This is a genomic window from Desulfotomaculum sp., assembly GCF_982386235.1.
In genome coordinates this window covers 1-57,671 of sequence record NZ_CEVWQM010000021.1, presented here as the reverse complement: position 1 = coordinate 57,671, position 57,671 = coordinate 1, and the positions used below count along the sequence as shown (strand labels likewise).

The following is a 57,671-nucleotide window of genomic DNA, read 5'->3' as shown; positions in this document are numbered from 1 at the left end:
TAATTCGCCCGTTAGAAGTTCCCTTTAAAGTTTCAACAATCTGTTTATCATCATTCGTTTTTAGGGGATTCTTAGAGGCAAACACAAACATGTCATAAGAAAATATAGACGGTTCAAAACTAACATAACCAAATCCGCTTTTATGTAGGACTTGCTTTATAGACGTCTTATTAAATAAATATAAATGTTCATTTTCCTTAAGCTGGGAGAGAAACAAATCTTTTTGATCAACTAGTTCTGAATATTTTTTCCCGTTATAACAAGGTGTTTGTAGTATAAGAATTCCTTCATTTGATAATTTTGTTTGAATGTTTTTCAAGTTATGAAGTGGATCACTTAGGTGTTCAAAAACATCTAGAAGCATTATTAAATCTATACTACTATCTTGAATACCAATATCCTCAAGTGGACCACATAACATAGGGATATCAAAGATTTGGCGGGCAAAATCGCATACCCATGGGCTCATTTCGGCACCTACAGAATTATAGCCAGCCAATTTCATTAGAAAAACTAATCCACCATGACTACATCCAAGTTCAAGGGTATTAGCAGGTGGGAGCTTATATTTTAATATAGTTTTTAGCCAGTATATACACCGTTCTGAAAGATCCAATCTTGATCGTTGAAATATATTTGGATATCCATAGTCCTCATTGACATGTTGAAGCCAGTAATTTTTTCCATAAAAATCCGCTTCATCATCAGCAACCGTTAACGTTGAATAATCAGGTTGGGGATTACTTATTATGGTCTTGCATTTCTTACATATAAGGTAATTCGGTGAATAGACTTCTAACTCCTTACAGCCACACCAACATTCATTGATATAAATTAATTTATCCATAGTTACCACCGCACCTGTCTAATTAGTTTATTCATCTAAGGATAGGATTTCACAATTACCTTTCAAATCGGATACACCATGGTGTAACAACTGAACCGGAGTACCTTTTTTTCTATACGTAACATTAAAAGAACCTATATTAACTAGGTGACATATTCTAAATTCCTTATTGTTTAATTCGTCATGATTATAAGTACCTCTTTTCAAATATTCTTCTGCTTTAATTGTGGACAAACCCACTTCAAAAGTGTATTCTCCAACTGCAAGACTAAGTTGTATCTCCTGTTTAAACCTTACCCTGCTTCCTTTAGCAATCTTTAAAGGAACTATCGTGTCATGCTGCAAAGTATTCTTCCCATGAACAGTAATATTCTTGTCATTGCTGATTGCAATTCCCGAAATAGGAACTTCAATATCTTGCAAAACATCAAATTCATAAAAAAACACTGCTGTTTCACCTTGTTCAAAAACCCTGTTTGCTTGTCCTTCGCTATTAGTAAGTGCAACACTTAAGCACCTAGACCAACCATTAGAAATTTGAACAATATTATATATGTCAAAAAAAGCTTCTTTTGTTGGCCAAAAATAATTATTTTTTTCCCTTTGTCCTAATCTATCTTCATTAGTCCTCATAAAGGTTTCTGATTTATCTTCCTTACTGGCAATATAACGATGTGTATTGTTCGCTTGTTCCAGTAGATAATATTGCCTAACTGCCTCTGAGGCACTTCCAACAAATACTTGTATACCCTTATCCAAGAGCATAGCATTATCACAGTACTGTTCTACATCATTCATTGAGTGTGATACTAAAACGATTGAAGTTCCATTTTCCTTTAATTTTTGTAGCTTTGAGTAACATTTCTGTCTAAAAAACACATCCCCTACAGCTAACGCCTCATCGATTAATAATATATTTGAATCCACACTTGTTGCCACAGCAAAAGCCAATCTAACAAACATTCCACTTGAGTATGTTTTAACAGGTTGATTAATAAACTCCCCAATATCTGCAAAATTTAAAATATCATCTAATCGCTTTTCAACCTCGTTCTTTGTTAAACCAAATAATGTGCCATTTAAGTACACATTCTCTATCCCAGTAAATTCAGGGTTAAATCCGCTTCCCAATTCCAATAAAGCAGCAATTTTGCCATTCACAGAAACCAAACCTGTCGTTGGCTTAATAATTCCAGCTATAATTTGCAATAATGTACTTTTTCCACTACCATTTCGCCCTATAATACCAAAAGTCTCCCCTGGGAATATTTCAAAAGATGAATTTTGCAATGCCCAAAATTCTTTTCCATAATTTTTCCCAAATTTTTTAAAAATCAATTCCTTTAATCTATCTTTAGGGGTATCATATATAGAATAGCATTTACTTACTTTATTTACAGACAAAGCAGCAGTAATTCCCTCTGCTTTTAGGTACCTAGTACTACACGCAAGTGAAGTATCCACTTTTTAATCTCCTTAATAATAGGTTATATTATATCTGCAAAACCTTCACGAGTCTTTTGAAACCATACGTAACCTATATACATTATCACTAACCCAACTATAAATTGTAGAAACAGATTAACCCAATCCGGCCCCTGCCCCCAGATGACCACTTTTCTGGCTCCTTCGACCACATGTGTAAGTGGGTTTATATAGAATAAAATTTGTAGCTCTTTAGGAATAGCAGTGATTGGATAAAAAATTGGACTCAAAAACATAAGACCATTTACTATCGTACCTAATGCATGACCAATATCTTTCACATATACCCCTAAAGAAGATATAAACCAGCACATCCCTAACGTAAGTAAAACAAACGGTAGAATTACTAAAGGTAGTAGCAGTGCAGTTACATGAAATTTGCCAGTTAATAAAAGACCGATCAGTAGTATTCCAAATCCTATAGAAGCATTTACTAGCGACGAGATTATTATGGTTACTGGGAGTATTTCTAAAGGAAAGACTACTTTCTTTACATAATTAACATTTGACGATATTAGCAAAGGTGATCTGTTTATGCATTCTGCGAATATAGTAAAAACGTTTAATCCACAAAATAATATAAAAGCAAACAGGAGCTTATCATTACCGTCCCCTCCCCACCGAGCGTTGAAAATAACACTAAAAACGAAAGTATATATTAACAACATAAAAATTGGCGTCAAAAAAGACCATAAAAGGCCTAAATATGAACCTTTGTATCTACCAAGAATATCTCTTTTTACTAACTGTATAATTAACTCCCTATATACCCATATCCTTCGCAACATAGATATGGGGCTTAGTTGATTTATTGCACTCATAGCAGCCTCGTTAATCAAATATTTTTAATATACCACTCAATTGTCTTTTTTAATCCATTTTCAAATGATGTTTTTGCTTTAAAGCCAAATTCATTATAGGCCTTTGCGGTATCTAGACAACGTCTTGGTTGACCATCTGGCTTGCTAGCATCCCATATGATTTGTCCTTTAAAACCGGTTAGCTTAGCAACTAGCTCCACCAAATCTTTAATAGATATTTCAAATCCAGCGCCTATGTTTACGGGCTCACTTTTGTTATATTTCTCTGTGGCTAAAACAATTGCCTCTGCAGCATCCTCAACATATAGGAACTCCCTCGTAGCCCCCCCCGTACCCCAAACATATATTTTATCATTGTGTTCTCTTACAGCATCTACGCATTTTTTTATGAGAGCTGGTATAACATGGGAAGATTCTGGGTCAAAATTATCTCTCTTACCATAGAGATTAACAGGTAGTAAGAAAATAGAATTAAAATGGTATTGCTCTCTATAAGCCATCGACTGAACCAACATCATTTTCTTGGCTAAACCGTATGGAGCATTAGTTTCTTCTGGATAACCAATCCATAAATCCTCTTCCTTAAAAGGTATTGGTGTGAATTTAGGATAAGAACATATTGTACCTATCGCTACGAACTTTTCCAAATTATGAAGCCTTGATTGTTCTATTAGTTGTGTCCCCATCATGATATTATCATAAAAAAATTTGCCGGGATTTAATCTGTTTGCCCCAATTCCCCCAACAACTGCTGCAAGATGAATGACAATATCGGGGACAACATCCTGGAATAACCGTATAATATCTTTCTCTTTGCGCAAATCATAATCTTTACTTCTAGGCACAAATATATTCCTACAATCCCTTTCCTCCAACAATTCCACAACATGACTTCCAAGAAAACCTGAACCACCAGTAACTACTATGCGTTTATTTTTAAAGAAGTTCATACTTTTCCCTCCAAAATACAAGTAAGCTTCCTAAAGTAGAATCAAAAGGTATGCTAGGTTCCCAACCGATCTCATTCCGTATTTTTTCATAACTTCCGCAAATCTGCATTTGTTCCCCTAGTCTTATTTTACTTGGATCTACCTCAATTGTAACCTTTGATAACAACTTTGTCTTAATTAACATTGTCTCTAAAACATCCTTTAACTTTATTGTTTTACCTGAGCATATGTTATATATATTACCCGCTCTTCCACTGGTCATTAACATATAGTAGGCAGCAACAACATCTTTAACATCTAAAAAATCTCTTTCCACTTCAAGGTTTCCCATAATAATATTGGGCTCCGAAAACCCTGACAGGATTTTGGCAATTTGCTTGGCTAATGCCGGACAAAAGAAACTCTCCTTTTGTCCAGGACCCGTATGATTAAAAGGCCTTGCTATAATCACATTGAGATTATATTTATAGAAGTATTCTAAACAAAGCAATTCCGAACAAGCCTTTGAATAACCATAAGGGTTAGTAGGCCTTGGGTTGACACTTTCCATGAGAGGTATCGCCTCTGGACTAAAGTCTCCATAAACATCTGCAGAACTAACATAAAGTACCGTTGAATTCGGAACATGATTTATTGCAGCTTGAAGTACGTTTCTTGTCCCAAAATTAATCTCTTCAAATATTCTCTCTTCCTTATCCCAGGAATCAGCAACATAAGAAGGTCCGGCCAGATGAAAAATATAATCTGGCCGATACTTCATTATCACATTATTTACCTCTTGTCTATCTAAAATGTTACACTTAAACAATTTAACATTTTTCAATAATAAATTATCTGATCTATGATAAGTTCCTGCGACTTCTATATTTTTATCGAACAAATATGGTAGTAGATGTTTTCCAACAAAGCCACTAACCCCAATAATTAATGCACGAGTCATTATCTGCATTCCCTTCTAACTCGTTCCATATCTGCTTCAACCATCATCGTTACCAATTCTTTAAAGTTGGTTTTTGTAGGATTCCAACCAAGTTTATCCACAGCTTTTTGTGGATTACCTAACAGTATTTCTACCTCAGCAGCACGAAAGAACTTAGGATCAACTACTACATAATCTTCGTAGTTTAAACCAACATAGCTAAACGAAATTTCTAAGAATTCACGAACGGAATGAGTTTCTCCTGTTGCTATTACATAATCATCAGGTTTCCCTTGTTGCAACATTAACCACATACACTCTACAAAATCTTTTGCGTATCCCCAGTCTCGTTTTGCATCAAGATTTCCTAAACGAAGTTCATCTTGCAAACCACATTTAATTCTAGCTACTGCGTTAGTAATCTTGCGTGTCACAAATTCTTTTCCTCTTATGGGGGATTCGTGGTTAAAGAGAATCCCTGAACAATTGTACATGTTAAAACTTTCTCTGTAATTTACAGTTATCCAATGTGCATATAATTTTGCAACCCCATAAGGGCTTCTTGGGTAGAAGGGTGTCTTTTCCGTCTGAGGCATTTCCTGAACTTTACCAAACATTTCACTGGTACTTGCTTGATAATACCTGCAGTTTAAACCTAATATACGTATGGCTTCTAATAAATAAAGTGCACCTATTCCAGTTACTTGAGCTGTTAAAATTGGTTGTTCCCAAGATGTACCTACAAAACTCTGGGCTGCTAAATTATAAATTTCATCTGGCTTTGCATAGTTCAATACCCTAATTAAAGAAGACAGATCTGTCAAATCGCCATCTAGTATTTCTATATCATTAGTTATATTAAGATAATCTAATCGCTCATACGTCACAGTACTTGTCCTACGGTCTATCGCATAAACTTTATACCCTTTTTCTAAGAGTAATTGAGCTAGGTATGCTCCATCCTGGCCAGTAATGCCTGTTATCAACGCCTTTTTCATTTTGACCTCCTGAATACCTTAAAGAATATGTTGAAAACTAGAATCCTTTATTTTACCTATTACTTGTTTTAAGTCCGGTGTTTTTTCCTTAGTACAAACTAATACTGCATCTTCTGTTGCTACAACCACCAAATTTTCAATCCCTGTTGTAGCTACCAAGGGACCAGTCGAATATATAATACAATTTGAAGTTTCTACCAACATTGCAGGTCCATAGGTAGAGTTATCATTAATATCTTTTCCTAGCATACGTTCCATAGCAAGCCAACTACCTACATCGTCCCACGTAAAATTCGCTGGAACCACAACTATGTTATTAGCTCTCTCCAATATTCCATAGTCTATGGAAACCTTTCCAAATTTATTATATACATCCCTTAAGCTCGAAATTTGTATGCCCTCTTCTATTTGTTTAAAAAGTTTCTGTAAGCCTTCGTAATGTTCTGGAAGATGTTCTTTTATCTTATCTAAGATCACCTCTGTTTTCCAAACAAACATGCCACTATTCCACAGGAAGTTTCCGTTAGTAATAAATTCTTTTGCAGTTTTTGTATCCGGCTTTTCTCTGAAACGTTTTACCTCGAAAGCCACACCATTTTCACTGTAGTTACCACATTCAATATATCCATATCCAGTTTCCGGCCTCGTAGGTTTTATTCCAATAGTTACCAAAGTGTCTTGAAGAGCGGCAATGTGGGTAGCCAAGGTGAGTGTTCTTAGGTATTCATGTTCACCATCAATTGCATGATCAGCTGGCAATACCGCCATGACAGAATTAGGATTCTCTTGATAGATATGTATAGCTGCATAGCCAATAGCCGCCGCAGTATCCCTTCCGTAAGGCTCCAGTAGAATATTAACTTTTGGTATCTCAGGTATTTGCTCAAATACTATATCACTATACTCTTCATTAGTTACGATATATATTTGTTGGGGTAATGCAATTCTTTTCAGACGTTCAATTGTGCATTGCAATAAGCTTTTATCATCTGTAATATTTAGGAATTGTTTGGGTAAACTACTTCTGCTCTTTGGCCAAAAGCGTTCCCCCCTACCTCCTGCCATTACTACGTAATAAATCAAATTATCTCCCTCACTTTAATAACATCTATATTTAGCGAAGCCTAATATGCTCCTTTCCTTATTAATACAACCCGAATTGTTTTTAAAAGAAGGATTATATCCAACCACATCGACCAATTCCTCACATACCATGTATCTAATTTTAACCTGCCCCCAAATTCTATCTCATTCCGCCCGCTAACTTGCCAGAGTCCGGTAATTCCCGGTTTGGCAACGTGAATATCATAAATCCAATTGCCCATTTGCTTTTTTTCTCGTGGCAGGTAGGGGCGTGGACCCACTAGGCTCATATCACCTATGATCACATTAAGCAGTTGGGGTAGTTCATCAATGCTAAACCTTCTTAAAAGCAAGCCAACCCTGGTAACACGGGGGTCATGCCCCCTTAGCTTATTAAAGGTTGCCCATTCGTCCCTGGCTTGTTTATTAGTTAAAAGGTATTTTTTTAATAAGTTGTTCCCATCGGTAAACATGGTTCTAAATTTATAGCAAATAAAGGTGGTGCCATCTTGTCCTAGTCTTTCTTGCGCGAAGAAAGCTGGCCCTTTAGAGTCGAGTTTTATGGCTGCGGCTATCAATAGTAAAAAGGGTACACACATAATTAAAAGTAGTGAACCCACTACTAGGTCAAAGGTGCGTTTGATACTCCTGTTTAGAGTGGATTTCAATTGGTTCTTTACATTAAGTAACAGGGCTTGCTCATCAAAGAAGTACTCAACTTCGATGCCATTCATGGATAAACCAAATAAATCAGGAACTAACATTACGTTATTAACCATCGGTTGGAGACGGTTGGTTAGTTCAACCAGTTGCTTAGCTGGAATACCTGGTGCGGCTACGATAACTTCGTTGACTTTGTACATAGAAATGATTTTCTCTGCATCTTCAAAGGTTCCTAAAACCGGTATTACTTGGCGAGTTAAAGGTGTAGGAATACCTGCAATTTTTTTATTATCATCTAAAAAACCTACAATATCGTAGCCCATGGTTTGTTCACGGCACAATGCCTTTAAGATTAATTCACCTGTTTTCCCTGCACCAAAAATCAAAACTGGTTTGCTCCAGATATTTAATTTAACTAGTAGCAATTTCCCCAAATATCTTAGCAAAGGAATTAATACGATTGTAAGCAGCCAGGTAATCAATAATAGACTACGTGATATTTCATTACTCATTTTTGCCAGGTAAAGCAATGATATAGAAAATATCAGTGCCAATGTACAGGACTTAAGTGTTTTTTCAACCTCTTTCCAAAAAGGAAGCCTTTTTTGGTAAAGATCCTCATAGGCCATACAAGATATTAGCACCATCGGCAACCACCAGATATTTTGGAGGGTATCCGCTAATAGTTTTGGTTTAAAGGATCCCGGAAATAGCTCAGGTAATACGTATGTTCTTATAACATAAGCTAAGAATATACTAATTCCAATGGCAAGCCCGTCAATAATAATAAGAGATGGTATGGTTAGTATTTTTTTTGTGGTGGACAGTGTGTTTGAGACCTTCGATCGGCACTGAAGTGTAACCGGTTCCCCATCCATACTAACCACCTCCCTTTACCAAGTTTATATTAGTTCGCTAAGCTTTTTAATTTAGATAATTCTTCAAACTGTTTCTTAATATTTGGGTTATCCTTTTGTGCCGCGTTCAATATTTCTTCTGCCTTTTTCTTATCTCCTTGTTTTTCAGCAAGTAATGCTTGCCAAAGAATTGCTTCCTTTTGTACCTCCTGATTTTGTGCTGCTTCCGTTATATACATATTTGCTTGATCTATGTTTCCTTGCAGCAAATATGCTATTCCTAGCTGTAGTTTAATTTTGTCTGTCACTACTAAGGGTTGACCATATTCCCATAATCTTCTCTTCTCTGGACTAACAGATGCTAGTACTTTATCTATTTTCATAGGAATAGATAAAGTACTATTTACATACGCCCCTGCTTGTTGTGGATTTTCAGACCTCAATTCATTTATTGCCGCACTCGTTAATACACTTGCATAAGTCTCGTAATAGGGTGCTTTTAATGGTACTAATTCTATTGTCTTGTGAGCTGCTTTAACTGCTTTTTCACTTTCGCCATTTCTTAAATAAACAATGGCTAGCTCAGAATATCTATTAGGGTTATATCTGGCCATTTCTACTGCTTTTTCTGCATATTCGACGGCTTTATCTCCCTTTCCCAGGGCGGTTTGTAATTGGGAGGCAAGGGCATAGTTTTCCGAATTGAAAGGATTTATGGTTATTGCTTGGCCAATATATTTTACTGCCTTTTGTCCATCGCGTGCTTGAATTGCTTCCATGGTTGCATTGTATAGGTTGTTAGATGAAGCAACTGTAAGGGTAAACACTAATACCAGCAGAGTCATAACAGTTGAAAGTGAGAATTTTAACCCCCAGCCGGAGATTGACCCTTGTTTATTTTTTGAATCACTACGTTGGTTATAATCTATCGCTACTAAGCATGCAATAAGCGAGTACATAGTTATAGTCAAGGCTGATAGAGACAAGTCAAAGTCAAATACGGCATGGGAGATAATTGCCAGTACTGAACAAATCAACGTAGCAGCAATAGAACTTAAGTCGGGATTCTTGATAGATGATTTATATATTTTATAAGCCTTTGCTAGAAAAAGCACCCAGAAAGAAATGGCAATTGCTAAACCTACAAATCCTGTCTCAATAGCTAACTGTATAAAATAGCTATGTGTTTGGCGAACATTGTAGCCATAGCCTTGAAACATAGTATAAGCATCGGTCCAACCACCACCACCCCAACCTAATAGGGGTTTTTCTTTAATCATTTTTAGACCATCTTCATACATGGTGATACGCTCCATTGCACCAAACATATGAAGTTTTTCATATAGTATTTGAAATACTCCGGTGATAGCCATTACAATGCATAAAATAATGATGGCTATAGTGGTAATTACTAACAAATGTTTAAAGGGTATCTTTGGCTCTTTACCGCTTTTATTAATTTTTTCTAATAATAAGGTTACAATTAAAGAAAGCATAATTCCCAACATGATCCATATCCAGGCCTGCCCAATGGCGTTTGCACCAATACTTTGTAGAAACAATCTACTTCCAACCAATGCCATTAACCCGGTTACTACTGTGTTTAGAATTATTTTAAATCGCATTTCTATTGGATTAAGAATCCACAAGGCAATGCTAAAAATGGTGAATATAATATATCCGCCATGGGATTGCGTAGAGAAAAATACCAGTAACATGATGAAGTTGGATACATTTAGTATATATTTTATAACTCTGTTAGGCGCCTTGTTATATAAATATAATCCTATAAATATAGTAGCAATCAAAAATGATGCCAGCGAATTCTTATATTGGAAGGTTGAAGCTATGGTGCCACCATCGTTAATAAGAAAACCATCTTTAATGTTTAACCAACCTGATGCAGTAAATAACCCTGCTAATGAAACCAGTACAGCAGCAGAAAGTATGACAAGAAGAATCTTTTCTATATCTTCAGAGCAGCGGATAATTCTGGAAACTGACCAAAAAACTGCAAAATACAGTAGGTTTTCTAATAATTCGTCTATTGATAAGCCGTAATTAGCAGCATTTAGGGTTGCTAATAGGTAAGCTATAGACAGTCCCAACAAAAGATACTCTAAGGGGTTAGAAAAAAAACACCTGTCTTTGTCTAAATAACCTGCAAAAGAAATAAGCCAAAAGACAACTGCTGCTAGTAGTAGTGCTAATCTTTGTTCCTCAGGAAAGAATAATCCTCTAAAGAAAGGAGCAAAAAAAAGTAGAATTGATATTGCCCAGAAAGAGATTTTTTCAGGAATAGTAACAATTTGAAAGGGATCCCTATTTATCGGAAATATATTCTCAGTAGCTTTTACTACGGTACTCATGATACTCTCCTATCTAATTAATTTTACCACTACTCAGTTTCTACAACAGTTGACAGGATTCCTTTTATTAAAATATAAAATTCTAGCTGTAATATTTGAAACTACTAGAAAATTTAACCATAATTATCGCTATTCCGTCAGTTTAATTTTTAAAAATTTATAAGCCATCTATTACTAAATTCTACAGCAATAGATGGCTTTATCAACAAATTTTTATAATCCAATAATTGTAGTATAATTCATGTATTAATAATGAAAGTTAGGTGAAAATCATTACTTAATTACTACCTGTTTTACCCTTCTTTTCTCTCAATATTCTTACAACATGTTCTTTTATCATTTCTAGTCTTGTATTAATTCCAAATATATTACAAACATTTATTAATGTTCTTTTTTCCTTCTGGTATTTTTCGCTTGCCAAAAATACCATGACTAATTCCTGAATAAAAAGTTGCTTTATTTTTATATCCATATCTTCCATGGGTGATAGTATATCTTCAAGACTTCTTTTTTGTCGAACCCTTTCCCAAATCCTATCCGCATAATGTTCTGATAAATTGTAGTTGGATAAAATGTTATAAATTAGTATTTTACTACTTTCTGTGACCTTTTCATCCATTGTTGATACACAAGTCAGTGTTTCTACATATGTAACCTTATCTTCTAATGTTTTAAAGGTATCCATTATCTTACGCCCCTTAATTTTATGTATTTTGTAACTTTTATTTTACATAATCAACTTATTAAACCTAACTCATTTTAAAACACTAGTATATTCCATGAGCTTAGATCCATTTTTTCTTCTAAAATTAATTCAGGGGGGTATGTAAATGTTCTTAAAAAGAAAAAATTTGGTTCTAGAACATGTTCCTCAATTTTAAAGACCGCTTTTGCTATCAATTTGTTTTCGTTGTCAATAACGCCCAGTTGAAATCTTGAAAGCTTAACAGGGTTAGTACAACCATGCCTAACAATAATTGTTACTAACAGTTCTCCCACATTATTTTTCTTTATATCAAATGGAGATACACTAATCGTGTTCTCCTTAACTGTTGGTAAAGCTCTTATAAATTGATTTAACCTTGATAATTCCTCTTCGTTAAGGGGGTCGGGTTCTTTATCCTGAACTATTTTTACGTAGGGTTCTTTTCCTTCACTCTTCTGATACCTTATTGAATAATTTTCCCCATCTTTTAACAAATCAGTATTATAAACATTTTCTTTATCAAAGAATACTTCCCATGGCCTAACTGAAAAAGGTTCTATATCACCCATTTTACTCAAATCAAAAGATTGTTTTGCTATTATATTCCCCTCATTATTCAATAGTTCACAAGTGGTTTGACCGAAGTAGAGTGTGTCAGATGAAGCATTTCTCAAATAAAGGCCCATTTCAATTTGATCATCATAATGTACAATATAGCTTTTATCGATTGATACCTGACCCTCCGCAAGGGGGGGTAACTCATTAATTTCCTTTATTATTAGTTCTTCTTCTATTATTGATTTTTTATAAACTCTATCAGGGTGAACTGATAGTTTTAGTGTTAATGTCATATCTTTTACCCCCCGTAAATATCTATCAAATACTACTAGTTAGAATTATACCCTATATAAGAGAAAATAAAGCCCACCAACTGAATTTTTTCTATACTACAATTCTTAGGTGGGCAAAATATTAATATGAAATATACTTAGTTATTAACTAATCTTTACATTTAATTCACCTGTTAATTTCTTCAAATTATCAATTGCTATAAAATAGTTAAACACTAATTCCTTTTTAGCAACTCGCAATTCTTCTAAAGCTAATTCTGAAACAACCACTTTATCCTTCGTTACCATGCCAACCTTTTGTTGAACCTCCAACAACCGCAAATTTTCTAATAGTTGTTTTTCTTGTTCCTCTATTTGTGCATACCTTGCCTTCATATTTTCTACCGTATGACAAAGCGTCCTCGCTTGTATACTAATTTGCTCTTTGGTATTCCTTAAGCTGTTTTTAGCAATTGCTTCATTGTAAGTACCAACATCTAAGTATGTCTCAAAAAATTTCATTTGTTCACTGTATCTCACAGCCTCTTCCGTATTCCAAGTTTCGTATGAGTTATTAACTGCTTTTAATACCTCAGTTTCCTTATCAAAATCAACAGGTAAAAAAGTTATATCATCAACTAACGTAGGTGCAGCTTTTGAATCTAACCCTATTAATATATTTAGCTCATTATATGCAGTTGCAAGTAAAGATTCGCTTTCTTTTAACCCTGTTTTGTCTTTAACTACCTGTGATTCAGCTGATAAAACCTCTAATTTAGTTGCCATGCCTACTTCATATTTAGAATGGATATTGGATAACTCTAAAAGAGATTTAGTTAAACTTAATTTAGAAGCTTGAACTTTATATTGCGCCAATAGTACATTAAAATACTTGCTTTTTGTATCAATAATTAGCTGCCGCTTATCATTTTCTAATCTTTTCTCCGATTTTTTTAATTCATAATCCAAACCATAATATGATTTGTATGGACTCTCCATGCTTTTATTATAATCCCTATCAATAGGAAAGGATGTTATATATTGACTCACACGATCAAACATCTTTTCTGTTTTATCTATTTCCATTTGGCCACTAGATAATGTCTTGCTTTGAGTAAAAGCTTTTTTAATTGCATCATTTAACGTTAACTCATCTTTATTTCCACTGTCCGCAAAAGCATTGCCACAAACACCAAGAAAAGATAACAAAAAAATCAATATTATTATTTTTTTATTCATGCAAATCCCCTCGTTTTTTCCTAAAAGTTAACAAGGTAGTTTTTTGAGGAAAAGGCCCAGACCAGTGTTGGTCTGGGCCTCTTTAGTTAATTATTTTATCAATTATTGAGAAATTACTACTTGACCGTTAGCAAAACCAACCAGTCCACCAAATCCTTCAGCAACGAAGCGGGCGGGTAACATGGTACGGCCATTTACAACTTCTGGCGCTACATCCATTTGAACGTTGGTGTCATTTTTAACTAGTGTCTTGCTACCAATAGTCAGGCTCAGAGTTACATCATTCTTCTTCAGAGTTACAACACCATTTTCAAAACCGATATCGTCTTCCATTACACCCATAGCCAGTGCCAAGTAACGAACTGGAACGTAGGTGCGACCATCCTTAATGTATGGAGCAGCATCCATAACTTTAGTTACTCCAGCTGCAGTATAAATTGAAGAGCCTACGTTAAAGATAGCAGTACCTGCTTCGGGAGCGGGAGTAGCTACGTTAGCAATCATAGCCTTAACAACATAGTCTGTGTCAAACTCTTCAGCTTCTAGTTTACCAGAAACGCCTTGATTCTTGTCATTCAGTACTACAGCGTCACCCTTAACTTTAACTTCTACAGATCCTTCAGGAACGGTACGATCTACGGACAGTTTAATGCCAGAAATTTTAATCTTGCTGGCTTTGCCACTTGTAGACTTAACAGGAATGGTTAATGTTTCATCATCGGTATCAACACCATCTTCATCAATATCGATGTTGCCTTCAATCACTTGTACATTTGGAGTGCCATCCCAATCAACGTTATTAGGCAGAACCAGTTTCAGGTCACCCTTCTTAATTCCTTCGTCTTTACCTTCGGTGATAATGATATCACCTATAGCCTGGCCTTTAGCACCAATCTTAACGTTGGTTACAGTGGCTTCAAGAGCTACGGGGGCTATAGCTTTTGCTAAAACTACTTTTCCTTCAATCCCGGCTTTACTAGTAACTACCGCTTCAACATCACCAGACTTGTCAGCTTGAACACTCACTTCGAAGTCAATTTTAATTTCAACCTTACCATTACCATTAGGTTTTAAAGTGATATCAAGATCATTGTCTTCGCCAGTAGGTGTGTCAATAGTGTAAGAGGTTAGATTTTTATTTGAGCCGCTTACCAAACTGGCTTTAGAAATTTTAACCCAACTTGGGAATTTAATGTTGATTTTACGGTCAGCAATAATACTACCCTTAACATCTTCTTTGATGTATAGGGTTTGTAATTCTTGCTCTGTCTCACCAGCAAAAATTTCTTCCGGGTCTCCATCACACTTCACGGTTGCGCCATAATCAGCGTATTCTGCAACAATCAGATCTGCATCATCTACTTTGTCACCGGACAATTCAACGGTTACATCGCCAAAGTCAGCGTCATTTTTTGCAGAGAAGTAGGGGGTGATTTGGATAATACCACGTTGTGTACGGCTATCCTTGGGATCAATTTTAATTTCCAAAGTGCGATCTTCAGGGTTACTCTTGTCAGCTACTATAGATGCAGCGCCTTCAAAACCACCCAAGAAAGCAACGCTATTTACAGTATCAGTTACATTCCATTTAAAGTCTTTAGGTAATTTTAATTTTATCACCTGAGGATCGTCACCAATAGCACCTACGCTATTTTCAGTAATACGGATAACGCCACCTTTGACGTTGCCATCACCAACAGTCTCTTTCTTTATAACAGTAGCAGTAGTGTCCCCGCCTGCAACTTCACCAATGATAAATTTACCAGAGGTGATGCCGGAGCCAAGACCATCAACAGTTGCCTCAATGGCGGTACCGTCAAAACCATCAATTTCCACTCTGGGGCGAATTTGAATAAAATCATGAGTGGTACTACTTACGGTAGCAGGAAGGGTAATATCTACAGTGTAGTCTCCGCTAATTACAACGTTAGCGTTAGGCAGAAGTGCGTAGCTAGCGTTTACACCGTCTTTATAGTATACCATGTCGTTTACACTGTTTTTAATTTTTACCCCTGCCGGGAGAGTAACTGTAAAGGTTTTGCCAGCCAAGAAGTCATCAGTATAATCTTTGTCTTCTGCAATTGTTAAGTAACCAAGTTCACCTTTATAATCATCAGCAACCATAGGAACATTGGAAACACGGTTGTCAGAAGCAGCAAAGGCTCCAGTAGCGGGAAGTATCCCAACCAACATCGACATAGCTAATAAGCTAGAAACAACTTTTTTACTCTTTTTCAATCTATTTCCCTCCTAAATATTATTCCAAGGATTTTTGGTTTTGTTTTTGTGGGTTGCCCCATTTGTTGGATCCCTTTCCTTGGAAAAAGTTCACCAAATCATTGATTGGTTAGTTGGACGAACCATTCCTTTTAAAGGTTCGCCACCCCCCCCTTTCAATTCTTTTGTAAAATTGACGAGATCTTTTACCAACCACACATGTAACACAGTATTTATTTGTCAATTATGATTTCTGTGTCTCTGTCGGCAAAAACCCCTAAATTTTGGTCTTTTCCATTATTGAAGGTCCTGTTTCCCTTTACATAACGATAGACGACTTAAGCCTACAATAGGTTCCAATTAAAATCACTTTTTTATAAAATATTTTGCAAGGAACATGAGCATGATACTAATACCTGTTATCTAAACCGATAGACGCTATCTTTTGATCTTTTGTTCCTGAAATAATTAATTGCAATTTATCTATTTGGAATGCATATGCTATGTGGCAAGTAGTTATTTTCCTTAGCATGATCTATACTAGTAAACCAAGCCTTATCATCTACTTTGATTTTTTTAGCTTCTGAGCAACCCGGCAAGTGAAACATCTGTTTCTTTATGTCCCCTACGTATAGCCCAAAGTCAACCGGTGGATGTGCTTCTTTTTTGCTACTATTCATAGCGGGCAAATTATTATACTCCGTTGCCAAGGAGTATTCTTTTCCGTTTGTAGTAATAGTTACCGTACCATTTAAATCTGTTCTATAGATCTTTGCGCCACTAATAATTATTCGTTCCAGCGTTTTTTGGCTGGGTAGTAGATCCTTATTTGCCTCACCCACAAATATTATTGCGACTTGCGGTTTAACACTCTTAAGTAATGACTCACTAGTAGAGTACTCTCCGCCATGATTTGCTATCTTTATTATTTGGGCTGGGCCTTGATAATTAATCATCTGCTCTTTGTTGCCTTCAACATCCCCCATAAAGAGAAACCCAACATTACCGACAGTAAATCTACTTACAACAGAAGCGCTCTTAAAGCTTTCCTTGATGTTATCTTGGTATTTTGTTAATATTTGAAGCTTTGTGTCATAAATATTTATTTCCTGTTCCCTTACCGTTTCCCATACCATTCCTTTTTCTTGCTGTTTAATTGCGGATTCTTTATACTTAAGGTAAGAATCACCTGAAGATATTTTTCCGCTATCAATTAACCGCTTAACTTTAAACTGTTTTAATATAGTAGGTAATCCCCCCATATTTTCTTCACTAGGCTGAGTTGAAATCAAAAGATCGATTTCCTTTATCCTTTGATCTCTTAAAAAACTTGTTAATTTGCTGACGTTGTCCCAGTCCCCGCCATCAATTAATATGCTTTTATCCATTATCTGTATAAAAATAGCTTCTCCTGACCCTAAGTCTATAAAATGCACTTTTACAGGTTCTTTACTTTTAGTAATAGATATCACATTATTCTCATATGTTACTTTTGCATCTATAGCTTCTGAAACAAACCTTAACGGAATCATCGTATGACCATTTATCGACTTCGCTGGTACATCCAGAAACCTATGAGTATTGTTGACGTAGGCGTCCTTAGAGCCCATCTTAAGAGTAATGACCGTGTCATATCTTTTTGCCCAAATGATACCATTTACTTCATTATAATTCACTTCCGCATCTAAAGCGTTAAATATTGCCCTAAGGGGTACTAAAACCCTTCCATTCTCTATTAACGTCGGGGCATCCAAATTTAGCTTTTTCCCATCTACAATAACATCAACACCCTGGTTACCCATAGCTGTTCCAACTGTTGTTAAGACTAATAGTGATAGGGATAATAGAATTATAAAATATCTCTTCATAAATACTATCGCTCCTTTCAATAATATAAGCCCTTATTAAAGATATTAAGAAAAGATACGTCTACCCCATAACCTTCTTAAACAACTTCCCACTCTTCTGCTTCGGCAGCACATTCATCATGGCCAAAGCCTTCCCTGTCCCCTGAGCCACACAGGAAATAGCATCATCCGCTATATAAACTGCCAAACCAGTTTCCTCTGAAATCAGAGTATCCAATCCATGCAGCAAAGCACCACCGCCTGTCATGACAATACCCTTGTTCACAATATCTGCCGCCAATTCCGGCGGGGTCATTTCCAGCACTTCTTTTACCGAACTGATCACTGCTTCCAGGGGTTCAGCTATGGCGTTATAAACCTGGTGACTGCTTACTGTAACAGCCTTGGGTAGCCCAGTTATCAGGTCGCGGCCCCGGATTTCGGTGACTCTTTCGGGTGTCTTCTCTGGAACAGCGGTGGCTACTTCTACTTTGATTTCTTCGCCGGTGCGTTCGCCGATCATGAGGCTGAATTCTTTCCTTATATAGCGTACGATGGCTTCGTCGAATTTATCACCACCAACGCGGATGGAACGGCTGCAAACAATGCCGCCGAGGGAAAGTACTGCTACGTCGGAGGTGCCGCCGCCGATGTCGACGATCATGGAGCCGCTGGGTTCGGCGATGTCGATGCCTGCGCCGAGGGCTGCGGCCAAGGGTTCTTCGATGAGGTGGGCGGTACTGGCTCCGGCGGAGACGGAGGCTTGGCGGACGGCCCTTTCTTCGACACCGGTGACGCCGGAGGGTATGCAGATCATAACCCGGGGGCGGAAGAACCACTTTTTGCCGTTGGCTTTATTAATGAAGTAACGGAGCATTTTTTCGGTTACGTCGTAGTCGGCAATGACACCTTCCCTGAGGGGGCGGGTGGCGACAATGTTGCCGGGGGTACGGCCCAGCATGCGGCGGGCTTCTTCGCCTACGGCGATGATTTTTCCGGTGTCTTTGTTGATGGCAACCACCGAGGGTTCCCGGAGTACGATGCCTTTTCCTTTGACAAATACCAGAACACTGGCGGTTCCTAAATCTATTCCTATATCGGTGTTGAGACCAAACATTTTGGTGTTCCTCCTAGCTTGTTGTTTGTATTGGATGGGTAGTTCGCTGACCTGCGTTTTAGCGGTCACTCTTGTTAGCCGCAGCTTTATTGCATGTATTTCTTACGGTTCTGGTACACTAAGGGTTACTGCTATTACATAACGTATCGAATTTCTTAGCTCCTGTGTTGTTTTCAAAAAGCTAAAAGATAATAGCCAAAGGCTTGACCCCAAAACATTAGCTTAAGCCTGGGGCTTGTCCCTTACGTAGTGCCCTCAAGCTGGGTGGTTGTACTAGGTCTATGAAAAGAAAAACAGGAATGGCAGATTATCCTAAAAATGTAGGATTCTCTATTTCCTGTGTAAATCCCTCTTTATCTGCAAAATTTCTCTGTTTTTTGACTAACTAATTTCTTTATACTTTCTACGGGTGGCTTCTCCGCCCCTGAGGTGTCTTTCTGCTTTGTTTTCATCTAGTATGGTTTTTACTTCCTGGGCCAGGTGTTTGTTTAGGGACGGGAGTCGTTCGGTCATGTCTTTGTGGACCGTGCTTTTGCTAACTTGAAAGACTTGAGCCGCTTTTCTTACGGTAGCCCTGGTCTCTAAAATATACGCACATATGTCCAGCACCCGCTTTTGGATGTAGTCCTGCATTTTACTACCCCCCATTTGAGAAGTGAGACGTGAGATGTTAGAAGTCAGAAGTGTGAGAATGGATGTCTTCTTTGGTATTACTTCACTCCGAGCTACTTTTTACTTAAATATATGCGGGGGGGTAGGAGAAATGTCACAAAATAAAAAGAAAATGGCCTTAAATTGGCCATTTGGATGAGCAATGACAAGTTATAATTTATTTCCAGTAGATATTAGGATCTACTGGTTCACCGTTTTTGGTGATTTGGAAGTACAAGTGATTCTCTAAAACACCATTGGTTCTGCTGTTTTTGCCCAGGGTGCCAAGGGTTTGGTTTTTGTCAAGCTGTTGTCCTGTTTGGACTTGAACATTTTCTAGACCGCTGTAGGAGGATTCCCAATTGTTATCGTGTCTTAGGGTAACAACCATGGTGTTGTTTTCTGCAGTGGAAATCCCGGAGACGGTCCCGGCCAGTGCCGTTTTAATTTCTGTGCCTTGGTCGCCGGCTAGGGCAACTCCCGTGTTATAGCGATAGTCTTTAAAGACTTCGGAGAAGGTCATACCCACTCCTGTGAGTACATGGCCCATGACTGGTTTGACCATTTCCTCCGGGTTTACATTCGGTTGTGTTACGGTGGTGGTATTTTTTGCTTTGGGTATTGCTGTCTCTGTATTATTTTGTTCTTGGGTGGTTGGTTTCTTTTGGTAGTCCTCTTTAATTATTTGGTTGGTATTACTTCCTGTGACGGCATCTTTTACTGTCCGGTCATTTTGCCAGTTGTATATGCCGTAGGCGGATAGAAGGGCTATGACTACCACTGCACTGATTCGTGCGGCGGCATTAAATTTGCCGTTTCCTTTGAGCAGCCATTTTTTTAGCCATTTGCGGTATTTTTTCATGAGGTCTTGGTTGCGTAATTGGTTGCGTAGTGAGTTTTCGAAGGGCCACATAGTTTCATCCCCTTTGGTAGTCGTGCTTCGTTGGTTATAGTATTGCCAGGATAAGGGGGTGAATATACGCTGGGGTCCGGCTTGAATAATTCACTTATTTGAGCCGGACCCCTTATCCTATTTCATGGTTTTTATTTCTACGCCGGTGTAGTAATGTTTCAGTATTTCCTCATAGCTTTTACCTTGTTGGGCTAGGCCTTTGGCGCCGTATTGGCAAAGGCCGACGCCGTGGCCGTAGCCTTTGGTGGTGAAGGTAATTTTGTCGCCGTTGATGTTCCAGGAGATGCGGGTGGAACGAAGGTTTAGGATTTCTCTGAGTAGGGTGGCTGGGTATTCTTTGTTGCCAAATTCGATTTCTTTGGGACGGCCGGTTGCGGTTTCCTGGGTAATTTTGATGGCCTGGTTTTTGGTGGTTGACACGGGTACGGCTGATAGGTTGGTTTTTAGTTTTTGGTCTATTTCTGCCAGGGTATAGGTTACTTGTCTATCCGGCTCTGGGTCAGCACAGTAGGGGCAGTCTACTCCCTTTAGATAGGGGAGTGCGGCAACCCAGACTTCTTCGGCGTTTTCGGTGCTGCCGCCGCAAGAGGCGTGAAAGGCCGGGAATATCAGTTGGGATTTATAACTTATTACTTGTCCTCTGGTGGCATCCACTCCCCATTGGATTTTGTAGTAGTATTCGAGGTATTTTATTTTGCCCCAACGTTTTTCCATCTCCTCTCGGGAGATCCAGGCTTGTCCGTCCCGGGGGTCACTGGATACGTCCGCTCCAGGGTAGCGTGCATTTTTTACGCCTCCCGGGGCCATGCGCTGCATGATATAGGTGCGGGCTGCTACGGATTGTGCCTTTAGTGCTTCCACTGGGAAGGAGGCCGGCATTTCAGCTGCCACTACGCCGACGATGTATTCTTCTAGCGGGAGGGATTCAATTTTTTGGGTTTGGTGGTTGTACATTTTAACGGTTGTGCCTACGGATTGGATTTGTGGTGGATTGATTAGTTGGTAAAGTTTTAGAGAAATGTTGGGAAAGGCCACTAGTAGGGTTAGGAAGCCTAAGAGGGCTAGGAGGATTTTTTTCACTTTTGGGAGCACCGTCCTTTTATTAGCCGTCGGCCTTCAGCCATCAGCCTTTAGCGCTTTGAATGTATTTCTTAGGGGGTTTTTAAAGCCGTGTTATATAGAGATAAGTTGCCTATTTTATTAATATGATAGCAATTGGTAAAATATGTTATATATTTTTATTGGATTGGATAGTATAGCTGGTTTTTACAATGATCGGTTTGTTTTATGTGCTGACAGGGAGAGGTGCAACAAAGCTGGTGTGGGCGGTTAGATCCAGATGATTGTCTGGCTTATGAGAGGGGTTTGATTCCCTTCGATTAGAAAGAGGGCGACCAAAGGTCGCCCCTACGCATGGCTCGCTAACGGTGGATGGCAAAATTACACCAACATCGGCACCCGTTCTTCCACACGTTGGATATCTGCTCCTATGGCTTGCAGCTTCTCAATCAGCTTTTCATACCCTCGGTCAATGTGGTGAATGTTGGATACGCCGGTTTGGTTGGTGGCGGTTAGGCCGGCTAGGATCATGGCCGCGCCGGCTCGGAGGTCGGTGGCTTTGACTTCGGCTCCGGTTAGGGTCCTTACTCCTTGGACGATGGCGGTGCGGCCTTCTATTTTGATTCTGGCACCCATGCGTTTTAGTTCATTGACATGCATAAAGCGGTTTTCAAAGACTGTCTCTGTGATGATGCTGGTACCCTCGGAAACGGTCATGAGGGTCATGAACTGGGCCTGCATGTCGGTGGGAAAGCCGGGGTAGGGTAGGGTTTTGATGTCTACGCCTTTTAATTTACTTTGGCTTCTCACTCGAATTTGGGTTTCCTCTTCGATAATTTCTGCACCGGCTTCTTTTAGTTTGGCCACGATAGGCTTGAGGTGGTCGGCAATCACGTTTTCCACGACCACATCACCTCGGGTCATGGCTGCTGCCACCAGGTAGGTGCCTGCTTCGATGCGGTCTGGGATCACTGCATGGGTGGTGCCGGTTAGCTCTGGTACGCCGGTAATGCGGATGACCTTGGTACCGGCCCCCTTGATTTTGGCTCCCATGGCGTTAAGGTAGTTGGCCAGGTCGACAATCTCCGGTTCTTCGGCTGCGTTTTCGATGATGGTTTGGCCCTTGGCGAGAACCGCAGCCATCATAATATTTTCGGTGGCTCCTACGCTGGGGAAATCCAAGTAGATATCAGAGCCTGTGAGTTCTTGGGCTGAGGCCTCGATATAGCCGGAACCATAGCGGATATCGGCACCCAAGGCAGAAAAACCTTTGAGATGGAGGTCGATGGGTCTGGTGCCGATGGCACAGCCACCGGGTAAGGAAATTCTGGCTTTGCCCTCTCTGGCTAGGAGGGGACCCATGACTAAAAAGGAAGCCCTCATTTTGCGAACGTATTCATAGGGGGCTTCTATATTGGTAAGGGTGGGAACAGTAATTAGGAGTTCCCCCTCTGATTTTATTATTTTGGCTCCTAGGTGTTCGAGGACGGAGCAAATGACTCCGACATCGGCTAGGTTGGGTACGTCTAGCAGCCTGGTTTGGGTTGTTGTCAGTAGGGATGCTGCCAGGACCGGAAGTACTGCGTTTTTTGCGCCGCTGACGCGGATGTTGCCCTTGAGGGGGTTACCGCCTGTGATGATGATTTTTTCTTCCATGGGTTCTCCTTTTGTCAGTCGTCAGCCATCCGCCTTCAGCGGTAATGTGTGGGAGGACTCCCCCCGTCAGCTTCGCTGCCAGCCCCCTCGGAGAGGGAGGTTTTTGGGCTAACAGCTAATGGCAAATAGCTACCTGCTAGTATTACCAAAAAGCTTGCTATAAATACAAAAAACCCAGGATAGTCAATAATTGCTATCCTGGGTTTTTCTGCTTATTCCGCAGCTTTGATACGGTTGAGGGCCTTGTGTAAGGCGATTTCCGCACGTTTGATGTCGACTTCCAAGTTTTTGCTGTTGATGCGCTGCTCTGCACGCTGTTTAGCGGCATTCGCACGATCGACATCAATTTGGTCGGCTCTTTCAGCGGTATCAGCCAGAACAACGATCCGGCTGTTCTTGACTTCCATGAACCCACCGCTGACGGCCACCTTAAAGAATTTGCCGCCCTGCTGTACCCTCAAAGTTCCAACCTTAAGAGCTGTGACCAGAGGAGCGTGTTCAGGCAAGATACCGAGTTCACCGTCGGCACCTGGTGCTACGACGAATTCGATTTCCTCGCTGAAAACTACCTTTTCAGGAGTGACAATATCAAGGCGTTGGGTTTTTGCCATAATTATGCACCAGCCTCAATACGTTTTGCATTCTCGATAACTTCGTCAATGTCACCCGCCATGTAGAAAGCTTGCTCTGGCAGATGGTCATGTTTACCTTCGAGAATTTCGTTAAAGCTGCGAATGTTATCCTTCAGAGGTACGAAACGGCCTGGTCTGCCGGTAAAGGTTTCAGCAACGCTGAAGGGCTGGGATAAGAAACGCTGCAGTTTACGTGCACGTGCCACCAGCACTTTATCTTCGTCGGACAATTCATCCATACCAAGAATAGCGATGATATCCTGGAGCTCCTTATAACGTTGCAGAACACCCTGTACCCCACGGGCACAATCGTAGTGCTCTTTCCCCACAACCTGAGGGTCAAGAATACGAGAGGTGGAATCCAAAGGGTCAACAGCCGGATAGATACCCAACTCGGAGATGGCACGGCTTAATACTACGGTGGCGTCCAAGTGTGCGAATGCGTTGGCCGGCGCCGGGTCGGTTAAGTCGTCCGCAGGCACGTAAATGGCCTGTACCGAGGTAATGGAACCCTTACGGGTAGATGTAATACGTTCTTGCAGTTGACCCATTTCAGTAGCCAAGGTGGGCTGGTAACCTACGGCGGAAGGCATACGGCCTAGCAACGCGGAAACCTCGGAACCTGCCTGGGTGAAACGGAAGATGTTATCAATGAAGAGCAGGGTGTCGGCACCCTCTTCATCACGGAAATATTCGGCCATGGTAAGACCAGTCAAACCTACGCGGAGACGAGCTCCCGGGGGTTCGTTCATCTGACCGAACACCATGGTGGTCTTATCTAAAACGCCGGAATCCTTCATTTCGTGATAAAGATCGTTACCTTCACGGGTACGCTCACCAACACCGGCGAATACGGAGATACCACCGTGTTGTTTTGCAATATTGTTAATCAGCTCCAAAATTAGAACTGTCTTACCTACACCAGCACCACCGAACAGACCAATTTTACCACCCTTCAGGAAGGGGATCATTAGGTCTACTACCTTGATGCCAGTCTCCAAGATTTCTGCTTTGGTGGACTGGTCTACCAGGGCAGGAGCAGGACGGTGAATTGGATAGTGTATCTCGGATTTAACCGGTTCTAAACCATCAATTTCGTCGCCAATTACGTTCAACATACGTCCTAGAACGGGGCGACCTACGGGTACGGCGATGGCTTTATCCGTGTCAACAACATTCATGCCACGTTTCAAACCCTCTGTGGAGGACATGGCGATGGCACGAACACGGTTGTTGCCCAAGTGTTGAGCCACTTCCAAAGTTAAGTTCCATTCGGTGGATTTATCTTCTTGGTCCTCCGTTCGGATCTTAAGGGCGTTATATATGCCGGGTACCTGGCCTGGTGCGAACTCAATGTCCACAACCACGCCGATAACCGTGACGACTCGGCCTACGTTCATTAGGTTCTCCGACCTCCTTGCAGTCAGATTTCAGTGCACATTTACTCAAGCGCTGCAGCACCGCCAACAATCTCGGAAATCTCCTTGGTGATGGCAGCCTGACGGGCTCGGTTCAAGGATAGGGTTAGTTTATTAATCATATCCTTGGCGTTATTAGTAGCGGAATCCATGGCAGTCATACGGGCACCTTGCTCGCCGGCTTTTGCTTCCAGCATGGCACGGAAAACCGTTGACTCCACGTACGTGGGTAATAGTTCAGATAATACTGCTTCGGCAGATGGTTCGTAGATGTACTCCATCTTGGGTCCTTTGGATTCCTCTGCAGGAGTTTCCACCGGCAGTAATTTTACTGTGACGGGACGCTGTGTGAGAACGTTAACGAACTCACTGAAAATCAACCTTACTTCGTCAAATTCCCCGGCCATGTATTTGTCCATAACAAAATTGGCAATCTCTTTGGCTTGGGAAAATTGAATGGATTCACCTAACTGTACAAAGGAAGCTGACATAGCATAACCACGACGGTTGAAATAATCTCTAGACTTCCTACCTACAGCCACGATTGATGTATTGTTTATATCGCCCACTTCACCTGAAGCTTTTCGCAACACGTTGGCGTTGTAGCCACCACACAGGCCTCTATCGGCTGAAATAACCACGTAGGCAGTTGTTTTTATCTCCCGAACTTCCAGCAGAGGATGACTGGCACCACCACTGGCGGCAGCCACACGGCTGAGCACTTCTTTAATTTTCAGCGCAAAGGGACGGGCGGATGTAACAGCCTCCTGAGAACGACGCAGTTTGGCAGCTGCAACCATTTTCATAGCTTTGGTGATTTGTTGGGTATTTTTAACACTCTTAATCCGGCGCCTAATATCTTGCGCACTGGCCATCTACTAAATCACCACCTTTTTTCGGGCAACGGAGTCCTTACAAACTACGACACTAGAGAATGCATTAGGCAAAGGACTTCTTAAATTCTTCGATGGCAGCCTTTAACTTCTCATCGGTATCGGATTTAATTTCTTTTTGTTCTCTGATAGCCGTAAGGATATCAGACTTGCTGGAGCGCATAAAATTAATGAAACCTTCTTCAAAGGCACCTACACGGCTCAAATCGATATCATCGAGGAAACCTTTAACAGCAGTGTAGATGACAACCACTTGCTCTTCTACTGGATATGGCTTGTACTGACCTTGCTTCAGAATCTGTGTAGTACGTGCACCACGATTCAGGCGGGCCAAGGTAGATTTATCTAAGTCGGAGCCAAATTGGGCGAAGGCAGCCAATTCGCGATATTGCGCTAAGTCTAGACGAAGCTGACCAGCAACCTGCTTCATGGCTTTAATTTGAGCCGCACCACCAACCCGGGATACTGACAGACCTACTGAAATCGCAGGACGCATACCGGAGTTAAACAAGTCAGATTCCAGGAAGATCTGACCGTCTGTAATGGAAATAACGTTGGTGGGAATGTAGGCAGACACGTCACCAGCTTGGGTTTCAATGATGGGCAGAGCGGTAATAGAACCGCCGCCGAAATCTTCGCTAAGACGAGCTGCACGCTCTAACAGGCGGGAGTGTAGATAGAATACGTCTCCAGGGAATGCTTCACGTCCGGGTGGACGACGCAGCAACAGAGACAATTCACGATAAGCAGCCGCCTGCTTAGACAAGTCATCATAGATGATCAAAACGTCTTTGCCTTGATCCATGAATTCTTCACCCATGGCACAACCGGAATAAGGAGCCAGGTAAAGCAGTGGGGCAGGTTCGGAAGCGTTAGCGGCTACAATGATGGAGTATTCCATGGCACCGTGGGCTTCCAGAGACTGCACAACACCTGCTACGGTAGATGCCTTCTGACCTACGGCTACGTAGATACAGATAACATCCTGACCCTTTTGGTTGATAATGGCATCAATAGCCACAGCAGTTTTACCAGTCTGGCGGTCACCGATAATCAATTCCCGTTGGCCACGACCGATGGGAACCATCGCGTCGATAGCCTTTAAGCCTGTTTGCAGCGGCACGGTAACGGATTTACGGGTAATAACACCAGGAGCAATACGCTCAGTGGAACGGTATTTATCAGTTTTAATAGGACCTTTGCCATCAATGGGCTGGCCCAACGGGTTAACAACACGACCAATTAGGGCGTCGCCTACGGGAACGGAGATAATCCGGCCAGTACGCTTTACCGGGTCGCCTTCTTTAATGTGGGTGTAGGGACCCATAATAACGCAACCGATGTTATCTTCTTCCAGGTTGAGGGCCATACCGAAGGTGCCGCCAGGGAACTCTAATAGTTCAGAGGCCATGCAATCTTCGAGGCCATAAACACGGGCGATACCGTCGCCGACCTGGATAACGGTGCCCACGTCAGATACTTCTACCTGGGCCTCGTATTTATCGATTTGCTGCCTTATGATCGAGCTGATCTCTTCAGGTCGCAAATTCATGTACTGGTTCACCCCTATCTATTAACTGGTTTTGGACATAAGGCGTGATTTTATAGTAGCCAGGCGGGTTTTGATGCTGCCATCAATAACCTTACTACCGATACGTACAACTACACCACCGATAAGTGAAGGATCTACTGCAAAGGTAGGCTCAACTTCTTTACCGGCCAAGCGTGAAGCCACTTTTATAAGTTCTTGTTTTTGTTGCTCGTCGACGGCAACAGCGGTGGTTACTTCTGCTGCCACTTTGCCCCGAGCTTCATTGGCTAAAAAAGAAAATTCAGCTGCTATGCCTGAGATGTAGTTTTCGCGGCGTTTATCTACTACTAAACTTAAGAAGTGTAAGGTTTTAGCAGAGATTTTGTCACCAAAAATCGCCTTGAGCAAGTTCTTCTTTTCACCAGGTAACACCTGCGGATGATATAAAACCTTTTGGAGTTCCCTAGTCCCTTCAATTGCTTCGGCAACACCCTTGAGCTCTTGTTCTATCGCTTCCAGGGTATTTTTATCCTGAGCAATTTCATACAGGGCCTGGGCATATCGTCTTGCCACAGCCCCTCTTAACATGGCAGATCCCCTGCCTCTTTAACAAATTTGTCTACCAGGTCCTTTTGAACATCAGCGTTCAGTTTCTGGTCGATAATCTTGCCAGCAACCAAAATGGAGAGTGTAGCAACCTGATCCCTGAGCTCGGCCACTGCCTTTTCCTTTTCTCTTTGGATTTCGGCCAGGGCACCATCAGTTACACGGGCAGCTTCAACCTTGGCAGCTTCAATGATCTGCTGGGCTTGTTCTTCAGCATTCTTGGCGGCACGGGCCAAAATTTCTGCGGCCTGTTCGCGAGATTGCTGTAGATCAGCCTGTAAGGCAGCGCGCAGTTGTTCTGCTTGCTTTTTATCTTCTTCGGCGGCAGCAATGCTGCCTTCGATAAGTTCCCTACGTTTTTCCAGCATGTTCATAAATGGCTTGTAGGCCACCGCCCGGAGCAAGATTAATAAGACCAGGAAGTTGAACATCTGGGCAAGTATTGTGCCATTAAAACCTAAGCTCTCCACAAATTCCCCTCCTTCCGTCTGGGCGGACAGTAAGGAAGGCGATGGCGGGCTTGGAGACCCCGTTAAGCCCGCCAGATCGCCCCCGTCCTAAAAAAATGTACTTGTTGGATTAACCAAGCTTACCAAATAACATAAAGGCAAGTACTACGGCAATAATGGGGATAGATTCGATTAGACCTACAGAAATAAACATGGTGGTTTGAATGGTACCTTTAGCTTCGGGCTGACGGGCAATAGACTCAATGGCTTTACCAGTACAAATACCGTCACCAATGGCAGCACCCAGAGCACCTAAACCTACGGCTAAACCTACAGCAATAGCAGCAGCGGCTCCTACTTCCATTTATTTCTCCTCCTTTCCTGAAATGTTTTAGAGATAAAAACCTAGTGGTGATCAGCTTCTTCATGGGCGGCAAACTGTGAAACGTAAGCAATGGTTAACATTGAGAAGACAAATGCCTGCACACAACCTACGAATACAGAGAAGGCCAACCAGATAACTGAAGGAATGAATCCGCCAAACAAGTAAGCATTGATGTTGATTAGACCTAATAAGACAGCAATCAGCACTTCACCAGCGAAGATGTTGCCGTAAAGACGGAAGGCCAGAGTAACAGGTCTTGCGACTTCTTCAATTAGGTGAATCAACACAAAGGGTTTAAAGGGCTTGAAGTAGTGACCGATATGACCACCAATTCCATTGGCTTTAAAACCATGATAGTGAATTAACAATACAACGATTAAAGCAAGGCCAAAGGTCGTATTCTTATCTGCTGTTGGTGAACTTAGTGTCGGTATCAGACCCATCAGGTTTGAAAATAGGATGTAAATGAAAAATGTTACAATGATGGGCATCATGGCAGCCCCTAGCTTGTTGCCAAGGTTGCCAAAGACCTGGCCACCTAGAAAGTCCCACAAGAGTTCAAAAAATGTTTGGGCTTTGCCAGGGCTTCTGACCTTCTGATCCTTGGTACAGTACCAGGCAAAGAGTAATACCAGTGCCATGGCAATCCAGGTCATGATCATGGTCCTGGGACTAATGCTAAGTCCAAAGATATGCCAGTACTTATCGAAGTCCGTGAACAATGGAATATTCCAAAAGTTTAGGGCCACTTCCACCTCGTGCAGCATATCATGATGTTCTGCTGCCTGCGCAGCTCCCGCTGCAGCGCTCATGCTTTTTCACCCCCTTCACGTTGAATTTTTTTAACTTTATTATCGAAAGTGCTTGTTTTGAAGGCACTTTCTTTAATCACGGTGATAAAAAAGTCAGAGATCGACAGGATCGGGGCAACAAACAAGCCTACCGCTGTGGCATTCAAGCTGACATTAGGCATTTTGATAGACAACCACAGGGTGGCCATGATGATAATAAGGCGAATGAAAAAGCCCCTGCGCATATATGCAATTGCTTTGCCAACATTCTTAATAGTGGCAACCTTTTTAATTCTTTTGCTTAGTAAAATGGCATTTTGCAGGCTGACTAAGGATCCAATCAGTAGGCCCTTGTAAACAACATTGCCATAATCTAAAGCAACTGCTAATACCAAGCAAGCCACAACGATAGCCGTAGACTTAATGGTTCGTTTCAGTTGTATCTCCAGATTAGGCATGGTTTGGGAACCCAGCATAGACTCACTCCTTGTCTTTTTTGCGGAAAGTTTCCAGGGTCATGTAAACCCCCCACATACCCCCGGCCATGCCCAGCAATAAGCCTGCCAGCATCAACCAAGGATCCGTATTGAACTTGCTGTCTAGCCATCGTCCGCTAAAATAACCAACCGTAGTTGCGGTGGCAATCTCTACGCTGATGGAAGATGCCAGAGCCAACGCTCTAAGTGGTTCTCCTTTTCTTTTTTCAGTCATAGGGGTTTTGGCATTCCTTTCAGGTAGCTAGCTGTTAGCTTTCTGCCTCCTGCAATATCGCAGCGTTAATTCAATAATTCACAATACATTACACTTGTTCGGATTTTCACCTTTGTCATATGCATGACGTGTCGTGTACGTGACAATTGTGCGTCTTTTGTCATAATATACTTCTACAGGTTTTTCATTTTTCCTCCACCGAATTAAGACTTTAGGCAATTTTTTAAATAATTTTTTACTACATGCATGTTAAATTCCCATATATGGAAAATATTATGCTATGATTTAGCTAAAAATTCCTCTGGTTGTTCTTCTGAAAGGTCAAATTTGTGACAAATGAAGTCAGCAATCCTTTTGGAGGCCAAACCATCCCCATACGGATTGACAGCCTCCGACATTTTCTTGTAAAATTCTAAATTGTCAATAAGTTTACTTGTGACAGATAGCACTTTGTCTTGGCTTGTCCCTACTAATTTTACTGTTCCAGCTTCCACTGCCTCTGGCCTCTCGGTGGTATTGCGTAGTACTAAAACAGGTTTTCCCAGAGAAGGGGCTTCTTCCTGCATGCCCCCAGAATCTGTTAGTACCAAATAACACCGCTGCATTAAGTTAATGAAGGGTTCATACTGCAGCGGCTCGATTAAATGAACCCTGGCCATCCCGCCTAAGACTTCATTGACCACCCGTCGTACAGCAGGATTTTTATGTACTGGGAAAACAATCTCCACATCTGGGTAGTTTTCCACAATTTCTTTAAGGGCATTATAAATAGCCCGCATGGGTTCCCCTAGGTTCTCCCGACGGTGGGTTGTTACCAGCAACACCTTATGTTTATTAAAATCAATACTATTTAATAGGGGATCGGCAAAGGCATAGTTTTCTTTGACTGTTGCTTTTAGGGCATCAATTACCGTGTTTCCTGTGACAAAGATGTTTTCTATTTTTATATTTTCTTTAATTAGGTTTTGCAGGGACCTTTGGGTTGGTGCAAAATGATACTCGGCCAAGGCTCCGGTAAGGTGCCGATTCATTTCTTCCGGGAAGGGTGAATATTTGTTGTGGGTTCTCAGGCCTGCCTCCACATGCCCCACTGGTATTTGTCTGTAATAAGCAGCCAAAGCAGCCACAAAGGTGGTGGTGGTATCTCCATGAACCAGCACCAAGTCTGGGTTGCACTGGGTAAGGACATTCTTTAGACCCTCTAGTGCCCTGACGGTAACATCGTAGAGTGTTTGCCCCTCCTGCATGATGTTAAGGTCATAATCAGGAACAATTTCAAATAGTTCCAACACCTGATCCAACATCTCCCGATGTTGAGCGGTTACGGCAACGATGGATTTAATTTTGTCCGGTCGACAATTTAATTCCTTGACCAACGGTGCCATTTTAATCGCCTCCGGACGGGTTCCGAAGACGGTAAGTACTTTAAGCATGTTCTACCTCCGTAAGAATAGCCTTCAACCCTCAGCCATCGGCCTAAAGATAGCCTTGGGAGGCCTTGGATTTTGGCCATGGGCCACGAACCGTGGCCTTTTTTGCATGATTTATTTATGATTATTTGACGTATAGCATCGTTTCATTCGGGCTGGCATTACTAGGCACGGCTTGCCTTGTTGTCATCCTGAGCGGCAGCGAAGAGTCTTGGGCCTAACCTTTCAATGGGAAAGATCCTTCGCTATCGCTCAGGATGACGTAGATGATGGTTGCCGTCTCATGGCCCAAGGCCAGCGAATAACCAATGGTTTGTGATGGTGCATCATGGGTAGTTAATCGATGTGTAGATACCCTTTGCTAATTAATTTTTCTAGATGTCTTTCCCTCGTCTTCTCAATATTTACTCCGTATTCCTCTTCTAAGACAAACATCATGCTGACAGCGGTCTGGGCTACGTCGAGGAGTTCTTTACTGATTAGCTCCATGACTTCCTGCTCTTGGTATTTTGTCTGTTCGCCGCTCATGCCTCGGAATTTACCAATGGCTTGGGCCAATTCACCTGTTTCTTCCATTAGCTTTAAAGCTGTGGATTCCATGGTTGGTGAGAGGTTATTAAGTTTGGGCAGGGCAATGGTTTTAGTTAACATGATGCAGCCTCCTCCACCTAACAGTATATTAGTAAAGATTAAAAATTACAAGTTTTTGCTAAATTTTAAAGGTTATTGAACGAACAAGGCCTGTCTAGGGACAAAGTCCTGACAGGCCATAAAATGATTCCCTTTGGCCAAGAGCCTATAAAATTTTATATTTTTACCAGTTCTATGCCTGCCTCCTCGAATATCCTAAGGGAAAGGTCGTCCGGGTAATCTCCGGCAAAGATTACCTTTTTTATCCCCGCATTGACAATCATCTTGGAACACATAACGCAGGGTTGATTTGTTACATAAATGATGCTGCCCCGGATGGCGGTACCATGCACGGCTGCCTGGATAATGGCATTTTGCTCTGCATGCAGGGATCGGCAAAGTTCATGTCGCTGCCCGGAAGGTATGCCTAACTTTTCCCTCATACAGCCAATATCCAGACAATGGGCCAAGCCCGCAGGTGCACCGTTGTAGCCGGTGGCCAGAATACGATTGTCCTTGACGATGACCGCCCCCACCTTACGCCGTAAGCAGGTAGAGCGGGTGGCAGCCATGCGGCAAATCTGTATAAAATATTCATCCCAGGAAGGACGCAATTTTGTGGACCTCCTTTGGGTAGTGTGGTTGTTTTTGGGCGGTTATCTTTCGCTTAAGGTTGCAGAGACAAACCTTTTAGCCTTCTGCCATCTAGCTTTTAGCGGATGGCTTGACCCCAAAGATCCATCCCTTAAGCATACAGTGGATATTTATCACAGAGCTCTTTGACCATGGCCCGGGATTTTTCTTGGATGGTTGGGTTGTCTTTTTCTTTTAGGGTTTGGACGATGATCTGGGCTATTTTGTCCATGTCGTCCTCTTTAAAGCCTCTGGTGGTGGCAGCCGGTGTGCCAAGGCGGATGCCGCTGGTGACAAAGGGTTTTTCCGGATCAAAGGGGATGGCGTTTTTGTTACAAGTAATGTGCACTTCATCCAGTAATTTTTCTGCTTCTTTGCCGGTTATCCCGGTTCCCCTGAGGTCAACTAGCATTAGGTGGTTGTCTGTGCCTCCGGAAACTAGGTTAAAGCCCCTTGCTAATAACCCTTTGGCCAAGGCCTGGGCGTTTCCTAGAATTTGCTGTTGATACCCTTTAAACTCTGGTTTTAGTGCTTCTCCAAAGGCCACTGCTTTGGCCGCAATTACGTGCATCAGGGGGCCGCCCTGGCTGCCAGGGAAAATGGCCTTGTCCATTATTGGGGCATATTTTTCTTTACACAATATCATGCCGCCCCGGGGGCCTCTCAGGGTTTTGTGGGTGGTGGTGGTGACGATGTCGGCATAGGGTACGGGACTTTGGTGTAGTCCGGCAGCCACTAGGCCAGCGATATGGGCCATATCCACAAAGAAGTAGGCATCAATTTCTTTGGCGATTTCGCTGATCCGTTTGAAATCAATGGCTCTGGGATAGGCACTGGCTCCGGCAACAATCATTTTGGGTTTTTCCTGCACAGCCACTTCCCTTAATTTATCGTAATTGATGCAGCCAGTGGCTTCTTCTACGCCATAGGCTACCACATTAAAGTATTTGCCAGATACGTTGACCGGGCTGCCATGGGTGAGGTGTCCACCGTGGGCTAGGTTCATACCGAGAATTTTGTCCCCTGGTTGCAGCAGTCCAAAATACACCGCAAAGTTGGCTTGGGCACCGGAATGGGGCTGCACGTTTGCATGATCTGCACCAAACAGTTCTTTGGCTCTGCTAATGGCTAATGATTCAGCAATATCCACAAATTCACAGCCACCATAGTAGCGTTTGCCGGGATATCCCTCGGCATATTTGTTGGTCAATACCGACCCCTGGGCTTCCATTACCGCGGGACTCACAAAGTTTTCCGAGGCAATGAGCTCGATATTTCTTTGCTGACGCTGAAATTCGAGGTCTATGGCCTTTGCTAGCTCGGGGTCTGTCATGGATAGATTTCCTTTGATCATTGGTTTCTCTCCCTTCGAATTGGCCTTGGTTCATGGGCTAGGTTAACGGCTCAAGGCCCTACGGACAAAAGCTCTTCTCGATAGCCATTATCTTGTCCACCCTCTTGGCATGGCGGTCGCCGGCGAAGGGGGTGGTGATGAAGTTTTGTGTGATGGCTATGGCTTTTTCCAGGTCAATGAAGCGGGAGCCCATGGTTAGGACGTTGGCATTGTTGTGTTCTCTGGCTAGTTTGGCGATTTCTGGGTCAAAGACGTTGGCCGCTCTGACGCCGGGTATTTTGTTGACAGCTATGGCCATGCCCACACCGCTACCACAAATGAGAATGCCTTGCTGGCATTGGCCGGTACGAACTTTTTCTCCTACGGCCAGTGCAAAATCTGGGTAGTCACAGGATTCGGTACTGTTACAGCCTATATCCTGAACGGTAACCCCTTGACTGTTGAGGTATTGGCTAATTTTTTCCTTCATTTCAAAACCAGCATGATCGCTTCCCATTACTACTGTAAGATTTTTCAATGATTTAACCTCCATGATGCCTCTATTTACTCCGATAATTTGTCCAATGCTTTACTGATCATGTGCTGTAATTCTCCTGCACAGTTACGGTAGGTTTCCACTGAACTGCCATAGGGGTCGGAAACATCCAAGGGCAGCTCGACGTATGCTCCTAGGGTAAAAACTTTGTCAGTGGCCTCTGGACATTTGCTTATTATTTGCTGACGGTGATTTTCTGTCATGGTTAAAACAAGGTCTGCCTCGGCAATCCGTTCCGGTGATAGTAGAGTAGCACGGTGGTGAGATAATTCTATGCCTTGATCGGCCAATACTTCAATGGCCTGATGGCTAGCCTTTTCTCCAGGCCAAGCCATGGTACCGGCTGAGATAAAGGTCAGTCCACTTAAACCCCGTTCTTCTGCCATTGCTCTGGCCAAGGCCTCGGCCATGCTGCTACGGCAGGTATTTCCGGTACAAACAAATAAAATTTTTTTCTCCATCATCATCCCCCCGAGCAACATTCCTGCATGGTATTATTCCCAGGCTGGTAAAAACAAAAACTGCCCTCTACACTAAGGACAGTTACTTTTTTCTACAATTATCCTGCTTTTTCCTTCTTTTCGCTTTTAGCTTTTTCGCATGTCAAATTGCTAATCGCTAAAAAAATAATTTTACCCCAATGCCGGCTAGGATTAGTCCGCCTAGTAGCTCTGCCCGTTCACCAAGCCAATCCCCTACATATTTACCTAGGGTAAGTCCGGCAAAGGTCATGATTCCCGCCACAAGGCCAATGACACCGGAGGCTAGCAATAGGGATACTTGTTGGGTACCCAGGGTAAAGCCTACGCTGAGGGCGTCCATACTGACGCTGGCAGATAAAAGCAGCAGGCCCTTGGTGTTGGTAATGGTAAAACGAGGTTCACTGCCGTCACCAGGTTTGATCGTATCCCATATCATTTTACCACCCAGATATATTAACAGCAGCGCACCGGCAATGGAGGCAGCCTGACCCACTTTGCTTCCTAAATAACCACCGGCAAACCAACCCAGAAGGGGCATAAAGACGTGAAAGGCCAACACAGTAACACTGATCATGGCAATCTGACGCCGATTGATTCCTGCCAGGCCTATACCAATGCAGAGGGAAAAGGCATCGGTGCCTAAAGCCACGGCTAAGGCAAGTAATGTTATCAGACTCAAGATAACCCCCAGCTTTCTTATTTTTTGGGCCATATGGCTTGGGCCATGAGCCATGGGCTTTTTTAGGACCCATGGCGGAGGCCAAGCTTCACGACCGTTTCGTTTTGGCTAATCTATTTTCATATAAATCTATGCCATATGCTTATAAAAAATAGCCAACTCAAAAGATTAATCCTGTCTAAATAATTAACACTCAAACTTTTCAACCGCAGCCCGGCGGAGGCGGTTCATGATGGCTAGGCCGATGCCGGTTGTTGCAATGCCTTCGACTAGGATAACATCGACATGTAGTTGGTCAAATTCCCTTAGTCTTGAAAATAGGCTGGCGGCGGCAGTGGTGGGGTTTTCCCTGGTGCCAAGTTTAAGTATTTTGGCCTGGGGGGGGTAGCCCTGGGCCTGCTCTTCGGTGGCTAAAATTCCTACTTTTTTACCCTGGGCCAGTAATGCCTGGGCCCTTTCCGTGATAGCTATCTTAATTTTATGGGGTTCACCCTCAAATAAGATCACTGGAGAGGTTGGGGCGTAGTGCCGATATTTCATACCAGGTGAACGCGGCACCTGATCCTTGGGCAGTTTTTTTCCCAGCACCGAGGGGTCAATGATGACGTCACCTAAGACTTCCTTTAATTCCTCGTAGGTAACCCCGCCTGGGCGCAGGATGACAGGCACTTTACTGGTTAGGTCTAATACCGTTGATTCTAAGCCCAGTCCCGCCGGTCCGCCATCCAATATAGCATCAATTCTGCCCTGCAGATCGGCCTGAACATGTTCTGCCTTGGTGGGACTTGGCCGGCCGGATTGGTTGGCACTGGGGGCCGCTATAGGCAGCCCCGAGGCCCGTATCAATGCCAGGGCCACTGGATGATCCGGCATCCGCACCGCCACTGTGTCCAAACCACCCGTAACTTCCACTGGAATATGCTTGGCTTTGGGGACCACTAAGGTTAATGGACCTGGCCAAAATTTTCTCATTAACAACGAGGCCTTATCTGGAAGATTTCTGCTCAAATCCTTTACCATACTAGTATCTGCTACGTGTAGGATGAGAGGGTTGTCTGAGGGCCTGCCCTTAGCACAATAGATAGCTGCCACCGCCTTACGGTCCAAGCCGTTAGCCCCAAGGCCGTAAACGGTTTCTGTGGGAAAGGCTACCAAACCACCTTTTTTTATCATAGCTGCCGCTTGCTGAATGATAGCCTCATCTAGCTGGGCAGGACGGACAAGCCAATTCTTAGTATTGATGTATTCCATTATGCATCTCCATCTTTTAGCTTTTAGTCAAATGGCACCTTTTGCCAATGGCTAATCGTTTTCAGGTTAGTATAACATATTATTTGGTGCAATATGAAGTTTATGGTATTAAAACCCTTTCGGCCCGAATAGTAATTAGGGACTAGTATTGCAGGGGGGGGTTATTGTGGATTTTTGGCTATATTTCTTTTCTGCCCTTGGAATTGGTGCCTTGCACGCCTTAGAGCCCGGCCATGGTAAGAGTATCATGGGGGCTTATTTAATCATGTCTCGGGGCCGCTCCCGGGATGCTATTCTTCTGGGTTTAACTTCCGCTATTACTCACACCTTGATCATTGTGATGATGGCTGTATTGGCCCATTCTGCCACTGCACTGGCCATGTCTAACGCTAGCATTTCCCAAGAACAAATGGGACTCTGGCTGAAACTCGTTTCCGGTGCCATTATTGTTCTGGTGGGTTTAAGAATGATGCTGCGCAAAAATCAAACTTGCAGTTGTGGTTGCGGTCATACCCGCCATCCTACGGCAAAATCCTGGCGCAATCCAGGCCAGGCTAGGGTTAGTTTATTCGATATTCTCTTGCTTGGTTTTACCAATGGGTTGATGCCTTGCCCCAGCGCCCTGGCTATTTTACTCCTATCCCTTAGCAGCGGTGCCCTTGTTAGCGGCTTAGCTTTGGTTATTGCCTTTGGCATTGGCGGTGCGGTGGCATTGGTTACCATTGGGCTTGTTTTTGTTAAACTCTCTTCCTTTACCGGCAACCTACTTGACCATGGACCCTGGCGCCTGCTGCCACAGTTAAGCGGCTTTTTAATCTTTGCCATTGGGGGAGTGACCGCATTTACTGCCTTTATGAAGCTATACTAAAAGCGATGGTTTGAGGCCACCAAAAACACTGCGGTGGCCATTAATTAGAATAGGCTGACAGGTATCCCCTACCTATCAGCCTATTTGTATGCTTTGCCGGAACTATTTTGTTTTATTTTTTTCAACATAATTTTGTAACAGCACATAGGCAGCCGCACGGGTTAGTCTGCCGTCGTTGGTTTCTAGGCTTGTCGATATGTTTTTGTCCCCGTAGGTCTCCATTATATAGTCATAGGCCTCTTGGCGGGACATTTCTTGGCCGGCGTATTGGGACAGGATTAGGGCAGCCTTTTTTCCGCTGAGGTAGTTCTTATCTCCCTTGTTCTGCCGTAATTCTTCGGGTATGGTTATCCCATATATGCGCGAAAGTTCCTGGAGCTGGTGGATTAATTCTTCTTCGGCAATAATTCCATCCAGCTGGTAGTCGTTGGGGTAACCTCCTTGCACCAGTGCATGTTTACGCATCATCTTTAAGGCATTGTAGGCCCAGTGCTTGGTTATGTCTGATTCCCGCCAGGTAAAGGGCTTGATGTCCATCCCCTGGTTGTTTAACATTTCTTGCAATTGACTGATATATTTACTGTTTTTACTTAGTTCCCGAAAGTTCTTATTCTCTTCAATGCTCAGGGCCGCTGCCGCTCCGGCGGCCTCACCAGTGGACATACCCACCGGGACTGTTCTGGCACTGCCGTGGGGCAATGAATCGAAACTGGCTGAGCGGCCCACCACCAGTAGGTTATCTATTTTCTGGGGCACGAGGCACCGGAAGGGAACAGCGTACTGAGCAGGCACCCCTATGACGGCACCCTTTTCCTCCGGACCGGAGGCCTGTACATCCACTGGGTAAGAGCCAAAGGCAATGCGATCGGGGAAGTCTTTGTTCTCTAAGACATCATCGATGGTCAAACGGTATTCACCGTAAATATGTCTGGATTCACGAATATACAGTTCCGGAGCTACCTCAGACACAAAACAATCCTGTAGTCCGGGGATATTTTCTCTGAGATAGTCTACAATTAGGGGCAGCTCCTGTTGAGCAAGTCGAATGGCCTCTTGGCGGGATTGCCTATCCACGGGATCCACATTGAAGATATGCAGGGCATTGATCAACACGGTGCCATCCTTTTGCCGACCCATATTAAGACCGCGAATACCTACCCGCTGGTTACTGGACTGGTATTGCTCCATAATCGGCCCAAAGCCCCAAGCGCTGACGTTGTTGGCACCGGTAAACCAGTCATCATCCTCGGTAAGCACCCTACGGATTTCCTGCCAGTCCTCTGGTGTAATACCATCCAGTTGGAAGACCAAGGTGGTAGCCATTTTTCTCGCAGGGTAGCCGGCATCCTCCTGGCCAACACTGAAGGGGACTCCCGCAGCGGCGGCTAAATCGGCATCCTGGGTGGCGTCAATAATGCCTTTGGCGATGTAGGTGGTAACCCCGCCATTTTTATTTTCCACCCTAACACCTTCAACAAAGGATTGGCCGCTCTTATGGCCCATCACTGGTGCGAAGGATTTTACCCCTAAGCAAAGTTCCAAATCGTCTTCATTCGCCAGCATTTGTTCAAAGATTTCCTGGGCTTTATGGATATCAAAGGTGCCTGAACCGATTTGCTTGTAAAATTCCAAAAAGATCCCTTTATTTAAAACATCTGTGCGGTTGCCAAGGTTATTCGGGGCCATGTTCATGTCAATGACGTTCAACCAGCCCCGGGTAAATAAGCCCCCTACTTCGGGCCGACTATCAATTAATAGGGTGGACAGGCCATTTCTGGCTCCGGAAATGGCTGCGGCAATGCCCTCCGGATCACTCCCCACCACAATAAGATCATATTTTTTTGTATTTTCCTTGGAAGTCTCGGCCAAGGCTGGGCTTGGCCACGGCGTTACAATCGAAAGCATAAGAAAAAACAACATGATGTAACCTGCTAATCTTTTCAATTTTCCTGCAGCCTTCCTTTCTATATTAAGTCCTTCATATAGTAAGACGCAGAAGGGGTTGAAAATGTTCGCCTTTTTTGGGGGAATTTGTTACTTTAGCTTTTAGCTGCTCGTTTTCTGGTTTTTGCTGCTGGCAATGGCTAACAGCGAATAGCTATTTTTTCTTCGCCACCATCAAGCGTTCTCGTCCGGCCAAGTCCCTCCGCACTGCGCCCTGCCATTGTTCGGGGGCTAGGATATGCTGGGCTCCTTGGCCCTGCCCGGGTCCGATTTCCATGAGTAGTAAACCGCCGGGCTGTAAGAGCCTGTGGGCCTGGGGTAGCAGCAGGCGGTACAGGTCTAGTCCGTCGGGGCCTCCGTCTAGGGCCAGATGAGGTTCGAAATCCCTCACATCTTTCATTAAAGATGGTATCTCCCCACAGGGTATGTAAGGCAAGTTTGCCGTGATCATGCTGACTTTCCCCGCTAGTTCTCCCATTACCGGCTCAAGGAGATTGCCCCGGTGAAAGCGCACCCTTTCTTTGACACCTAATCTTTGGGCATTCTGCCTTGCCACCTCAAGGGCTGCTCGGGAGATGTCAACGGCATATACCTGTAGTTCTTCCAGCAGGGCGGCCAGGCTAACTGCTATGGCACCACTGCCCGTACCGACATCAATGGCCAATAAAGGAAAGTCTTGGTTGTCACAGAAAAACCTTAGGGCCGTTTCCACCATCATTTCTGTATCTGGCCGGGGGATTAAGACATCCGGTGTTACAATAAACTCCATGCCCATGAATTCTTTGTGGCCAATAAGATAGGCCACTGGTTCCCCCTGGGCCCGACGCTCCAGCAACTTTTGATAATGTTGCTGTTGCTCCACGGTAAGGGCTTGGTCATCCCTCAGGAACAAACCCGTTCGATCGATTCCTGTCACGTGAGATAGCAACACTTGGGCGTCCAGGTTGAATAATGGATTTTGTTGTTCTTTTAAATATTGCCTCCCCTTGATAAGGGCCTCTTTAAGGCAAACCAGGGGGACGGTTCCTCTGGTTTCTTTTGAGGCTATCAAAGGCCATCTACAACCAGAGGAACCGTCCCCCTGGTTTGCCCTGGTCTTTGGCATTATTCTTCCACTGTCTTAAGGCGTTCGGCTTGATCGGTGGTGATTAGTGCATCGATTAATTCGTCCAGGTCACCTTGTAGAACGTATTCCAATCGGTGCAAGGTAAGTCCAATGCGGTGGTCGGTGATTCGGTTTTGGGGGAAGTTGTAGGTACGAATCCTTTCACTGCGGTCACCGCTGCCCACCATGGATTTGCGGACACCTGCAATGGCCTTTTGCTGCTCCTCTTGGGCTTTATCCAGCAGGCGGGATCTGAGAACCCGCATGGCTTTATCTTTATTTTTGTGCTGAGATTTTTCGTCCTGGCAGGATACCACCGTACCAGTGGGAATGTGGGTAATCCGTACCGCAGACTGGGTGGTGTTTACACACTGTCCGCCGGGGCCACTGGCACAAAACAAATCAATGCGGATATCGTTAGGATTAATGTCGATATCAACGTCTTCTGCCTCGGGTAATACTGCCACGGTGGCAGCAGAGGTATGAATGCGACCGCCGCTTTCGGTGGCTGGTACCCTTTGTACCCTGTGTACGCCACTTTCAAATTTCAGCGTGCTAAAGGCCCCTTTCCCTTCAATTACGAAGGTAACCTCTTTGAAACCGCCGAGGTCCGTTTCGTTAGCCTCCATAATTTCGGTACGCCAGCCTTTCTTTTCAGCATAGCGAGAATACATTCTAAATAAGTCGCCGGCAAAGAGGGCTGCCTCGTCGCCACCTGTACCACCACGAATCTCCATAATTACGTTTTTATCATCGTTGGGGTCCTTGGGCAGCAGTAAAATTTTTAACTGCTGTTCCAGTTCCTCGATCTTGGTTGTTAACTCTTCCACTTCCAGTTCCACCATCTCAAGGAAATCGGGCTCCAGTTTATCCTCCAGCATTAGCTTATTTTCCTGAAGATCTCCTTTGGCCTTTTTATATTGGCGGAAAACAGCCACCACCTCGGTTAAATCGGAATGGGACTTGACCAACTGCTGCCATTTCGTCCGATCTGCCATAATTTCTGGGTCACTGATTTGACTTTCTAATTGTTCAAAGCGATCCTCCAGTACCTGGAGTTTATCGTACATTCACGTCACCTTCCTTATGGACTGCATTAAAGGCTTTTATCGCAACTTCTACCTGGTTGTTGTCCGGTTCGCCGGTCTTAAAAGTTCATAGGCCACACACGGCCACCACTGGCAGAAGGAGAATATGGAAGAATACATAAAGGGAACCCCCTTATAAAAATCGGGGGCAAATAAAGAAATAGCAGAGCCCCAGCTCTGCTAACTACGCTATTCCATGCCGTATTTTTTACGGAATTTCTCAGCCCGTCCGCCAACTTCGATTTGGCGCTGAGCACCTGTGTAGAAGGGATGGCAGTTGGAGCAAATTTCAACTTTGATTTCTTTTTTAGTGGAGCCAGTCTTAAAAGTGTTACCACATACACACCTAACTTCTACTCCCTGATATTTAGGATGAATCTTCTCTTTCATTTACAACTCACCTTCTTTCTCGACCAGATACAACAATGCCAAAGGCATTCATGACATAATAAAGACACGACGATATTATAGCATAGAAAAATGTAGGGAGCAAGAAGTTACCTGTATGGTTGTAGGGAATTCTTTGAGCGGGCTGATGGTTAAAGGTTTATAGCAAACAATCCATCGTTTACAGTCCTTCCCAACGAAAACAAAAAATTAACGTAAACGATAAAATTATTTTTTCCAAAAAAAGGTATTTATAAACTTGTGGCGTATTGTTATATTAGTACCAATAAATGGTATTTACGTCCTGCTTGTGGCCATTGTTATGCGGGGATGAGATATCCCTCCGCCGGGAGTAATTACTCCAACACACTGGCATGAAAGCTTTGTTGACCCTGCGGGACGGCGACAATTTCATAGTGTTGGTCCTTTGACAGTACCTGCATGTTGAGGGAGGCGATTTATATGTGTTCATCCAAACTTTCTCCTGAACGAATCAGGACTACGATATCTTGGCCTTCAGGCTCACCCAGCAGACTGTTTAAAGAAGAGGGGGTGCATCCACCACCACAGGATGTAGGGAGGCCAAATGTCAAAATGGTTTCTGCACAGGTTGGTGGAGCGGTGCCATCGCAAATTTCCCCAGGTGATTCATTTCGCCCACCGGGAGAGTATGTGCAAAACTCCGCTTCCTCTGTGTCAGGGGACCCTGGCATTCCCAGGCCACCAACAAGGGAAGAACTTATTTTTCTGCTGAAAGGATGTGATGCTTTAGGTGGTCAAGGAAACCACCATTCCTGAAATTATTTTTTTCCTTACCTCTCTACCTTTACCCTTTACAGGGATTAATCATGAATATGATTTGCTTTAAAGATCCTTTCTTCCTTCCGAATTTTCTTTAAGTTTTCAATAAAGATTTATTTCGCTGCACCATAACCCAAGAAGCCAAGTCACGGGTTACATGCAGTGGCTCAATAAACTTTAAGAGACGCCCCTACCCGAAAATAACATAAGGCTTTGTCCTTTTCCCTACTGAATCTAAAGCGTGTGCTGTGGCTGCTGTCCGGAAAGCAACCCTCTGACGAAGATTATTTTAAAATAAGATAGATAAAAGGGAAACTCGGGAATGGCGTTACGGATAACTGAATAAAGAAAAACTAAAATACCCCCATCCTCTGGATGGGGGATTTTTTATGCAAACAATCTTTCTTTCAAAAACAAGAGCGGATCCAATGGAATACCCTGGCGCAGAGTTTCCATATGCAGGTGTGGTCCCTCGGAACGACCCGTGTTGCCTACCTTGGCAATGGGCTGGTTACGATCAACGAATTGCCCCTCCGTCACCAGTAGTTTGGAGCAATGGGCATAAAGGGATCGAATGCCGTTACCATGGTCTAAAATAATGGTCAAGCCATAGGTTCCCCTGGGTCCGGACCAAACAACTTTGCCCTGTTCCGGAGCTACGATGGTGGCTCCGCTATAGGCACCGATATCCACACCCTCATGGGGGCGGTCACCTCGGATACCGAAGTTGGAGGTAATTTCCCCGGCCACTGGCCATGCCCAGCCACCTATTTGTACCTTGGAGCCCGGGTCACTGGTGGCAGCAACAATCGGCTGAGCTTCCTCTCCTCGGTTAGGAACAACTAAGGCAGCACCCATGTTAATCAAATCAGGGTTTGATAGGTCATTGGCTTTTAATAATTCTTCCAGGGTAATACCGTATTGACCGGCAATATGGGAAAGGGTTTCACCACTGGCAATCTTATGATAGCGAAATTCTACCCCAGGAATCGTCAGGGTTTTCCCTTCTACAAGAATGTCCTTTGGGTCAAGCCGGTTTACTTCCGCCAATCTGGCCAGGCTAATGCCTGTCCGATCTGCTATGCTCCAAAGGGTATCCCCGGAGCGTACTTTGTATTCCATCTCAACCCTCTGGCTGGCTACCTTCTTAACCGGTTCCTGTTCCGAAGGCTTTAATACTTCCACCTCTTGGGCAAGGGGTGGTGTATAATCCCCCTCGGACATAACCTCATCCAACCCAGCACTGGCAGGAAAAACAACGTAAGCCATGCTAGCCAAAATAGCTGTTATGGTAAAGGCCGCAAGTTTTTTATTTATATGAAAAAACATAGAATCACCTCGGATAAAACGTACTGGTAGTAGTTTTGCCGAGGTGATGGGGATTTATACCTATGCTGGTTATAAATGCTTTTAGCCATGGACCTTAATCCATGCGCTTTTTGTGCATGATATGCTTTAGGGTCTCTTAAGCGTATGGGATAGACCTCTGAGATGTCCTAACAACTATGCAGAGGAAGGGGCCTTCGGCCCAAAAACCCAGGGCTCACGTCTAATCGCTAAATCTCCCCCGCCTGCTCCTGCATCTTCCTTCGATAGGGACGCTTTTGGGGTGGTAGTGGTGGTTGGGGAGGGACATTACTCGGGGCTTGTACCCTATTTTTGGGTTTAAAATCATAAAGCATTTCTTCATTGGCTTTGGTATTTTTTATACGGTCTAGTAAATTTTCCAATGATTCAATGGAGGTCATGCTGGCTATGGCTTTGCGAAGGCTCCAGACATAGTCCAACTCGTCCCTTGATAAAAGCAAATCCTCTCGCCTGGTCCCCGAACGCTGGATATCAATGGCCGGGAACATCCTACGATCGGCCAATTTTCTATCTAATATGAATTCCATGTTACCCGTGCCTTTAAATTCTTCAAAGATAACATCATCCATCCGGCTGCCGGTTTCAATCAGGGCGGTGGCTAAAATGGTCAGACTGCCGCCCTCTTCCATATTGCGTGCTGCACCAAAGAATCGCTTGGGCTTGTGTAAGGCTGCCGGGTCAACGCCCCCGGATAAAGTCCGCCCACTGGGTGGAATCACAAGGTTATGGGCCCTGGCCAGGCGGGTGATGCTATCTAATAAAATGACAACATCTCTGCCGCTTTCAACTAATCTTTTAGCCCGCTCCAGCACCATGTCCGAAGCCTTAACGTGGTTTTCCGGTGGTTCGTCAAAGGTGGAGCTAACCACTTCTGCCTTCACCGACCGCTCGATGTCAGTAACTTCTTCCGGTCTCTCATCGATTAGCAAGATGAACAATTCAATTTCTGGATGGTTGTTGGTGATGCTATTGGCAATTTCTTTAATTAAGATGGTTTTACCTGCTTTTGGGGGGGCTACAATTAACCCTCTTTGACCTTTCCCTAGGGGTGATATAAGATCGATAATGCGGGTTGAAATCTTATTCGGGGTGGTTTCTAGACGAATCCTGTTCTGGGGATAAAGGGGTGTCAGTCCGGCAAAGTGCATGCGTTCCGATGCCAGGTCGGGATTTGCACCGTTTACTTGCTCCACTCTTAGCAAGCCAAAGTACCTTTCGTTATCCTTCGGTTTTCTTACCTGACCATAGACCATATCTCCCGTACGCAAATCAAACCTTCGTATCTGGGAGTTCGAAACATAAATGTCATCGTTGCTGGGTACATAGGTTGATGGCCGTAAAAAACCATAGCCGTCGGGTAGTATCTCTAATACTCCGCCAGCATAGGATACACCGCTTTGTTTTGATTGTAATTTCAATATTTCAAAGATAAGCTCTTTTTTTCGTAATTTATAGTACCCGGCAATTTCCAATTCCCGAGCGATGCCATACAGTTCCTGCATGGTCTTTGCCTCTAATTCAGTTTGTGTTGTAACAGGCTTATTGTTTTCTGCCAAAAATTCCACCTCGATTTAGTGTTAGCTGTTCGTTTTTAACGATTCGCATTTGCTTGTAGAATATACTTTGATTTGGGGTTCCCTGTTGGCCATGGGCCATGCTCACGACCGACCCCAAAGGCCACCCCTAAGCAAGACTATGTTGTTTTATTCGCGACTACTTTGACTCCCTTAGGGTTTTTTTTAATGGCCCTGCGACGGGCCTCTAAAAGGTTGAGGGCTAAAAAGTAGACAAGAAAACTGGCAATCAATGCATTGATGCCACTTCCCACTAGAAAAGGAAAGCCTAGTGCTTTTATTTTAAGAATGGCCTTGGTTAAAAGCGGAACCCCCTGGGCTAGGTCGGTGGTTATGGGGGAGGGAACTGTTCCTAATAGGAACTTACCGACAAAAATATTAATCGTAAAGAAAAGAGGAACCGCTGGTTTAAAGATGAGCACCGTTAAGGTAGCGGCCACAGCATGGACCCGAATCAATTTCGCTACGATAAAAGAAAGAGGGATACTGATAAAAGGAACTGGTAAAAAATCGAAGGCAACTCCCAGTGCAATTCCTTGAGCTACCTTTTTAGGGGCATCGGGTAAGCTTAATAGCTTGTGATAAGAATCCCTGCACTTACAAAAAAGGATGTTAATCATGTTAGACACTTCTAAAAATCCCCCAAAATAATTAGAAAACCCCTTCTAGGGCTATTCTTGCACGAAATAATTCTATACTTTTCAAGTATAGCGCAGGGAAAATATTTGGTCAATAGATAGGTTTCCTTGATTTTGGAGGAGTCCCGTTGCAGCCAGCGGCCTTAGGAGGTGGCCATAGGCCTTTTTGGCCCATGGCCTATATTTTTAGGCTTTATTGGTTAACTTTGCCCAGTCTGCCAGGAAAGCATCAATTCCTTTATCGGTTAAAGGGTGTTTGGTCATCTGCTGCAACACTTTGTAAGGCACGGTAGCGATATGGGCACCGGCCTTAGCTGATTGCTGAACATGCAGGGGATGGCGAATACTGGCCGAAATTATTTTGGTATCTAAATTGTAGTTGTCAAAAATCTCTACAATATCGTAAATTAGGCCGATTCCATCCTGGCCAATGTCATCCAAGCGGCCCACAAAGGGACTGACGTAGGTGGCACCTGCTCTGGCAGCCAGAAGTGCCTGATTGGCGGAAAAAACCAGGGTAACATTGGTTTTAATTCCCCTTTCAGCGCAGGCTTTGGTTGCTTTTAAACCCTCCGCTGTCATGGGAACCTTGATAACAATGTTGGTGTGAATTGCTGCCAGATCTACTGCTTCTTTCATCATGCCTGGGGCATCCAAACTAATTACTTCCGCACTGATGGGTCCATCCACAATCGAGGTGATTTCTTTTACTACTTCAGCAAAATCACGACCTTCGCGGGCAATCAAGGATGGATTGGTTGTCACACCGGCAATGACACCGAGGGCATTGGCGGCTCGAATCTCTTCCACATTGGCAGTATCAATAAAAAGAAGCATTCTCAGTCCTCCTGTAATTATTTCTTAAGCCCGACCCGAACTACCAAACACACGGATCTTTTCACGAATGATCTGGGTAGCCGCTTCTCTAGCTGGTGCTAAGACTTTACGAGGGTCAATTTCCTTGGCATTGTTCTCCAGTACTTGGCGACAGGCACCCGTAAATGCCTCACGAATATTGGTATCGATGTTCACCTTACGAACACCCAAACGGATAGCCTCTTGAATGGCTTCATCCGGAACACCAGAAGAACCGTGCAGAACAATGGGAGCCTTGACCATGCCAACGATCTTTTCTAGTCTTGGGAAATCCAACTGTGGTACACCCTTGTATTGTCCATGGGCAGTACCGATGGCAATGGCTAAGGCATCTACGCCGGTTTTTTCTACAAAGTAGCGGGCTTCTTCTGGATCGGTAAAGAAAGCATCCTTCTCATCCACATGAATATCGTCCTCCGTGCCGCCAATTTTCCCCAGTTCTGCTTCAACGGAAACACCAGTGGCCCGGGCAACCTCAATGACCTTATTGGTAAGGGCGATATTTTCCTCCAGGGGTAATTTGGAACCATCGATCATCACCGAGGTAAAACCATAACGAATGCACTGCATGCATTGGTCAAAGCTGGTACCATGATCTAAATGAAGGGCCATGGGTACAGTGGACTTGCTTGCTGCCAAATTGGCCAAGGCATAAATGTATTCGATACCGGCATACTTTATTGCCCCCTGGCTGGCCTGCATAATAACCGGTGCCTTTTCAGCCTCGGCTGCTGCTAAGATAGCCTGAACAATCTCCATGTTGTTAACATTAAAGGCACCAACGGCGTACTTTCCTTCTTCCGCCTTAGCGAGTAACTCTTTTACAGAAACTAACGGCATTTTTTGTACCTCCTTGTTTTAGCTGCGCAACAGCTATTGGACAAAATTAAAAACCTGGACCACGTCGAGCCGACGAACTGGTGCCAGGTAAATTCTTCAGGAACCATATTCCGGCATAGAAAAAAATTAATTCCGCGACTAACGGGGTCAAAATAAGTATGACCATAGTTACCCTGAATTATGTTTTTATGAGTGTTTGTTCCGCCTACGCCGGGTCTTTTTCGTGTGTTTCGGATTGTTGGAAAAACTATCGAGACATTTAAAGCCATGCTGTGTAAGTTCTATGGCATCCACCTGTTGAATTACTTTAAGGTCCTCTTCGGTTTCCGCATATACAATGTTAATGCTATCACACTCTTTGCAATGAAGTTCCAGGCGATCTAAAAAAACATCAACCTCAATGCGGGTATTGCCGCACTGACAATAAAGGTCACCATTGTTTGCAATTTCTTGCAAAGACTCCATTACCTGGTGCATAACCTCTGGATTGTTAAAATACTCGTCGTACCCCAGTTCATCAATTAATGACTGCAAGCCGGAGTCAAGGGACTCGGCAAGTTCTTTTACTTGCTCAGCCTCACCTATAAACCCCAGTTCCATTCCGGATTCTGGGCAAATAAGGTAAATCGTTTCCTTGCCCCACAGGCGAGTTCCGGATAGCTCACGGATATGCTTGGTCTCGCAGAAAATACAAGGTATCTGCAGCCAATAACTCCCCGGTGAGCGATTAACAATACCTAACAGGAAAGCTCCACAGGAGCAATGGGCTTCAAATTTGCCATTACCCGAAAGGCTAAATCGCGAGAGGTTATGAAATTCTAATGCTCCACACTCCGGACAACGAATAGCCAGCGTAACTACAGTGGTTATAAGCACCATTATAACCTCCTCTTTAGGATAAGGAGTTCGCCGTCTAAGAAAAAATTCCTTTTTGTTTTTTCTTCTACTATCAGACTTCCATGCCACGAGCCAAGCTTTTCTAATGTATTCGGTTTAGCTGATCTCCGTTTGTACATTTGTGTTTCCCTCAGACTCTGCCAGGATGGTCTTAACCAAAACCCGAACCTCTTCTAAATCGAAGGGTTTGTTGAGATAATGCTTTACTCCCAGGCCCTTGGTCTGGTCGATAATTTCCATATCCCCATAAGCTGTCATCATTACCACCGGAAGCTGCCCGAACTGTTTACGGATTTCCTGGAGTGTTTCATAGCCAGTCATGACTGGCATTTTCATATCTAAGAGGACCAAGGAAGGAAAGTCTTGGCTAAGTATTTTCAAGGCCTCTGACCCACCCCCAGCCATTTTTACAAGATAACCTTCATCCGCTAATGCCTCAAAGAGCAGTCGTCTTACCCCGACTTGATCATCCACTATAAGAATATCAAAGGTTGTTTTTCTATTCATTCTATTCCACTACCCCCCGAATTCATAACCATCGGTAGGTAAGTTTTTCGACAATTCACCGCCAATACCTTCTTTGACACAAAATTCTTTTTAAGGAATGATCAAAATATGCTGGCGGACAACACTGCCATTAGTCCCACCATACCGATGATAGCCAGCAATAGCATCACGATGACGGGTGTGAATATAACTGTCAATGCTCTGCCGGTACTAAAATGATGGGCTTCCCGTAAACCAATGGTTAATAGAATCATGCCCCAGATAAAGATAAGCAAATTTGCCACCACCATGATTCCTGTGGCCAGGCCACCGGATAACCAAGTGGTAATTACACCAAGGGGGATTAAAAACACCTCCGGTAACCCAGCTAACCCATAAACCACAAAGACGGTCCTGGCTCTGCCACGTCCTCCGTAGAAATCTGCCACTAAGTGTAAGAGGGCACTATAAAAAAACCACTTAAGAAAAACAAAGATGGTTCCAAAAATAGCCAGCAGTGGTGTTGCCGCCCTCAATGCTTGGGATATATTGGCCGACTGGGAGAATGGCATATCAGGTAATCCCCAGTTGCTAACTGTTCCCTGGCTGGAAGAATATAATTCGGTAAGCAAACCAATGAGAGAAACTAAAATAACAATCAATAGGGTGGTGTATAAAGGCGGATTAACTGCAATCCTTTTCATGGTTGAAACTGGATCAAACAATACCCCATAAACAATTTCGTAAAACTGAAGAGGCGGTTGCCTGTCTTCATCTACTCGTGTAGTTGCCTCTGTTTCCGTTAGGCTGTCCTTCATTTCCGATGGATTGGGAGGCAAAAGTTGATCCTTCTGGATAGGATCATTGGATAGCTGCTCCGGATTTTGCTCCTTTCGATCATTCAATGCTACTCCCCCTTACTCCACATTGGTATTCATCGGTGCTGCTACTTTGTCTGGTAATAACAGCAACCCTTCTAATGGAATCGGCATTAGTTGGGTGTTCCCCTGCAAACCGCCTAGGATTTGTTGCCATAACAGCTGCTCCCCTGTCATATCTATTAATTCCGGTTCTCCTTTAATACCAGCTAATTCAGCAGTTATTTGCACTGCTGTATCAAAATCACCTAACGCATCCACTAGACCCAATTGCTTTGCTTGTTTGCCGGTATATATTCTACCGTCTGCCAACTTTCTGACCTGAACTGGATCCATTTTTCTTCCCTCGGCCACTACTTTGACAAAGTCCTCATAGCTATCGTTGACCAAGCTCTGAAAAATCTCTTGTTCTTCCGGGGAAAGCTCCTTATTGCTGGAACCCATATCTTTATAGGCGCCGGTCTTTATGTTCTTCACTTCGATACCCAATTTGTTAAAGAGGTCCTTCATTTCGGTAAGCTGCATGATTACACCGATACTACCTGTAAAGGTACCTGGGTTGGCAACAATTTTATCTGCTTTACAGGAAATCCAATAGCCGCCGGAGGCAGCCATTTCTCCCATGGCAACGACTACTTTTTTCCCTGATTGGCGCACCCGTTCTACTTCCCGACCAATCTCATCGGAGCCTACCACGGTACCGCCACCTGTATTCATTTTTAATATAACGGCCTTAATATCAGGATTTTCCCTGGCTTCCTTTAGTTGCCTGGTGATTTGATCAGCTGCCGCCACAGCAGGGTTACCGAAACCGCCGGGAGATGAAGACATAATGGTTCCCTCAATATGTACAACGGCAATTTTCTCGCCGGCAGCAGTTTTTTGAGCTGTTCTTTCCCCATTGCCCATAAAAGCCATCGCCACTGCAAGCGAAAATAATAGTACGGCTATAACAACTCCGGTTATGATTTTTTTGTGCAAGATGAATCCTCTCCGTTCGTTTTATTTTGGGCCATGTGCTTTTTGCCTGTTTTTCTTTGGTGTCCTTTGTAGCATATGTCTTAGGTGTTTACAGTATCATCGTATTTTATGAAAAAATTATGGCTCACGGCCCATGGCTGACCTAGAAAACGATCCCTTAAGCTAAAAAAATCAGCTTTGGTCAATTTCACCAAAGCTGTCAGTTACCTTACTTCTTGTTTTTGATGGCAGCCCCGACAAAATCTCTGAATATGGGGTGGGGGCGATTGGGGCGGGATTTGAATTCTGGGTGGAATTGGGTAGCCAAATACCAGGGGTGATCTTTTAGCTCTATCATCTCCACCAGCTTGCCATTGGGTAGGGTGCCACTGAATACCATACCAGCTTGGGCTAAATCTTTGCGAAATTCATTGTTTAACTCATAACGATGCCGGTGACGCTCATAAATAATTTCTTCCCCGTAGGCATTATGGGCCAGGGTACCGGGTACCAGCTTACAAGGGTAAGCACCCAGCCTCATGGTGCCACCCATCTTGTCTAAATCCTTTTGCTCCGGCAAAAGGTCGATGACTGGGGATTGACTGTGAGGGTTAAATTCTGAACTGTTCGCATCCTGCCAGCCAAGAATACTACGGGCAAATTCTACAACTGCCAGTTGCATACCCAAGCAAATGCCCAGGAAAGGTATTTTGTTCTCCCTGGCATAGCGAATGGCATTTATCTTACCCTCAATGCCCCGATCACCAAAACCGCCTGGTACCAATATACCGTCAACATCACTTAAAAGCTCCTCCGGGGAAACTTTCTCAAGATCTTCGGAGTTAATCCAACGTATGTCCACAGAGGTATCATGCTTAAGGCCGGCATGACGTAGGGACTCGGCCACACTGAGGTAGGCATCCGGTAAAGATACATATTTTCCGACTAAGGCAATGGTGGTGGTCTGTTTGAGGTTTTTCATGCGTTCCACCATGTTATTCCATTCCGTCATATCTGTTTCACCGCACTGGAGGCCTAATCGTTCCACTGCAATATCATCCAGGCCCTCTAGTTCCATTTGCAGCGGAATTTCATAGATGGAGAAGGCATCCACTGCCTGAATAACAGCGTCTTTGTCAATATCACAGAAAAGGGCTAATTTTTCTTCCATCTCTTTGGGAAATGGTTTCTCGGTACGGCAAACGATAACATCCGGCTGAATACCAATGCTTCTTAGCTCTTTTACAGAGTGTTGGGTGGGCTTGGTTTTAAACTCATTGGCTGCCCTTAGATACGGAACCAGGGTAACGTGAATGTACATCACATTGTTCTTACCCAGATCAGCCCGGAGCTGACGAATGGCTTCCAGGAAGGGCAGGGACTCAATATCCCCAACCGTACCCCCGATTTCCGCTATTACCACATCGGAATCCAGTTCCCTGGCCATACGTAGTACTCTTTCTTTGATTTCATTGGTAATATGGGGAATGACCTGTACGGTTCCCCCTAGGTAATCACCCCGGCGTTCCTTACTAATAACAGACCAGTAAATGGCCCCGGTGGTCATATTGCTGGTTTTATTTAAGTTCGTATCAATAAACCGTTCATAGTGTCCTAAGTCCAGATCCGTTTCAGCTCCGTCTTCTGTAACAAAGACTTCGCCGTGCTGGTATGGACTCATGGTCCCTGGGTCTACGTTAATGTATGGGTCTAGCTTTTGTATGGCAACTTTTAAGCCACGACTCTTTAATAGCCGACCCAAGGAAGCTGCCGTAATACCCTTACCCAGGGATGACACCACTCCGCCGGTAACAAAAATAAACTTGGCCATGGTTGCCTCCTGTCAAAGTTTGTAGAATTTTTGGTAATACCTATCCCATTCTAACGATCGAGACTTATCCTGTCAATAGTTTATCGCATCCACCCTAATCGTATAGCAAGTATATAACCTAAAAATAAACCGACAATACCCATGACACCTGCCAGGGTGGGTGGTGCAGGAATAGGTAGTTTAAGTTTGGCAAAGAGGAGGCCGACCAGGAAACCAGTGAAGGTGGCATAAATAACCTCTTTCATTTTTAAAATACTCCTTACATTTTTTCCGGTGCCGTTAGGCCCAACAGTCCCAGGGCATTTCTTAGCACGATACGAACACCCTGTACCAATAATAGACGTGCATCCGAGAGAGCTGCGTCTTCGGTAATGACCCGATGGCTGTTGTAGAAACTATGGAATAAACCTGCCAGGTCATGGAGATAGCGGGCAATCCGATGGGGTGCCATAAGTTCCGCGGCGGCGGCAATCTCCGTGGGGAAATCCGCTAATTTACGCAGCAGTTCCAATTCTGCTTCTTCTTTAAGCAGTGCAGGATTGACCTCACTGATTTCCGGCAGTTTACGCCCCTGTTCCTGTAGTTGACGCAAAATACTGCAGATGCGAGCATGGGCATATTGAATATAGAAAATCGGGTTATCATTGGTTTGGGATTTTGCTAAATCCAAATCAAATTCCAAGTGGCTATCTGGGCTGCGCATGACAAAGAAATAACGTGCCGCATCTCTGCCCACTTCTTCCACCAATTCTTCCAATGTGACAAATTGCCCGGTTCGTTTGGACATGCGGACTATTTCTCCACCCCGGAACAAGCGAACCAACTGCATGAGGATTATCTGTAAATTATCCCGATTATAGCCCAAGGCTGCCATGGAACCTTTCATTCGGTTAACATGGCCATGATGGTCTGCACCCCAAATGTCAATGACCCGATCGAAGCCACGATCAAATTTATCTTTATGATAAGCAATATCAGCAGCAAAGTAAGTGGGAATGCCATTTGACCGGACTAATACCTCGTCTTTTTCATCGCCAAAATCAGTGGCCTTAAACCAAAGGGCGTTCTCCTGTTCATAAATATAACCCCTTTGGCGCAGTTCCTTTAGGGTATCGGTAATGGCCCCGCTATCATACAGGGATTGTTCAGAAAACCATCTGTCATAGACCACACCAAAGTCCAATAGGGTGTTACGGATATGAGTTAGTTTTTCTTGGAGAGCATAGGCTGCTAAGGTTTTCCGGCGGGTATCCTCATCTGCCTCAGCCAGAGCCGTACCATTTTTATTAATAAACCCCTTTACCGTATCAACAATATCTTCACCATGGTATCCCTGTTCAATCATGGGAATATCTTGACCTAATTGTTGGAGAAAACGAACCTCCAGGGATTTGCCAAAGTTCTCGATTTGGTTGCCAGCATCATTGATATAATACTCTCTACCCACTTGGTAACCGGCAAAATCTAGGATGGATGCCAGACTGTCCCCCAAAGCTGCTCCCCGCGCATTGCCCATGTGCAATAGACCAGTGGGATTCGCACTGACGAACTCCACTTGAACCCTTTGTCCTTCACCTATTTCCAGCCGCCCATAGTTACGATCTTCTTGTAAAACCATGGGGATGACCCCATATACCCAGCTTGTTTGCAGGTAGAAATTAATAAAGCCCGGTCCGGCAATCTCCACACGCTCCACGGGGGTACTTGCCAAGTCCAGGTTATCTATTATTGCTTCTGCTATTTTTCTGGGGGCCATTTTTGCTGATTTTGCCAGCTGCATGGCTAAATTGGTGGCAAAATCACCATGTCCCTTTTCACGGGGTACTTCAATGACCACCTCCGGTGCTTCCACCGGATTTAACTGGCCATTAGCCACAGCCTGGCCAATAGCCGTTTGCAACGCCAGAGCTAGGCCGATTTTAACCTGTTCTACCAATCCTTGCAAAGAAAATCCTCCTTCGTTTTTGAGGTAAATATTAGGTGTATTTGTGTTGTGTTATATTTGCGTTATGGCTATCTCTAAATCGTTCATCCCCAACGTCGAATGGTCTAGTTCTAATTCATATTCTAGCTTAATACTTCCCCCTAGCTCTGTCAAGCTTGCCTCAATATTCCTCGCTATCACTGCCATTTCCATGTCACCATAGGGTGTTTGATAAAAACCACGATGTTCAAGGTCTTTTTGAAAAACTTGTCTCATGTTAACTGCACCACTGCGGCTGATGGTGATAGCGTTTGTTTCTACTTTAAGGGTCGTGGTGGTATTGCCCATGCCGGTGTTTTCTGTTTCTTTATAGACGATATAGTAGTTATTATTTTTTTGATGGATGGTACCTTCATAATTAAGTTCGATTACCTCTGGATTATTATCAAAACCCCTTTGGCTGCTTCTTACTATTATTTGTACATTTCTCCCCATAAGTCAAGCCCTCCCCTATTATTGTAACCCTCTCAGCATCCATGAAACCCTGTGGCTTAGCTTTGGGGTCTTGGGACAAGGGGACAGGTTATTTGACCCACCGTCCCCTTGTCTCAATGGTTAAACTCAAAAAAGAGCGGATGCTTTCCGCTCTTTTTTGAGTTTAACATCATGTTAAATTAGTTGTGTTCAACGCCAGGTGTATGGTCTTTACCGGCTAGGGTAATATAGGAGGTACCAATGTAGAGATACTCAATTTTACCTTCTTTAGCCAGTTCGGCAACAGCCTTGTCAACTTCTTTCTTTTTAACACCAATTTTTTCGGCAACTACACGGGGTTTTTCTTTGCTAACTCCTGCGAGGTAAGCTAAAATTTTTTCTTTAGTTTCTTCCATTGTTTACACCACCGTTTCCTACCATCCATATGGGTGGTAAATGATTAGATGCCGCCGCCTTGCGGCGGCGGCTCATAAACCTATTATACTCGGTATCAAGCAGCTATATTCTTACCACTTGAACTGAGTGGTGCTTCTGAAAGTAGTTTGAGCAAGGGTAAAGTCGTCGATGTGCTTGTCTGTAAATTCCAGACCAGAAACTTCGAAGAACTTCTCCCAGCTAATGCGGTCGATCCACTCTGCCATACGCTCACCAGGTTGTGCATTTTCAGCATATATCTCAACCAAGTGCTTAACTGCGTCAACAACTTCCGGCCAGCGTGGGGGGTTGTTGGGCAGGAAGGGGATGGCCAAACGAGAGAATCTGGGACCAATACGGCTGTTGGAAATCTTACCACCAACCCAGATCGAAACAGCATCGTTCTTAGCGTCGATGATGTGTACAGACGGACACATGGTGTAGCAGTTACCGCAGTACATGCAACGCTCAGCTTTAATATCAACTGATTTCAGTTTGGGATTGGGACGGATAGCTGCAGTGGGGCAGCTAGCAGTCAGGGTTGGGATTTCGCACAGTTTGTGCAGGTTTTCGTGGTCAATTTTGGGTACGGTTCTGTGAATACCCAGGATCGCAATGTCAGAGCAGTGTACAGCACCGCACATGTTCAAACAGCAAGCC

At 43.6% G+C, this 57,671-nt stretch carries 57 protein-coding genes and 1 pseudogene (1 of these 58 running past the window's edge); 1 reads left to right on the top strand and 57 read right to left on the bottom strand.

What is annotated here, in order from left to right:
* From AC1U9Z_RS12955 to AC1U9Z_RS12775, 37 genes are all read right to left on the bottom strand, one after another.
* Nucleotides 1–847: the 5' portion of a class I SAM-dependent methyltransferase gene (locus tag AC1U9Z_RS12955; protein WP_479957667.1), read on the bottom strand. 530 nt of this gene lie to the left of the window's left edge; 847 of the gene's 1,377 nt are visible here — the first part of the coding sequence; the start codon lies at nucleotides 845–847; the stop codon falls past the left edge of the window.
* 27 nt (nucleotides 848–874) lie between these two features.
* Nucleotides 875–2,311: an ABC transporter ATP-binding protein gene (locus AC1U9Z_RS12950; protein ID WP_479957665.1), complete on the bottom strand. Its 1,437-nt coding sequence runs from the start codon at nucleotides 2,309–2,311 to the stop codon at nucleotides 875–877.
* Nucleotides 2,312–2,334: 23 nt separating this feature from the next.
* Nucleotides 2,335–3,120, bottom strand: coding sequence for an ABC transporter permease (locus AC1U9Z_RS12945; RefSeq protein WP_479957693.1), 786 nt, complete (start codon nucleotides 3,118–3,120; stop codon nucleotides 2,335–2,337).
* Between the two features lie 47 nt (nucleotides 3,121–3,167).
* On the bottom strand, nucleotides 3,168–4,103 hold the full coding sequence (locus AC1U9Z_RS12940) for a GDP-L-fucose synthase family protein (protein ID WP_479957663.1): 936 nt from the start codon (nucleotides 4,101–4,103) through the stop codon (nucleotides 3,168–3,170).
* Complete coding sequence (locus tag AC1U9Z_RS12935) at nucleotides 4,090–5,043, bottom strand: GDP-mannose 4,6-dehydratase (protein ID WP_479957661.1); 954 nt, start codon at nucleotides 5,041–5,043, stop codon at nucleotides 4,090–4,092. Before AC1U9Z_RS12935 ends, AC1U9Z_RS12940 begins: the two co-directional genes overlap by 14 nt.
* Entirely contained in the window at nucleotides 5,043–6,020 is a 978-nt protein-coding gene (gene gmd, locus AC1U9Z_RS12930) for a GDP-mannose 4,6-dehydratase (protein WP_479957659.1), read from the bottom strand. The genes AC1U9Z_RS12935 and gmd overlap by 1 nt, the downstream gene beginning before the upstream one ends.
* An 18-nt stretch (nucleotides 6,021–6,038) precedes the next feature.
* Nucleotides 6,039–7,103 (bottom strand): mannose-1-phosphate guanylyltransferase, encoded by a 1,065-nt coding sequence (locus AC1U9Z_RS12925; RefSeq protein WP_479957656.1) that lies wholly within the window; start codon nucleotides 7,101–7,103, stop codon nucleotides 6,039–6,041.
* A gap of 41 nt (nucleotides 7,104–7,144) precedes the next feature.
* Nucleotides 7,145–8,644 carry an undecaprenyl-phosphate galactose phosphotransferase WbaP gene (gene wbaP / locus AC1U9Z_RS12920; RefSeq protein WP_479957653.1) on the bottom strand — a complete coding sequence of 500 codons (1,500 nt, stop codon included), beginning with the start codon at nucleotides 8,642–8,644 and terminating at the stop codon, nucleotides 7,145–7,147.
* A 29-nt stretch (nucleotides 8,645–8,673) separates the two neighbouring features.
* Nucleotides 8,674–10,992 (bottom strand): O-antigen ligase family protein, encoded by a 2,319-nt coding sequence (locus AC1U9Z_RS12915; protein WP_479957651.1) that lies wholly within the window; start codon nucleotides 10,990–10,992, stop codon nucleotides 8,674–8,676.
* 277 nt (nucleotides 10,993–11,269) lie between these two features.
* Nucleotides 11,270–11,677 carry a hypothetical protein gene (locus tag AC1U9Z_RS12910; protein WP_479957649.1) on the bottom strand — a complete coding sequence of 136 codons (408 nt, stop codon included), beginning with the start codon at nucleotides 11,675–11,677 and terminating at the stop codon, nucleotides 11,270–11,272.
* 74 nt (nucleotides 11,678–11,751) lie between these two features.
* Entirely contained in the window at nucleotides 11,752–12,549 is a 798-nt protein-coding gene (locus tag AC1U9Z_RS12905; RefSeq protein WP_479957647.1) for an SLAP domain-containing protein, read from the bottom strand.
* A 144-nt stretch (nucleotides 12,550–12,693) separates the two neighbouring features.
* Nucleotides 12,694–13,767, bottom strand: coding sequence for a TolC family protein (locus tag AC1U9Z_RS12900; protein ID WP_479957645.1), 1,074 nt, complete (start codon nucleotides 13,765–13,767; stop codon nucleotides 12,694–12,696).
* Nucleotides 13,768–13,869: 102 nt separating this feature from the next.
* Entirely contained in the window at nucleotides 13,870–16,005 is a 2,136-nt protein-coding gene (locus AC1U9Z_RS12895; RefSeq protein WP_479957643.1) for a stalk domain-containing protein, read from the bottom strand.
* Between the two features lie 458 nt (nucleotides 16,006–16,463).
* Entirely contained in the window at nucleotides 16,464–17,852 is a 1,389-nt protein-coding gene (locus AC1U9Z_RS12890; RefSeq protein WP_479957641.1) for a stalk domain-containing protein, read from the bottom strand.
* A gap of 61 nt (nucleotides 17,853–17,913) precedes the next feature.
* Nucleotides 17,914–18,948: a rod shape-determining protein MreB gene (gene mreB, locus AC1U9Z_RS12885; protein ID WP_479957639.1), complete on the bottom strand. Its 1,035-nt coding sequence runs from the start codon at nucleotides 18,946–18,948 to the stop codon at nucleotides 17,914–17,916.
* A gap of 381 nt (nucleotides 18,949–19,329) precedes the next feature.
* Nucleotides 19,330–19,581 carry a sporulation transcriptional regulator SpoIIID gene (gene spoIIID, locus AC1U9Z_RS12880; RefSeq protein ID WP_333531596.1) on the bottom strand — a complete coding sequence of 84 codons (252 nt, stop codon included), beginning with the start codon at nucleotides 19,579–19,581 and terminating at the stop codon, nucleotides 19,330–19,332.
* 196 nt (nucleotides 19,582–19,777) lie between these two features.
* Nucleotides 19,778–20,512, bottom strand: coding sequence for a peptidoglycan DD-metalloendopeptidase family protein (locus AC1U9Z_RS12875; protein ID WP_479957637.1), 735 nt, complete (start codon nucleotides 20,510–20,512; stop codon nucleotides 19,778–19,780).
* Between the two features lie 117 nt (nucleotides 20,513–20,629).
* On the bottom strand, nucleotides 20,630–21,592 hold the full coding sequence (spoIID, locus tag AC1U9Z_RS12870; protein WP_479957635.1) for a stage II sporulation protein D: 963 nt from the start codon (nucleotides 21,590–21,592) through the stop codon (nucleotides 20,630–20,632).
* A 360-nt stretch (nucleotides 21,593–21,952) separates the two neighbouring features.
* Entirely contained in the window at nucleotides 21,953–23,227 is a 1,275-nt protein-coding gene (gene murA / locus AC1U9Z_RS12865; protein WP_479957633.1) for a UDP-N-acetylglucosamine 1-carboxyvinyltransferase, read from the bottom strand.
* 212 nt (nucleotides 23,228–23,439) lie between these two features.
* Nucleotides 23,440–23,838 (bottom strand): F0F1 ATP synthase subunit epsilon, encoded by a 399-nt coding sequence (locus AC1U9Z_RS12860; protein ID WP_333531592.1) that lies wholly within the window; start codon nucleotides 23,836–23,838, stop codon nucleotides 23,440–23,442.
* 2 nt (nucleotides 23,839–23,840) lie between these two features.
* Nucleotides 23,841–25,259 carry a F0F1 ATP synthase subunit beta gene (gene atpD / locus AC1U9Z_RS12855; protein WP_333531591.1) on the bottom strand — a complete coding sequence of 473 codons (1,419 nt, stop codon included), beginning with the start codon at nucleotides 25,257–25,259 and terminating at the stop codon, nucleotides 23,841–23,843.
* A gap of 41 nt (nucleotides 25,260–25,300) precedes the next feature.
* Nucleotides 25,301–26,152, bottom strand: coding sequence for an ATP synthase F1 subunit gamma (atpG, locus tag AC1U9Z_RS12850; RefSeq protein WP_333531590.1), 852 nt, complete (start codon nucleotides 26,150–26,152; stop codon nucleotides 25,301–25,303).
* A 64-nt stretch (nucleotides 26,153–26,216) separates the two neighbouring features.
* Entirely contained in the window at nucleotides 26,217–27,722 is a 1,506-nt protein-coding gene (atpA, locus tag AC1U9Z_RS12845; protein WP_333531589.1) for a F0F1 ATP synthase subunit alpha, read from the bottom strand.
* 21 nt (nucleotides 27,723–27,743) lie between these two features.
* The gene (locus AC1U9Z_RS12840) at nucleotides 27,744–28,289 is read right to left on the bottom strand and encodes a F0F1 ATP synthase subunit delta (RefSeq protein ID WP_479957631.1); all 546 of its coding nucleotides are present in this window, start codon (nucleotides 28,287–28,289) and stop codon (nucleotides 27,744–27,746) included.
* A complete protein-coding gene (atpF, locus tag AC1U9Z_RS12835) occupies nucleotides 28,283–28,777 on the bottom strand; it encodes a F0F1 ATP synthase subunit B (protein WP_333531587.1) in 495 nt (164 codons plus the stop codon). Before atpF ends, AC1U9Z_RS12840 begins: the two co-directional genes overlap by 7 nt.
* Before the next feature lie 109 nt (nucleotides 28,778–28,886).
* Nucleotides 28,887–29,120 carry a F0F1 ATP synthase subunit C gene (atpE, locus tag AC1U9Z_RS12830; RefSeq protein ID WP_333531586.1) on the bottom strand — a complete coding sequence of 78 codons (234 nt, stop codon included), beginning with the start codon at nucleotides 29,118–29,120 and terminating at the stop codon, nucleotides 28,887–28,889.
* A gap of 41 nt (nucleotides 29,121–29,161) precedes the next feature.
* Nucleotides 29,162–29,953 (bottom strand): F0F1 ATP synthase subunit A, encoded by a 792-nt coding sequence (gene atpB, locus AC1U9Z_RS12825; RefSeq protein ID WP_333531585.1) that lies wholly within the window; start codon nucleotides 29,951–29,953, stop codon nucleotides 29,162–29,164.
* Nucleotides 29,950–30,408 carry an ATP synthase subunit I gene (locus AC1U9Z_RS12820; RefSeq protein WP_479957629.1) on the bottom strand — a complete coding sequence of 153 codons (459 nt, stop codon included), beginning with the start codon at nucleotides 30,406–30,408 and terminating at the stop codon, nucleotides 29,950–29,952. Before AC1U9Z_RS12820 ends, atpB begins: the two co-directional genes overlap by 4 nt.
* A 4-nt stretch (nucleotides 30,409–30,412) precedes the next feature.
* Nucleotides 30,413–30,643, bottom strand: a complete 231-nt coding sequence (locus AC1U9Z_RS12815) for an AtpZ/AtpI family protein (protein ID WP_333531583.1) — start codon at nucleotides 30,641–30,643, stop codon at nucleotides 30,413–30,415.
* Nucleotides 30,644–30,921: 278 nt separating this feature from the next.
* Nucleotides 30,922–32,076, bottom strand: a complete 1,155-nt coding sequence (gene wecB, locus AC1U9Z_RS12810) for a non-hydrolyzing UDP-N-acetylglucosamine 2-epimerase (protein WP_479957627.1) — start codon at nucleotides 32,074–32,076, stop codon at nucleotides 30,922–30,924.
* Nucleotides 32,077–32,409: 333 nt separating this feature from the next.
* Nucleotides 32,410–32,724: a MazG-like family protein gene (locus AC1U9Z_RS12805; RefSeq protein ID WP_479957625.1), complete on the bottom strand. Its 315-nt coding sequence runs from the start codon at nucleotides 32,722–32,724 to the stop codon at nucleotides 32,410–32,412.
* A 155-nt stretch (nucleotides 32,725–32,879) separates the two neighbouring features.
* Nucleotides 32,880–33,317 (bottom strand): deoxycytidylate deaminase, encoded by a 438-nt coding sequence (locus tag AC1U9Z_RS12800; protein WP_333531580.1) that lies wholly within the window; start codon nucleotides 33,315–33,317, stop codon nucleotides 32,880–32,882.
* A gap of 131 nt (nucleotides 33,318–33,448) precedes the next feature.
* Entirely contained in the window at nucleotides 33,449–34,690 is a 1,242-nt protein-coding gene (locus AC1U9Z_RS12795) for a serine hydroxymethyltransferase (RefSeq protein WP_479957623.1), read from the bottom strand.
* 58 nt (nucleotides 34,691–34,748) lie between these two features.
* The gene (rpiB, locus tag AC1U9Z_RS12790; RefSeq protein WP_479957621.1) at nucleotides 34,749–35,207 is read right to left on the bottom strand and encodes a ribose 5-phosphate isomerase B; all 459 of its coding nucleotides are present in this window, start codon (nucleotides 35,205–35,207) and stop codon (nucleotides 34,749–34,751) included.
* A 26-nt stretch (nucleotides 35,208–35,233) separates the two neighbouring features.
* A complete protein-coding gene (locus AC1U9Z_RS12785) occupies nucleotides 35,234–35,686 on the bottom strand; it encodes a low molecular weight protein arginine phosphatase (protein ID WP_479957619.1) in 453 nt (150 codons plus the stop codon).
* Nucleotides 35,687–35,843: 157 nt separating this feature from the next.
* Entirely contained in the window at nucleotides 35,844–36,386 is a 543-nt protein-coding gene (locus AC1U9Z_RS12780; RefSeq protein ID WP_479957618.1) for a manganese efflux pump MntP, read from the bottom strand.
* Between the two features lie 186 nt (nucleotides 36,387–36,572).
* Nucleotides 36,573–37,637, bottom strand: a complete 1,065-nt coding sequence (locus AC1U9Z_RS12775; RefSeq protein ID WP_479957616.1) for an L-threonylcarbamoyladenylate synthase — start codon at nucleotides 37,635–37,637, stop codon at nucleotides 36,573–36,575.
* 166 nt (nucleotides 37,638–37,803) lie between these two features.
* Here AC1U9Z_RS12775 and AC1U9Z_RS12770 point away from each other — a divergent pair, with 166 nt between their 5' ends.
* A complete protein-coding gene (locus AC1U9Z_RS12770; protein ID WP_333531574.1) occupies nucleotides 37,804–38,505 on the top strand; it encodes a HoxN/HupN/NixA family nickel/cobalt transporter in 702 nt (233 codons plus the stop codon).
* A gap of 102 nt (nucleotides 38,506–38,607) precedes the next feature.
* On the opposite strand, the gene AC1U9Z_RS12765 is transcribed toward AC1U9Z_RS12770, so the two are convergent.
* The 20 genes and pseudogenes from AC1U9Z_RS12765 to AC1U9Z_RS12670 all read right to left on the bottom strand — a co-directional run.
* Nucleotides 38,608–40,425 carry an FAD-dependent oxidoreductase gene (locus AC1U9Z_RS12765; protein ID WP_479957614.1) on the bottom strand — a complete coding sequence of 606 codons (1,818 nt, stop codon included), beginning with the start codon at nucleotides 40,423–40,425 and terminating at the stop codon, nucleotides 38,608–38,610.
* Between the two features lie 178 nt (nucleotides 40,426–40,603).
* Complete coding sequence (gene prmC, locus AC1U9Z_RS12760; protein WP_479957612.1) at nucleotides 40,604–41,554, bottom strand: peptide chain release factor N(5)-glutamine methyltransferase; 951 nt, start codon at nucleotides 41,552–41,554, stop codon at nucleotides 40,604–40,606.
* Nucleotides 41,554–42,624, bottom strand: coding sequence for a peptide chain release factor 1 (prfA, locus tag AC1U9Z_RS12755; RefSeq protein WP_479957610.1), 1,071 nt, complete (start codon nucleotides 42,622–42,624; stop codon nucleotides 41,554–41,556). The genes prmC and prfA overlap by 1 nt, the downstream gene beginning before the upstream one ends.
* 207 nt (nucleotides 42,625–42,831) lie before the next feature.
* Nucleotides 42,832–43,032: a 50S ribosomal protein L31 gene (gene rpmE, locus AC1U9Z_RS12750; RefSeq protein WP_333531570.1), complete on the bottom strand. Its 201-nt coding sequence runs from the start codon at nucleotides 43,030–43,032 to the stop codon at nucleotides 42,832–42,834.
* Nucleotides 43,033–43,487: 455 nt separating this feature from the next.
* Complete coding sequence (locus AC1U9Z_RS12745) at nucleotides 43,488–43,742, bottom strand: hypothetical protein (protein WP_479957608.1); 255 nt, start codon at nucleotides 43,740–43,742, stop codon at nucleotides 43,488–43,490.
* Nucleotides 43,743–44,217: 475 nt separating this feature from the next.
* A complete protein-coding gene (locus AC1U9Z_RS12740) occupies nucleotides 44,218–45,159 on the bottom strand; it encodes a peptidoglycan DD-metalloendopeptidase family protein (protein WP_479957606.1) in 942 nt (313 codons plus the stop codon).
* Nucleotides 45,160–45,386: 227 nt separating this feature from the next.
* Nucleotides 45,387–46,754 (bottom strand): transcription termination factor Rho, encoded by a 1,368-nt coding sequence (gene rho / locus AC1U9Z_RS12735; RefSeq protein ID WP_333531567.1) that lies wholly within the window; start codon nucleotides 46,752–46,754, stop codon nucleotides 45,387–45,389.
* Nucleotides 46,755–46,891: 137 nt separating this feature from the next.
* On the bottom strand, nucleotides 46,892–47,392 hold the full coding sequence (locus AC1U9Z_RS12730) for a DUF2062 domain-containing protein (RefSeq protein ID WP_333531645.1): 501 nt from the start codon (nucleotides 47,390–47,392) through the stop codon (nucleotides 46,892–46,894).
* 204 nt (nucleotides 47,393–47,596) lie between these two features.
* A complete protein-coding gene (gene fsa / locus AC1U9Z_RS12725; protein ID WP_333531566.1) occupies nucleotides 47,597–48,247 on the bottom strand; it encodes a fructose-6-phosphate aldolase in 651 nt (216 codons plus the stop codon).
* A 24-nt stretch (nucleotides 48,248–48,271) separates the two neighbouring features.
* The gene (locus AC1U9Z_RS12720; RefSeq protein ID WP_333531565.1) at nucleotides 48,272–49,126 is read right to left on the bottom strand and encodes a class II fructose-1,6-bisphosphate aldolase; all 855 of its coding nucleotides are present in this window, start codon (nucleotides 49,124–49,126) and stop codon (nucleotides 48,272–48,274) included.
* A 186-nt stretch (nucleotides 49,127–49,312) separates the two neighbouring features.
* A complete protein-coding gene (locus AC1U9Z_RS12715; RefSeq protein WP_333531564.1) occupies nucleotides 49,313–50,005 on the bottom strand; it encodes a hypothetical protein in 693 nt (230 codons plus the stop codon).
* A gap of 114 nt (nucleotides 50,006–50,119) precedes the next feature.
* Nucleotides 50,120–50,530 (bottom strand): response regulator, encoded by a 411-nt coding sequence (locus AC1U9Z_RS12710; RefSeq protein ID WP_333531563.1) that lies wholly within the window; start codon nucleotides 50,528–50,530, stop codon nucleotides 50,120–50,122.
* 101 nt (nucleotides 50,531–50,631) lie between these two features.
* On the bottom strand, nucleotides 50,632–51,414 hold the full coding sequence (locus tag AC1U9Z_RS12705; protein ID WP_479957604.1) for a Yip1 family protein: 783 nt from the start codon (nucleotides 51,412–51,414) through the stop codon (nucleotides 50,632–50,634).
* Nucleotides 51,415–51,426: 12 nt separating this feature from the next.
* Nucleotides 51,427–52,368: a signal peptide peptidase SppA gene (sppA, locus tag AC1U9Z_RS12700; protein WP_479957602.1), complete on the bottom strand. Its 942-nt coding sequence runs from the start codon at nucleotides 52,366–52,368 to the stop codon at nucleotides 51,427–51,429.
* A gap of 208 nt (nucleotides 52,369–52,576) precedes the next feature.
* Nucleotides 52,577–54,178 (bottom strand): CTP synthase, encoded by a 1,602-nt coding sequence (locus tag AC1U9Z_RS12695; protein WP_333531560.1) that lies wholly within the window; start codon nucleotides 54,176–54,178, stop codon nucleotides 52,577–52,579.
* Nucleotides 54,179–54,258: 80 nt separating this feature from the next.
* The gene (locus tag AC1U9Z_RS12690; protein ID WP_333531559.1) at nucleotides 54,259–54,423 is read right to left on the bottom strand and encodes a XapX domain-containing protein; all 165 of its coding nucleotides are present in this window, start codon (nucleotides 54,421–54,423) and stop codon (nucleotides 54,259–54,261) included.
* Nucleotides 54,424–54,437: 14 nt separating this feature from the next.
* Entirely contained in the window at nucleotides 54,438–56,123 is a 1,686-nt protein-coding gene (argS, locus tag AC1U9Z_RS12685) for an arginine--tRNA ligase (RefSeq protein WP_479957600.1), read from the bottom strand.
* 51 nt (nucleotides 56,124–56,174) lie between these two features.
* Complete coding sequence (locus AC1U9Z_RS12680; RefSeq protein ID WP_333531557.1) at nucleotides 56,175–56,597, bottom strand: YwiB family protein; 423 nt, start codon at nucleotides 56,595–56,597, stop codon at nucleotides 56,175–56,177.
* A 179-nt stretch (nucleotides 56,598–56,776) separates the two neighbouring features.
* Nucleotides 56,777–56,992 (bottom strand): hypothetical protein, encoded by a 216-nt coding sequence (locus AC1U9Z_RS12675; RefSeq protein WP_333531556.1) that lies wholly within the window; start codon nucleotides 56,990–56,992, stop codon nucleotides 56,777–56,779.
* A 111-nt stretch (nucleotides 56,993–57,103) separates the two neighbouring features.
* Nucleotides 57,104–57,671, bottom strand: a pseudogene (locus tag AC1U9Z_RS12670) (dissimilatory-type sulfite reductase subunit beta); the annotation flags it as partial.

What these genes read in the sequence shown, in the direction of transcription:
- AC1U9Z_RS12715 (WP_333531564.1), bottom strand. Translation starts at nt 50,005, where the DNA reads ATGGTGCTTATAACCACTGTAGTTACGCTGGCTATTCGTTGTCCGGAG.
- AC1U9Z_RS12915 (WP_479957651.1), bottom strand. Translation starts at nt 10,992, where the DNA reads ATGAGTACCGTAGTAAAAGCTACTGAGAATATATTTCCGATAAATAGG.
- AC1U9Z_RS12765 (WP_479957614.1), bottom strand. Translation starts at nt 40,425, where the DNA reads ATGTTGTTTTTTCTTATGCTTTCGATTGTAACGCCGTGGCCAAGCCCA.
- AC1U9Z_RS12680 (WP_333531557.1), bottom strand. Translation starts at nt 56,597, where the DNA reads ATGGGGAGAAATGTACAAATAATAGTAAGAAGCAGCCAAAGGGGTTTT.
- AC1U9Z_RS12900 (WP_479957645.1), bottom strand. Translation starts at nt 13,767, where the DNA reads ATGAATAAAAAAATAATAATATTGATTTTTTTGTTATCTTTTCTTGGT.
- wbaP (WP_479957653.1), bottom strand. Translation starts at nt 8,644, where the DNA reads ATGGATGGGGAACCGGTTACACTTCAGTGCCGATCGAAGGTCTCAAAC.
- AC1U9Z_RS12785 (WP_479957619.1), bottom strand. Translation starts at nt 35,686, where the DNA reads ATGGAGAAAAAAATTTTATTTGTTTGTACCGGAAATACCTGCCGTAGC.
- AC1U9Z_RS12720 (WP_333531565.1), bottom strand. Translation starts at nt 49,126, where the DNA reads ATGCCGTTAGTTTCTGTAAAAGAGTTACTCGCTAAGGCGGAAGAAGGA.
- AC1U9Z_RS12890 (WP_479957641.1), bottom strand. Translation starts at nt 17,852, where the DNA reads ATGAAGAGATATTTTATAATTCTATTATCCCTATCACTATTAGTCTTA.
- AC1U9Z_RS12695 (WP_333531560.1), bottom strand. Translation starts at nt 54,178, where the DNA reads ATGGCCAAGTTTATTTTTGTTACCGGCGGAGTGGTGTCATCCCTGGGT.
- AC1U9Z_RS12935 (WP_479957661.1), bottom strand. Translation starts at nt 5,043, where the DNA reads ATGACTCGTGCATTAATTATTGGGGTTAGTGGCTTTGTTGGAAAACAT.
- AC1U9Z_RS12740 (WP_479957606.1), bottom strand. Translation starts at nt 45,159, where the DNA reads ATGTTTTTTCATATAAATAAAAAACTTGCGGCCTTTACCATAACAGCT.
- gmd (WP_479957659.1), bottom strand. Translation starts at nt 6,020, where the DNA reads ATGAAAAAGGCGTTGATAACAGGCATTACTGGCCAGGATGGAGCATAC.
- AC1U9Z_RS12675 (WP_333531556.1), bottom strand. Translation starts at nt 56,992, where the DNA reads ATGGAAGAAACTAAAGAAAAAATTTTAGCTTACCTCGCAGGAGTTAGC.
- AC1U9Z_RS12815 (WP_333531583.1), bottom strand. Translation starts at nt 30,643, where the DNA reads ATGACTGAAAAAAGAAAAGGAGAACCACTTAGAGCGTTGGCTCTGGCA.
- wecB (WP_479957627.1), bottom strand. Translation starts at nt 32,076, where the DNA reads ATGCTTAAAGTACTTACCGTCTTCGGAACCCGTCCGGAGGCGATTAAA.
- AC1U9Z_RS12820 (WP_479957629.1), bottom strand. Translation starts at nt 30,408, where the DNA reads ATGCTGGGTTCCCAAACCATGCCTAATCTGGAGATACAACTGAAACGA.
- AC1U9Z_RS12795 (WP_479957623.1), bottom strand. Translation starts at nt 34,690, where the DNA reads ATGATCAAAGGAAATCTATCCATGACAGACCCCGAGCTAGCAAAGGCC.
- AC1U9Z_RS12910 (WP_479957649.1), bottom strand. Translation starts at nt 11,677, where the DNA reads ATGGATACCTTTAAAACATTAGAAGATAAGGTTACATATGTAGAAACA.
- AC1U9Z_RS12945 (WP_479957693.1), bottom strand. Translation starts at nt 3,120, where the DNA reads ATGTTGCGAAGGATATGGGTATATAGGGAGTTAATTATACAGTTAGTA.
- atpB (WP_333531585.1), bottom strand. Translation starts at nt 29,953, where the DNA reads ATGAGCGCTGCAGCGGGAGCTGCGCAGGCAGCAGAACATCATGATATG.
- fsa (WP_333531566.1), bottom strand. Translation starts at nt 48,247, where the DNA reads ATGCTTCTTTTTATTGATACTGCCAATGTGGAAGAGATTCGAGCCGCC.
- atpA (WP_333531589.1), bottom strand. Translation starts at nt 27,722, where the DNA reads ATGAATTTGCGACCTGAAGAGATCAGCTCGATCATAAGGCAGCAAATC.
- spoIIID (WP_333531596.1), bottom strand. Translation starts at nt 19,581, where the DNA reads ATGCAGGACTACATCCAAAAGCGGGTGCTGGACATATGTGCGTATATT.
- mreB (WP_479957639.1), bottom strand. Translation starts at nt 18,948, where the DNA reads ATGTTTGGTCTCAACACCGATATAGGAATAGATTTAGGAACCGCCAGT.
- atpG (WP_333531590.1), bottom strand. Translation starts at nt 26,152, where the DNA reads ATGGCCAGTGCGCAAGATATTAGGCGCCGGATTAAGAGTGTTAAAAAT.
- rpmE (WP_333531570.1), bottom strand. Translation starts at nt 43,032, where the DNA reads ATGAAAGAGAAGATTCATCCTAAATATCAGGGAGTAGAAGTTAGGTGT.
- AC1U9Z_RS12875 (WP_479957637.1), bottom strand. Translation starts at nt 20,512, where the DNA reads ATGTGGCCCTTCGAAAACTCACTACGCAACCAATTACGCAACCAAGAC.
- AC1U9Z_RS12710 (WP_333531563.1), bottom strand. Translation starts at nt 50,530, where the DNA reads ATGAATAGAAAAACAACCTTTGATATTCTTATAGTGGATGATCAAGTC.
- AC1U9Z_RS12940 (WP_479957663.1), bottom strand. Translation starts at nt 4,103, where the DNA reads ATGAACTTCTTTAAAAATAAACGCATAGTAGTTACTGGTGGTTCAGGT.
- prfA (WP_479957610.1), bottom strand. Translation starts at nt 42,624, where the DNA reads ATGTACGATAAACTCCAGGTACTGGAGGATCGCTTTGAACAATTAGAA.
- atpD (WP_333531591.1), bottom strand. Translation starts at nt 25,259, where the DNA reads ATGAACGTAGGCCGAGTCGTCACGGTTATCGGCGTGGTTGTGGACATT.
- AC1U9Z_RS12730 (WP_333531645.1), bottom strand. Translation starts at nt 47,392, where the DNA reads ATGATTAACATCCTTTTTTGTAAGTGCAGGGATTCTTATCACAAGCTA.
- AC1U9Z_RS12860 (WP_333531592.1), bottom strand. Translation starts at nt 23,838, where the DNA reads ATGGCAAAAACCCAACGCCTTGATATTGTCACTCCTGAAAAGGTAGTT.
- prmC (WP_479957612.1), bottom strand. Translation starts at nt 41,554, where the DNA reads ATGCCAAAGACCAGGGCAAACCAGGGGGACGGTTCCTCTGGTTGTAGA.
- AC1U9Z_RS12805 (WP_479957625.1), bottom strand. Translation starts at nt 32,724, where the DNA reads ATGTTAACTAAAACCATTGCCCTGCCCAAACTTAATAACCTCTCACCA.
- AC1U9Z_RS12905 (WP_479957647.1), bottom strand. Translation starts at nt 12,549, where the DNA reads ATGACATTAACACTAAAACTATCAGTTCACCCTGATAGAGTTTATAAA.
- AC1U9Z_RS12775 (WP_479957616.1), bottom strand. Translation starts at nt 37,637, where the DNA reads ATGGAATACATCAATACTAAGAATTGGCTTGTCCGTCCTGCCCAGCTA.
- AC1U9Z_RS12690 (WP_333531559.1), bottom strand. Translation starts at nt 54,423, where the DNA reads ATGAAAGAGGTTATTTATGCCACCTTCACTGGTTTCCTGGTCGGCCTC.
- murA (WP_479957633.1), bottom strand. Translation starts at nt 23,227, where the DNA reads ATGGAAGAAAAAATCATCATCACAGGCGGTAACCCCCTCAAGGGCAAC.
- atpE (WP_333531586.1), bottom strand. Translation starts at nt 29,120, where the DNA reads ATGGAAGTAGGAGCCGCTGCTGCTATTGCTGTAGGTTTAGCCGTAGGT.
- AC1U9Z_RS12745 (WP_479957608.1), bottom strand. Translation starts at nt 43,742, where the DNA reads ATGCCAGGGTCCCCTGACACAGAGGAAGCGGAGTTTTGCACATACTCT.
- AC1U9Z_RS12840 (WP_479957631.1), bottom strand. Translation starts at nt 28,289, where the DNA reads ATGTTAAGAGGGGCTGTGGCAAGACGATATGCCCAGGCCCTGTATGAA.